We start from the raw sequence: 57,671 nt of genomic DNA, 5'->3' as shown, positions 1-57,671 counted from the left end.
CACCACTCCTTTCGAATACCAGCAATATATTTACAACAACAATAAAATCAGTGACATTTTTACCCGCATCAACGTCGATGAAGTCTCAAAAGACAAGGCGCTCTATATCCTTATGGAAAAAGCACTTATGTTTGAGCAGCGATACAAAATCACGATCCCGTATGAAACCATCGTCACCATTGTCGATAAAAGCAACTTTTTCATCACGAACATCCCGTTTCCAGAAAAAGCCCTGCAGCTTCTTGACAGTGTCTGTATCTATACAACCCAAACGCTCAAACAGAAGCGTGCCATGCCGGCCACGGTTGATATTGTCCTCACGAACCGCACACACGTACCGACAACACTCACTGACCAGATAAAGGATAAATTACTGAACCTCGAGAAACTTCTCCAGACGCGGATTCTCGGACAGGAAGATGCGATCAAAGAAATCTCATCCGCTATGAGACGGTCATTCCTCATGCTCGGAAAACGGAAAAAACCGCTGGCATCATTTCTTTTTTTGGGACCGACCGGAGTAGGGAAGACCGAAACGGCCAAAGCCATATCAGAGGTTTTTTTCGGTTCACATGAATACCTTGTCCGATTTGATATGTCACTATATCAGACCAAAAATGATATTGAAAAACTGATCGGATCAGTGCAACTTCTGAACCCCGGACAGCTGACCAATGCAGTCCGCGAACATCCCTATGGAGTTCTGCTTTTGGATGAAATCGAAAAAGCCCATCCTGATCTTTTGAATATCTTTCTGACCATTGTTGATGAGGGATACTTCGCCGACGGATACGGTCAACGGGTTGACTGCAAAAACCTGGTTATAGTCGCAACCTCAAATGCCGGGGCTGACCACATCCATCAGATGCTGATCAAACAATCCGTCGCAAAACTTAAAAATGATGAACTGTCTGGAAATGCACTCGTCGATTATCTCGTTGAAGAGCATTTGTTTTCCCCTGAATTCCTGAACCGCTTCGACGGTGTGATCGCCTACAAGCCGATCGAAGAAGACACGGCTCAAACTCTCGCTCAGGCCATGGTGCAGAGAATCTCGCAGTCGATCTATGACATGTACAAAATTCATGTCGAAATCTCTGATGAGACTATCAAAAGTCTCACTGCTGACGGATATGATGTCCAGTACGGCGCCCGCAATCTTGAGAGAGTCATGCGTCAGAAACTGGAAGACAAAATCGCCAAAATCATCCTCGAAGGCAAAGTCCACGAAGGCGATACGATCAATCTGTAAAAGATTGTTTTCTATCCACAAATTATTTCCACTACTTGTTTGTCATTCCGAGCGTAAGTCGAGGAATCCCTTTACTCCTGAGAGATTTCTCCACTCCACTTCACTTCGTTTCGTTCGAAATGACATTTGATGCCAATAAATGAACATGGAGCAAGGATTCAAAGACTTTATTTCGTCTTACTCAGATGTGACAGCACCAGCACCATCCACAATAAAAAGGCCGAAGTAAACACAAGCGGCATATAAACATTCATGCCGGTAAGAATCATGGTAAGAAGCATTGGAATAGTAAGGCCATGGATTCCCAACTGATACAGCTTCCAGTATCCCAATTTCAATCCAAATGCCATCGAAACCATCCAGACAACCACATTTAGAAGGAGAAGAATGAGCAAATTTGATCCGGCACTATACAACATTCCGAAAATCGGAATGATGAGGACACCTGCCAGAAGTACAAACGGCGCAATTTTCGGAATCATAGCAAAAACGGGATCCAGTCTTCCGATCCATGAACGATAGGTTTTCTGATCAATGACAACATCATCAGGTATATCGTTCAAACTCATCACCTGATAACTTGAGAGCTGCTGTCCGGTCGGATCATCGGGAAGGACAATAGCCCTGTCAGTCACAAGCATAAAGCTGCCTGCTTTCTCAAAATCACTGATTGAAGCTTCAGTGTTGATTGTAATAAAATGCCTGAAATTGCCCAGTTCTTTCATTTCAGGGACATCAATATGATACGGATTGCTCTGATTGGTAGAAAGCCTACCGTCTTCAATTTTAACAACAAGCTCCTGCGGGTACATCTCAATCAATCGTTTTTCCAGATAATCCATTCCCGAAGGAAGCCGCGGCAGTAAAAATGCGGTCTGGACAGCGAAAATGACAGTTTGCAAAAATATTGAAAGGAACGTCAGTAAGAAAATATACTTTATAGAGAACCAGAAATCATACTTCAGAAGCTCACGATAATAACTGAAATCGGTGACACTCCGCTGAAAAGATTGTATGAAAGTCTTAAATTTTTGCATAAGTTGAAGCAGTATATCACAGCAATGTTAACAGTTCATCAGGGCTCTTTATAAGATATGTCGGTTTCGCCTCATACAGGATTTCCTCCGTATTCAAACCCCATGTCACCGCAGCCACATCAATACCCGCCTTCTGACAGCCGTGAATATCGCGGACCTCATCACCGAGATACAGGACTTCCTTGTTCCGTTTGCCGAGCTGTTTCAGCATTTTTTTCAGAGCAGCATCTTTTCCGAAAATATTCCGTTCGCTCATCACCGTATCAAAACAGCTTAATTGATGTTCAAGTAAAAACGAAAGGACAATATCCTGTTCATTTGAGGTCAAAACATGCATCTGATACTTTTTTGACAGCTCAATCAGAACATAAGGAATACCCGGGATCGGCTCAACATCCGATAGAAAATCCTTGTATTTTGCTCTGCCGTTCAGGAGTAGCCGGGGCAACTTGAACAATGATATATTCAGAAAAGAAAGTACCTGCTGCGGCGTCATTCCGCGCATTTTCTCAATATCAGGTCCGGTGAGCGGGCGCAGGTCAAAACGTTCCTGAAGACTTGAATAGACTCTGAACAAAACACCCATACTGTCTGCTACAGTCCCGTCAAAGTCGAAAATGAGAGTTGAGTATTTTTGTGCCATCTTTATAAGTTTTATTGTATCATTGAACTATGAATGATAGATCACAAGGTAAATTAATCGTCTTTGAAGGGGGAGACGGTTCAGGAAAAGGTACTCAGTCTAAGCTTCTCATCGAGTATCTGAACAGCCGTAACATTCCTTATGCGTATCTTGATTTTCCTCAATATGACAGTTTTTACGGAAAAATCGTGGCACAGTTTTTGCGCGGAGAATTCGGAAATCTTGAGGAAGTCTCACCATATCTTGCCGCACTGACATTTGCCCTTGACCGATATGCGGTAAAAGAAGATATCCTGAATAAACTGAATGAAGGTAATATCATCGTTGCAAACCGCTACGTCACATCTAATATCGCTCATCAAGGCAGTAAATTTACAAATGATACGGAACGCAATACATTTATCAAATGGGTAGAAGATCTTGAATACGGTTATCACGGATTGCCGCATGAAGATCTGGTTATTTACCTTAGGATGCCGTCAGATATTTCTGCAGATCTTACCAAACAGAAAGGGGAGCGAAGCTACCTCGGCGACAAAACGGATATTCAGGAAGAAGACGAAAATTACCGCACCGTGACGCACGATATGTATACCGCACTGGCAGAGCGGTCTGATCATTGGATTATCATTGACTGCATGAAACATGGTACAATACGAAGTAAGGAAGATATTCACACTGAAGTAATTGAAGTATTGCAGAACAGAAATATCATCCCGGGTAAGGCCTAACAGTTTTCGCCAATAGATATGGATAAAAAACTTATCGGTCTGTCAACACTGTTTGTAATCGCGTTTCTCGTCTTTACGGGCTACGTATTTTTCAGTGGTTCCTTCAATGTCCTCACCCGCGCGTCAGTAGAAAATACCAACCCCTCAGAGCAAAATTCCCTTATTTTTGCATGGCCTCTCTCAGTCGCTGCTGACGGACAAAGTACGAGTGAAGTGACTGTTTTTGTAAGAAATATCGACGGTAAGGGGCTTGAGGGTAAACAAGTAACTTTAACTTCATCCGTGGGCTCATTTCAGACAGGATCAGCCGTCACTGATACTGACGGAAAAGCCCTCTTCCAACTTTCCTCTTCATCACCTGGGGTTGCAGAAATCGACGCCATGGTTGATAATAAGAAACTTTTACGCAAAATAACAGTTGAATTCAAATAATATGAAAATCACAAAAGCAGTTATTCCTGCAGCAGGTTTCGGTACACGTTTTCTACCGCAGACAAAAGCGATGCCGAAAGAAATGCTGCCGATTGTTGACAAACCTGTCATACAATACGTGGTAGAAGAACTTGTCGAAGCAGGCATTACTGATATTATTATCGTCACCGGATACCACAAACGCACGATCGAAGATCATTTCGATATCCCGAGCCGTGAACTTATTGAAAATCTGAAACTCGGTGGAGAAAAGAAAAAACACTATCTTGATGAAGTACAGGCTATCAGTGATCTGGCCAATTTTATTTATGTCCGACAAAAAGGACCCTACGGAAACGGTACTCCGCTTCTGAATGTCCGGCATATTGTCGGCAACGAACCGTTTATCTACACGTGGAGTGACGACTTTATTTCTGCATCACCCTCACGATTCAAGCAGCTGATCGAAGCTTTCAACAAATATCAGTCCACCTGTCTTGCCAGTGTCCGTGTCACTCAGGATGAGGATTATGACCGATACGGATTCACCGGAGGCACCGAAGTCGAAGAAGGCGTCATGGACGTTTCTGAGATCATTGAAAAACCGGGTAAAGACAATGCTCCTTCCAATCTGGCAAACGTATCAGGCTTTATTTTTACACCTGATATTTTCAACTATCTGGAAAGCGCTTTGGAGTCACTGAAGGAAGGAGAAGAGCTGTACTACAATGATGCACTGAAGAAAATGCTTTCAGACAGTAAAAAGATTTATGCGATCGAGATCAAAAACGGAAAGTACTATGATACGGGCAACAAAATGCAGTATCTCAAAACCGTTGTTGATTTTGCCCTCCGTCATCCGGAATTAAACGGGGAGTTCAGAGATTACCTTAAGTCAATTATTACTTAAGACAACCCTCCAAAACCCGTCCCTTTCTTCCTGGAGAAAGGTATAGTTTTTATGTCAATAAAAATGTTGCAATCCAGGTAATATATGCTACAATAAAGGCTTATGATGAACCAAACACAACTCAAGGAAGTCGAAAAGTTATTTGAACTCGGAGCACATCTGGGTCATAAAAAAAGCAGACTTCATCCGAAAGCTAAAAAAAATGTCTACCAGATCATCAACGGTACAACCGTCATTGATCTCACAACTACAGTAGAGCAGCTTGAAAAAGCAAAAAAATATCTTTCAAACGCAGCTAAAGAAAATAAAACCATTCTCGTTGTCGGTACCAAAAAGACCGCAGCATCATTTTTAAGAGAATACTGTGCAGCCAACAATGTTCCGTTCGTCGCAACAAAATGGCTTCCGGGACTTCTCACCAACTTCAAGACCATCATGCAGAACGTCAAAAAGCTGAGTGACTTCAAAGCACAGGTCGCAGGTGAAGACGGAACAACTAAACTCGTCAAGCATGAAAAAACACAGATGCAAAAACAAATTTCCAAACTGGAAAAACTCTACGGAGGTTTCGCAAATCTGAATGTCCGACCTGATATTATTCTTATCGTCGACACAAAGAAAGAAAAAAATGCAGTAAAAGAAGCACAGATGTACAACATTCCCGTTGTCGCTATCGTTGATACCAACTCCAATCCGGAAGACATCAACTATCCGGTGCTTGCAAATGACGATGCAGCTGAAGTCGTCGAATATTTACTCAAAAGCATGCTTGATGCCTATGTCTCATCGGTCGAGAAAGCGGAAAGCAAAGAAAGTAAAGAAATCAAGAGTAAATAACCCGTTTTATATTACATTTTCCTTTTTCCCATGATTGATTATCAAAAACTCAAACAACTTCGTGCCGATACAAAAGTTTCTTTTTCACTGTGCAAAAAAGCACTGGAAGAAATGGATAACGATATGGAAAAGGCAAAAGCAAAGTTGAAAGAGTGGGGAATCAAAAAAGCGGAAGGTAAATCAGACCGCGAAATCAAAGCAGGAGGAATTTATTCATACGTCCATCACAATCATCTTGTTGCTGCAATGCTTGAGCTCGGTTGTGAAACAGATTTCGTATCGGGGAATGATGACTTCAAAAAACTCGGGAGCGAACTTGCCATGCAGGTTGCTTCAGTTCCCGCAAAAGACGTTGAAGAACTTCTGAAGCAGGACTACATCCGTGAAGCGGGAAAAACCGTCGATGACATGATAAAGGAAGCAATCCTCAAATTCGGTGAAAACATCCGTATCGCACGATTTCAGCGATGGGAACTGGGCGAGTAATTCTCTTCAATCTGAATTCAAATATCTCATAACTCCGTCTCTTTTTCAGGGGCTTATTGTGTATAATTAGTTCCATGAACGATTTTACGCAAGAATTCAAAACCAACATTCAGAAACACATTCAAAAACTTCGTGATGAACTTCGCGGTATCCGTACCGGACGTGCTCACACAGGAATGGTCGAGGGACTGCCTGTAGAAGCATACGGAGGATCCATGAAAATGAAACTCCAGGAACTGGCATCACTGACCACTGAAGGCACCGATGCAATCATCATCATGCCCTTTGATCCGTCGACAGTACAGGATATTGAAAAAGCAATCCTGGCATCTCCCCTGGGAATCACCCCTAAAACGGAAGGCAACCGGATCACAGTCCGCGTACCGGCACTTTCTGAAGAACAGAGAATGAAATATATGAAACTCGTGTCTCAGATGATTGAAGATACGAAAAATGCAATCAGACGGGAACGTGAAAGCATCCGTAAAGATATTAAAGCCATGTTTGATATAAAGGAGCTCACTGAAGATGACAAATACCGATTGGAAAAAGATATTGACGCTGAAACTGCAAAATCGAACGAAGAACTTCAAACCGTCAAAGAAAAGAAAGAACAGGAGATCATGGCAGTCTAACGTGCTCTCATTGTCCGTGTCGTAATTTACCTAATATACTATGCTTACCGCTTTAACCTTTATTGTTATCCTCGTTGTTCTTGTCCTGATTCATGAGTTCGGACATTATTATGCAGCAAAAAAAACCGGTGTTTATGTTGAAGAATTCGGTTTCGGATTTCCGCCCCGCGTGATTGGTAAAAAAATCGGAGAGACTCTTTACAGTATCAATTTGCTCCCGATCGGCGGATTCGTAAAATTATTCGGAGAGGAGTATCACGAATCGACGGAGAAAGTGGAGGACAAAAAAATCCCGAAAAACCGGGCATTTGTAAACAAAAAACCCTGGCAGAAAACGATCATCATTACGGCCGGTGTAATCATGAATTTCCTTTTGGGATGGGCACTCATTTCCTATCTTCTGACAAGCGGTATTCCTTCACCGACAGGTGTCGCGATTGAGGAAGTCCAACCCAATAGTCCGGCCATGGAAGCCGGACTGCAGAAAGGTGACCGTTTTGTGAGCATAAAACATAATGATACAAAAAAAGACATTGTTTTGACCGGCGACCTAATCAATAATGCCAATAAATATGCCGGCGATACGGTCGAAGTTACGGTGGAACGAAAAGGAGAACAGGAAACCGTCTTTATTGTTCCCCGCAAAAATCCCCCGAAAGGTCAGGGAACCATGGGAGTTGTTATCACTCAGCTTGTAGAAACCAAGAAATACCCTTGGTACACGGCACCTTATTACGGACTTATTGAAGCTGCCAGCATGACGAAAATGATTACGGTGGAACTGTTGAAAATTCCGGCTTCACTGATCTCGAAGACAGCTCCTGATGTCGAATTCTCCGGTCCGATTGGCATTGCAAAAGTCGTTGGTGAAGCACGTCAGTATGGCATAAATGCACTGCTCCAGATTACTGCACTTTTATCATTAAATTTAGCCGTGATCAATATTCTGCCGTTCCCTGCACTCGACGGCGGAAGACTGGTATTCGTTCTGTACGAATGGGTAACGGGAAGAAAATCAAATCAGAATCTGGAAAAATATTTGAATCTGATCGGTATCATCATACTTCTCGGTCTCAGTCTTCTGATTACGATTTTTGATATCCAAAAATTCTGGGGATAATTTCCGACAAAGGAGTATAATCTTTTTTATGAACCTTAAATATCGAAATATAACCATTTCAGGAGGCGTTGCAGTAGGAAAAAATACCTTGCACAATGCTCTGAAACCGTATCTTGAACCGTTGGGATGGACCTTCACATCTGGAGGTCAACTTCTTCGGGATTTTGCAAAGGAATACGTACAGCCTTTGGCAAGTCTTGCTCCTGACGAATTTCATCACCAGCTCGATGACAGGACTAAAAATCTGCTTGAAAAAGGAAATATCGCTATTGAAGCCTGGCTCGCCGGTTTTATGGCACGGGATCGCAAAGATACACTCAGGATTCTTCTGACATGTAACAACGATGCTTTACGGATTGACCGTGTCGCAAACCGAGACAATGTCACGATTGAACAGGCTAAACAGTATATCAGAGAGCGAGAAGAAGGGAATTTTAAGGAATGGAAACGCATTTACGGGGATTATAATTTTTTTAGTCCTGAATACTATCACGTGATTATTGACACGTATTCGTCAGGACCGAATGAAACAGTCGGGAAAGTGCTCGACAAACTGGGATATATCAACAGAAAGGACAAATAATATGCCGAAGAAAAAAACAACAAAAAAACAGGTCACGGAAACGGTAAAAGTTACCGGAGAACTGGTTGTCGAAACAGTAAAGGATCTTATTCATCAGGGAAATATCCGAAAAATTACCATTAAAGACGAGAAAGGAAAAAAGATATTTGACTTTCCGTTGACGTTCGGTATCATCGGAGCACTTATATCAGCACCTCTTGCGATCCTTGCAACTCTACTGGTTTTAGCAAAAGAATACACCATCACCGTCGTCCGGGAGGAAGAAGTCTAGTTTGTACAATCTACCAGCTACAACCTATTGAGCCTTTGCTATAATAACTGCATGCTGTATTCAAAACTATTCCCTAAACCACAAAAACAAGGCAAGGAATACGATTCGGTCAACGCCACGTACCTCCAGAACGGGGGGTTTATTCATCAAACTATGGCCGGCGTATACAGCTACCTCCCGCTCGGGATGAAGGTTCTTTCCAAGATCGAACAGATTGTACGGTCTGAAATGGACAAAATCGGCCAGGAAGTACTGATGCCGTCTATTGTTCCGACCAAACTCTGGGAGGATACAAAGCGTCTTGAGGTTGTGGATGTGCTTTTTAAAGTAAACGGAGCTAACAAGATATCGCGTGAACGAAATGATGCTGAATATATCCTCAACCCAACTCACGAGGAAGTAGTCACGCCTCTTGCAAAGCTTTTTACATCAAGCTACAAGGAGCTGCCTTTCGCTGTCTATCAAATTCAGACGAAATTCCGAAATGAACCTCGGGCTAAATCAGGAATTTTACGTGGACGTGAATTCAGAATGAAGGATCTCTATAGTTTCCACACATCCGAAGAAGATTTACTGGATTACTATGACAATATAGCAAAACCTGCCTATATCAATACTTTTAAAAGACTGGGTCTTGGTGAGTCAACTGTTATAGCTCTTGCTTCAGGCGGAGATTTTACCGAAAAATACTCACACGAGTTTCAGACGCTTTGTGAAACAGGAGAAGATACATTGTATTACGATAAGGAAGAAGATGTATATTACAACAAGGAAGTGGTAAAGGATTTGGATAACCCGAAATATGAAATAGTAAAAGCTGCGGAGGTCGGAAATATTTTTCCGCTGAATACGAAATTCTCAGAAGCTTTGGACTTTACATACACTGATGAAAGCGGTGACCGGAAGCTGGTCTATATGGGATGCTACGGTATAGGTACTTCGCGAGTAATGGGAGTCCTCGTCGAGAAATTCCATGACGAAAAAGGAATTATTTGGCCGATACAAGTTGCACCCTATCATGTCCATCTGGTCACACTTGATCTCACTGATGCAAGAGTTAAAGAGAAAGCATTTGCTCTGTATCAAAAGCTTCAGAATGAGGGAATTGAAGTGCTGTTTGATGACCGCGAGGATGTCAGACCAGGTGCAAAATTTGCTGATGCAGATCTCATCGGTATCCCGGTGAGGCTTGTCATATCAAAACGTACAGAGGACAAGATCGAATGGAAAAAGAGGAATGAAAAAGATGCGAAAATCATTTCAGTTACGGATGCCATAAAACAGCTGAAGGACCTGGTGTCCTAATACCAAGCGAACAAATTGATTTGTGCCGATTCGCGACATGATGCTACCAGCAATAAAAAGTCGCGCCAAGGCCAACAAATTAGTTTGGAGCGAAGGTAACGAACAAGATAAAATTAAGAATTTGATATCCTATTATGTCTAAACTTATAGTCACCCATATGTCTCCTGATTTAGATGCCATAACGTCTTCATGGCTCATCAAAAGATATTTACCGGGATGGGATGAAGCAGAGCATGCATTTGTGCCGGCAGGGGAGACTTATGAGGGCATGAAACCTGATGAGAATCCTGATATTATTCATGTTGATACAGGACTGGGGAGGTTTGACCATCATCAATTCAGTGAAGAACTGTCGGCTACCAAACGGGTCTTTGATTATCTTGCTGAAGAAGGTTATATAAAAGAACGGGATCTTGAAGCACTGGAGCAAATGACAAACTTCGTGACGACGATTGATAATTTCGGTGAAGTCCGATTTCCGGATCCGACAGATGTGAAGTATACGTTCTGTCTCCATGAGTTCATTTATCCGCTCCGCGGCCAACTGACCAGTGATCATGAAATCATGAGCATGGTCATGCTCATCCTGGACAGTATTTTGTTTACCGTCAAAAACAATCTGAAAGCGGAAGGAGAGATAAAGGAAGGCGTAATACTGAAAACCCCTTGGGGGAAAACTCTTGTCATGGAAACGAAAAATGAAGCCGCCGTCAAATATGCCCTCAAAAAAGGATATGAAATGGTTGTCCGCCGTGACCCCGAAAATAATACACTGAGGATAAAAACTCAGCCCGATCCGAAATACAACCTTACATCGCTCTACGAAAAGATGCTTGAAGTCGACGGAAAAGCAACTTGGTTTCTGCATGCGTCGAAACATATGCTTCTCAACGGATCTTCGAAAAATCCAAACAGCATTCCTTCTTCTCTCACTGTACAGCAGATGATTGCAATACTCAAAAAGATGTAATACAATATGCATAACCCATAATAGGGTAGTTTTTTTATTGGCATTATTAATTGTTCATTTTTTTTGAAAGAGAGGTGTAGTATCTCCCCATGGTTGTAGTTAAGAAAAAGAAAGGCGAATCAAAAGACAGTATGTTCCGCAAATTCACCCGTATGTTTATCCAAGAAGATATCGTCGATGAAGTGCGCTCACGAATGTACTATAAGAGACCTTCTCAGGAACGTAAAGAACAGGAAAAAGAACGGTCAAAAAAAAGACATCGAAAGAGTTAAGATATGATCAATATTTATAGTTCTTCCCGATACAAAATCAACAAAAACAACATTGAAACATTTGCCCAGCAAGTACTGGACAGATATCATGTGGACTCAGCATCCGTACTGAATGTTGCTTTTGTCGGAAAAAGAAAAATGAAGCAGGTCGCACTCACGTATAAAAACGAGGATGTGGCATTGCCGGTCCTTTCGTTTGCCTACATCAACGATCCCGAAAATACGACGGAGAATATAATCGGAGAAGTGGTGATATGTTATCCGCAGGCGATTCTTCTTGCGGCAGAACGTGAAAAGAAGGTTGAGGCAATGATGCATCAGCTTATCGAACACGGAATACAGAATATTTTCAGTAAATAGGCTTGTGGTTCGTAGGTGGTAGGATGTAGTCAAAACTACAATTCTGACAGTTACTACAAGCTACAATCTACTACCTACAACCCAATTTGTCATGTTTTATCTCAAATACCGACCGCGAACTATCACAGAACTCGACAACTCACAGGTACGACCGAAAATAACAAATCTTCTATCCGCAAAAGATTTACCTCATGCCCTGCTATTTATCGGTCCGAAAGGAATGGGCAAAACCTCAACTGCCCGCATCGTTGCAAAAGCAGTCAACTGTTTGGAGAACAAGTTTGCGGGAAAAGGAACATCGTATGAACCCTGCAACAGCTGCAACAACTGTACTACGATTGAAAACGGAAGCTCACCTGATGTGGTCGAACAGGACGCGGCATCAAACCGAGGTATTGAAGAAGTCAGAAAGCTCATTCGGGAATCATCTTATGCTCCGATGACCGGAAGATACCGTGTCTATATCATCGATGAAGCCCACATGATCACTCCCGACGCTTTCAATGCACTCCTAAAAACCCTGGAAGAACCTCCTGAAACTGTTATCTTTATACTGGCCACAACAAATGAAGAAAAGCTTCCGAATACGATCATCTCACGGTGTGTACGAATTCCTTTCGGTCGGGCACATAAAAAGGACATTATTCACATGCTTGATCGGATTGCAGAAAAGGAAACCGTTACAATTCCCGCAGAACTGAAAAATCTTATTGCTACATATAGCGAAAACTCCTTCAGAGATGCCGCAAAAATGTTTGAAGAGCTTGTGATGCAGGATACTTTGACTCTTGAGGCTGCACAGGAATATCTTGGCGTCCGGGCAAAAGGAACACTTCTGGAAATTATGCAAAAGGGGACACTTGCCGAAAGTATGCAGTGGGTTGACGATTTTATCCAGTCAGGCGGAAATGTCAAACGTGCAATTGAAGATATGCTTAGCGTCCTGCATATCCTACTTCTTGCAAAAAGCACCGGGAAATCAACCGAGACGGAACTCATCTATACCATGAGGGAAATTTCGATGCTTATCAAACTGCTGCACGAGGCATATAACGGAATCAGAATATCTCCGATCGAAGCTCTCCCCCTTGAACTCGTTGTGGTAGAATTTTATAATAGTCGAAATAAATCATAAAGGCGGTAGGTGGTAGCTGGTAGCCGGTAATCATCATTACTGGAATTATCATTAACCTACAGCCTACTTCGCCCGTCGGCGGATCTACCAGCTACACGTAAATTTACTATGTTTAACCCACTTAAAGGACTCGGAAATCTGCAGCAATTACAACAACAGGCCAAGAAAATGCAGGAAGCCCTTCAGAAAGAAGAAGTAACGGTCGAAAAAAACGGTGTCACCATTACAATGCGGGGAGACCAGAAAATTCTTAATGTCGAAATAGACGGCGTTATGGAAAACCGTGTTGCCGAAGCAATCAATGATGCCGTCAAAAAAACACAGGAACTTGCAGCACGCAAGCTCATGGAAATGAATCAGTAAGATCTCAAGGCGTAGGTGGTAGCTGGTAGCCGGTATGAATGATTACTGGAATTACCAATAACCTACAGCCAACTCCGCCAAACGGCGGGCCTACCAGCTACAACCTAACGACCATGCTCAAACTCTTTTCCGGTACATCAAATCAACCCTTATCAGAACAAGTTGCAAATGGGCTCAACCAATCGCTAGCAAAAGTTGAAGTTGTACAGTTTGAGAATTCAGAGGTGCGGGTACGCGTGGAAGAAGACGTCAAAAATGATACCTGTGTTATTATCCAGTCGACATCGAACCCCACCAATTCAAATCTCATGGAACTATTTCTTATGGCTGATGCTCTGAGACGGGAAGAGGCAAGACGTGTTATTGCAATGATCCCATATTTCGGGTATGCCAGACAGGATATCCAGCATCGTCCCGGAGAATGTGTTTCGGCAAATGTTATTATCCGGTTCCTTGAATCTATCGGGATCCACAAAGTCTACACTGTCAATCTGCATGATGAGGCAACTGAAGGAGTATTTGATATTCCGTTTAAAAATATTTCCGCATTTCCCGTACTTGCCGAAGAAATTCATAAATACCTTCAGGTAAACAACATCCAGGCAGATCCCGAGCACGTAGCCGTCATCTCTCCGGATCAGGGGGGAATCGAACGGGCACGAAAATTCGGGGAAGTGTTGTTCGGACATTCTGATTTCAATCTTGCCGTCACGGAAAAGAAACGTGATCTTCAGCATATGCATGAAAGTAAAGCGCTGAATCTCTACGGAGACGTAAAAGACAAGACTGCGATTATCGTTGACGACGTCGCAACATCGGGACGTACTCTCATCCACGCCGCAGAATTTGCCCTGGAACAGGGAGCCACCAGCGTCATTGCCGCAATTGTCCATCGGGATTTTGCAGAAGGAACAGCGGAAAAACTGCAAAACTCACCGCTTCAGGCATTCTTTACGACAGATACGATCGCTCTCAAAGAAGAATATCGTTTTGAAAAAATGCAGGAAGTCAGTATCAGTAAAGCAATCGCCGACGAATTAAAGTCCTTACCAAACAATACCGTCTCCCAGAACTAATTCCTGAGGAGCCTCAGGATGTATTCTCAATGCGCGTCGGTTTTCATCGCGTTTCTTTGCCATTTCCCCTTCAATGTCGATAGATTCATAAGCAGATCTGTATACATCAGTGGGAAAGAGAAACCCGAATAAAGGATTCTGCGCACGTTTTCTTTCAAACTCAAGATGAGCTTCAGGAAGTCTCGGATCATTTTTATCTCCGATATAGTAGCTTCCGTTCATGAGCAGCCCGTAATCATCAACAACCAGCTCAATGGGCTGTCTCATTATTGTCCCTTTTGAAGGATCTATGAGCCATACTTTGCTGCGTCTCCAGTCAATATGTCCGTTTTTCGAGCGGCCGTCAATGTGGCAATCATCTTCAATGTCAGCAATATGCAGCTTCGAGGAAGATAACGGCTCTCTGGCCTGCTTGATCATTCGTTCATTCAACACATCCAGGACTCTCTGATAGACCATGTCCCGCTCCCTGGTCCCGCCGAGAACAGTCAATCTCAATCCTGCCAGATCCTGTACATGACGGTGCATATCAAGGACCGGATCACCGTTCATTAGTGTTTTGGCTAACAACTTACCCATTGCAGTATGCGGATCCTTTTCACGGAAATTAGTCATAATATGAATACTGTTATTGCCGTCTTTTAGCCTTCTTGCAGATACGTTGTGAAAAAGCGGTACTCCGCCGATAACAGGATCATATCCTAAAAACGCATTATCCTCAGGATTGTGCCATGTCGCAAAATGCAGATCATCATTACCTTTATGACTTTCTCCGTTGTACAAATCTTCATTCAGAAGTCCCTGCATGCGATAGAGCAGACCCTTCACGCGTCTCTGCGGATAGCTTGCATGGAGATCTATCAAAGGATGAGCCAACTGCAGTTGCTGGAATAACTGAAATTCTTCCCGATCATCACGTGCCTGATGCGCCATCTGCCAGATACGGTCACCGGGTTCATCCGCCACGAATGATAAAACCTCATTCCGTAATCCGAATGATGTTGCATGCTCCTCAGGTAAAGCATGTGCAAGAGTACTCGTGACTAAACGGTTTGCATCGCTGAATGCATTAAAGAGGATATCTTCAGCACGATCCGGCGTAACATCGTATACATCACAAATGTATTCAAACATTTCACGATTCATTCTCTCGATATACTTATGAGCAGGAATTTGAACAGACATTTCATCAAAAGGTGCATGTGTCGGATTATGCAATCGTTGATGACCCCTTCTTCCGCGTTCATAAACGCGTAAAGCTAAAGGAGAATAGCTTCCCAAAAGTTCTTGGGACAATTCGACTTTGTTAAAGTCGATCATGTCAATTGTTGAATATTGTTTCGAATGTTCTGACATACACTTTGTGAAAAAAAACCGCCTCTTTGGCGGTTGGCTTTTGTTGTTAGTAACTGTAAATCACCAACGCGCCAACCCCCCATACATAAGGGCAACGAATCGAAGGGTTGAAATTTGATGATTTGATATGTCCATAAAAGTTTATTTTATCATATTTTGTTAATATTAGGTAAGAAAGTCAAATAGAATTGAGCTCAGTATGCAGAATTTCTTACATATTAGAGGATTTTTGCAATCCCTTTTCCTTTTTCATTCGGATGATAGATTGTATTGAGTGGAGCACCGGCGAGCACCAGTTTGGACCAGCGGGTAGGATCGTACTTCAGATAGAACGGTTTCAGACGGGCAATTTCATCTGTGGAGAGGTTTTCATGACCTGCAATACGTTTCAACACATCAAGAACATGATTGAAGAGAATCAGATTTTCCGAGGCCTTGTTGTACACTCTTCCTGCATGAGTGGCAATCAACTCACCTGAAGGTGCTCTGGAGTAAAGATAGGTGGCATTGTTGTCCAATCTGTCGCAGCACTTGATGACATATGCCGCCACGGAATACAGCTGATTTTGTATGATTCTCTGATCATATCTTCCCTGGAGCTCACCGACAGTCCCTTCCAGATGATCCATCAATTGACCGGCTTCTACGTTATCACTTTTGAGAGCAAGTAAAGTTGAGACAAACATATCGTTTTCATATTCCCCGAAATCAAGCGTTATCTCCTGTATTTTGTCCTCCTGCTGAGATTGGAGATCCGGAGTGATGGCCCGATAAAAATGTGCACCCTGACCCCACTGTTCAAACTCGGTTTTCCGCACTTCTTCACAGCGTCCCCGTTGGTAACCGATACCGGGTATTTCGGAATAGTCCTCCAAAAAATCATGCATTGCAGAGGCACAGACATAAAATTCAGCAATTTCGGGAGTAAAAATCGGAGATTCATCGCGTGATGTATAAATCTCATTATAACCTTCAATAAACTCAATTATCCGCAGTACATTGCGATAGATATGCGCGACTGAAGGTTCACCTGTTCGTCTGCGAGGCATTGTCTTCATAAGTTCTTCCACGATACCAAATGCTTTCTGGATATTGGGAAAATGGTGCTGATAATTTTCAACGCCGATGCCTGCAAACATCTGCTGAATACGCTCCCAGGTATATTCATGCAATTCGTCAAATGTTTCATTTCCGGCGTAGAGCAAGGCACGTTCAAGTTCGGCAGACGGTGTCGAGGGAATGTAGTACTCGGCAAACTCTTGGGGAGAAACCGATGCAAGACCCGTCGATACCGGATCAAGAAACCATACATCCCGTTCATATGAAGTAAACTGAACAAGCTTTTCAGAAAGGGGAGTTAGGCCATTTGAACCCGCTCCGCTAAGTGGATGTTCGGGAATCGTATAAAATACTATCTTCTTTTCTGGATTTCCGGCTGCAATACACTGATCATCCAATGGAGAAGAACCTGAGTCCTTAAATGACATAAGAAACTTAATTATAATACACACTTGTCAGAAGATATCTTATTATCTTCTTTTTAGATGAAAGCAACGTAAGAAGGGATTACGTCTTCCTGTATGTATCTACAAAAAGATAGAGGATTGAGGCAGTTCGGAGATCGGCAGGCGTCGGAACACCATCTAAACCCTCTTCATTGAGCTTTCGGTACTGTTCAGCTGTGTAGATCTCCGGATCCAATGGGATCGGATCTGCGACCGACCATATTTCTTTATCCCCATAAACAGGGATAATTGATTTTCTTAACGGAACCAGCCCGTTTTGACCAATGTGACTTTCGACATTCCGATGAAAGGCTTCATTCATCGCACGAACCATGGAATACCTCAGAGAATGCCTTTGCTTCTTCGAGATACTTTCAGGGATTTGCACATCGGCAAATAATCTCCGGGCTGATTGTCCGAAAAGGTCCTGTGAAGTGAGCTCAACGTACTCTTCCGGATCAATAGTGCGTTCTTTGAAAAAAGACTCTGCCATAATATATTCTTTTTCGCTTAAAACCTTTCCGAAATCACTTCCTAACAGGATCAAATTACATATCCACTGAGAAATTCCGTTTTCCGCCAACGTAAATTCACCGCCCCTCTTCAGGACTCGGGATACTTCCCCTATGGTTTGTGCAGTAGAAAATGAACTGTGCAAAGCCATTACACAAGCAGCATGATCAAAAAGATCGTCCCCAAACGGTAGAGATGCTGCATCAGCCTGCACGACGTAGTCGGACGGATGAGCTTCGAGAGATAAATGGGAAATATCCATACCGGTATAGGCACACTCAACAGAATCGTACAATCCCATCGCGCCAGAACAGATATCAAGAAGGTGGTGAGTGGGGGACGGATTTACAATTGAAGCTATTTTCCGATTAATGGCAAACTGCCTTTCTGCCATCGCGGGAAAAACCAACCCAGAATGATCACTCCGTTCTTTCATACCGTTCAGCAGTAACCTTCTGAGCTCTTTCATAAGCCCTATAGTATAGCATACCCGCCTGTATTTTTACATACCTCGCCTGTTTTCAAGGGCTTTTCTCAGTGTCATGTAGTCAGCAAACTCGAGGTTGCCACCCATCGGCATTCCGTATCCTAGACGGGAGACGGTACAATCGAGATTCTTTGACGAGATAAGTTCCTGCAGTTTATTCCGGATGTACATGGCAGTTGCTTCGCCTTCCATATCAGGATTGGTAGCAAGAATGATTTCTTTGACAGGAGTATCTAAGTTTTTCGTTTCATCTCTGACACGTTCAAACAGCTGGTCAATGAAAATATTTTCGGGTCCGATATGATTCAGCGGATCTATTCGACCGTGCAGAACATGATACATCCCGCTGTAAATATTCCCGGTCTCCATCGACAATAAATCCAGTACATCTTCAACAACCGTGATTTGCGATCTGTCTCTTGAAGGATCTTCGCAGATACCGCACAGTTCCTGTTCAGTCAGGTTCATACAGACTTTACACCGTTTGGTTCTGACTTTGAGTTCGGAGACGTTTTCCGCAAAATCCTTCAGATCTCCTTCAGGCATTCGGAGTAAGTAAAAAGCCAGCCTGTTGGCTGATTTTTCTCCGATTCCTGGCAGTCTCTCAAGAAATAAAGATACCTTTTGTAATGATTTCGGGAGTTTGCTTGCCATAGTGAAGACTAGACTTGGATCATATCAACAAGAACCAAAGGCCGTCTTCCCCGTTCCTGGAAGAAAAAGTCTTCAAGCTCCCGTCCGATTTTCCGTTTGTAATTGTCCGTATCCATGACTGCACCTTTTGATTTATCGAGTGATTTTTCAACTAATCGGCCTGCCTTTCCGAAAAGATCTTCTTCATTTTTTTCAAAGACAAATCCTCGTGAAAAGAACTTCGGTGCGGCGATCAGCTGCCCGCTTTGATTGATGACAACCACACCGACAACCATACCTTCGGAAGACAGGGTTTGTCTGTCCCGAAGGACCACGTTGCCGATATCACCCACGCCGTAGGCATCAACATAGACGTTCTTTGTCTCAACCGTATCTCCTTTGTATGCTTCCGTTTTCGTAAACCATACCGTATCACCTTCATTTATGAGGAACAACTGTTCTTTCTTGAAATCAAGATCCTCAGTCATCAGCCGTTCATACGATCTCTGATGTCGGATTGTACCGCCTATCGGAAGCAGGTATTTCGGGTTGGTAAACCGTGCCAGGAATTTCAGATCTTCCTGATTTCCGTGACCTGAGGCATGCAGTTGGTCCTGAATATCCGAGTAGATCACATCGGCTCCCTGAAGAGATAATTCTTCAATGAGAGAATATACTTCGTTCTCATTTCCCGGAATCGGATCTGATGAGAATACAACCTTGTCACCCTCTGCAATTTTTATATATTTATTCTGCTGCCTTGCCATCTTGGAAAGAGCTGAGTCATACTGTCCCTGAGAGCCCGCTGCGATGATGCACAGCTTGTTCGGAGGTATTTTGGATGCTTCCTCTTCTTTTCCTTTCAGTATATGAGGTATATTCATATATCCCAAATCTTTGGCAGCGTCGGTATTTTGTTTCATTGAGCGGCCGAGGAATATTACTTTTCTGTTAAATTTGATTGCGGCATCTACACACTGTTTTATTCTTGATATATTTGATGAGAAGGTTGTCATAATAAATTTTCCCTTCGTACTTCGCATTTCGTTTTCGAATGTCTGTCCGACAATTGATTCGGACAAAGTCAATCCTTCGCGCTCGGCTCCCAATGCATCGGAGAACAAACAGGTGATCCCGTCATGACCAGCCTGGAGAATCTCATAAAAATCAGGCGCTTTGGAGTATGGAGGAGTAAGGTCAAGTTTGAAGTCGGGTCCGTGATACATCACGCCGACAGGGGATTTGATCAGGATGTGAGTCGCATCCGGTATGGAGTGCGTCATGTGAATAAATTTCGCTTCAAATCCGCCGAGTTTAATCCATTTTTTAAACTCAATATCATTGATATGGATCGGCTGATTGAACTCTTTGAATTTGTTCTGAATAAACACTTTTGCCAGTTTCGGCGCATAGATCTGAGGAGCTCCCAGTTTGTCATAATGAAACGGAATCGCACCGATGTGATCTTCATGTCCGTGCGTGATCAGTATAGCGCGGATCTTATCCAGCTTGTCCTCAAGATAAGAAATATCCGGAATGATCAAATCAACACCGAATTCTTTGGCATCGGGGAAACCCATACCGCAATCGACAATAAGAATATCCGTGAGCTGATCATTCTGATACAACTCGTATACATACATGTTTTTGGTAACTCCGACAACCCCGCCAAGAGGGATAAACCGTACTTTATATTCGTCCATATGAATTATGGTTGTAAATTGTAAAGACACAAGCGTCAATCTCGCTTGCTTATGCTAAAAAAACGGTACGATCTATCATGCCGCACTTTCAACATGAGCAAGCATCCTCATGGTATACTAAAAATGTCAAATTTTCGTAAATTTATTCAGAAACAAGATATTATGCCTACTTCCGAACAGATTCTTGATAAATTGAATGATGTCATGGATCCCGAACTGAATATGTCCATCACCGATTTAGGATTAGTATACAATGTCGACGTCAAAAATGAAAAGGTTCATATACTTATGACCCTCACTTCACTCGGATGTCCGCTGTTTGATACGATTCAGGATGAAATATACCACAATCTGGAAATGATCGGTTTGTCACAGGATACAGTCGAAATTGAACTTACTTTTGATCCGCCCTGGTCGATCGACAGGATGAGTGAACGGGCGAAAGCAATGCTCGGAATATGACCTATGTCAAAAAATAACCCTAAACCTATACATCAGGAAAAAACGCTTGAGCAATTATATGAGTTCGGAAAAGAAACGGCTCAAAAAGCTGCCCAGGAAACGGTTGATACCCTTTTCTTCGGATCACTTTTCAATGATGAAACACAAAAAGAACGGGAAAAAGGTAATGACTCATTTACGGATCTTGACGTACAAAAACTGAATCAAGCATACGAACAGAATGACCAGGAGGAAATTCAGCGATTGCAGAGACTAATAAATCCCGAAGCGGCAGACGCAGCTGATGAGAAAAAAACTCAAACCGAATATCACAAACGGGTACAGCGCGAAGAGGAGGAATATAACTTAAGGCAGGAACAGGAAGAAGAGGAAGAAAAACGTCAGGAAGCATTGATGGAAGCAGAGAAAAAGAGAATGGAAGAACAAGAGCAACAAGCACCACTCGAAGCACCGAAAGGAAAAAAAAGAAAAAGTATTCTCGGTGGAGAAAGACAGAAAGCTACAACAGAACTTCCGCCGGAGTTCAGACCTGACGCGGGCAAACAATAATCCTTCTTATTTGCCTTTCTCTGCAGTATAATATCAGATACGGGACGTAGTTCAGATGGTAGAACACACGGTTCGGGACCGTGAGGTCGCTGGTTCAAGTCCAGTCGTCCCGACACATCTTACCGAAAACCCCTTCTTAATAACCGTTCGCTTCTTGCCGTATTTTATAAACTGGTATCCGTTTTTTTTCGCAATCTCATTATTGCGATGACGACTGCAGGTGATTATTGAAGAATGAGAGTGATCTCTCAACGGCTGTACTCCAGTCAGGCATAAGATTGTGATCAGCCGAAGGATACGTAAAATATTCGATATCAATATCTTCCTCTTCTGCGGCATCCACAAACTCGGTAGACCACTCAATCGGCACGGCGTCATCGGCACCGCCCTGATGGAGCTGGATCGGTGCTTGTATCCATGACAGGTAATTTGAAAGAGTGAAGCGTTCAATATCGTAGTCATCTTCAAAATCGGCAATGACCCGCCTCAGGTATCGTCCGTTGTCATCAAACTCGTCGGTAAAGTACAACACGGAGTAGGGGAAGGGTTTGGTAACAGGCGCCCAGAGCACGGTAGGATACGATTTTCCCGTAATTTCCAGAACTGAGAGAGTAATCTGGCCACCGTTGCTGTGTCCCCAGATGCCGACACTGTTTTCATCGGCATAGTTTGTCATTCCCGACCCCGATCGGGAATCCAGCTTTAGTAATGATTCATTCAATTTTTCAATATTGGCCAAAAGCTGAAGGACTGTCGGATAGGTCTGAAATCGATCCTCAAGCGGTACTGCCGATGCCTGATCCGATTCCCCGTATCCGAGAAAGTCCGGTGCAAGAGTGACATATCCTGCCCGTGCAAATACTTCCGATGCCCGCCTTGTTCCCACTCCGGGGGCATAGATATCATGGTCAACAAATCCCCGCACCATCACTATCACGGGATGTTTCGTTCCCTCAATGGGAAGATGCGCCAGTCCGCTTACTTTTCGATCATCCACTTCATAGTAAAACATCCGCGTCTCAAATTCGTCATTTTCAGACAGCACCTCGCCGAAAGTCATCTGTTGCGGGGTGAATGTTTCCTTTTTCAAAACATCATAGGCGTAATCGTTCAAAGGGTAATTCTTTACTTCTTGTTCAGAAAGGGGGACAGGTGTCGCAAGTTCGATGTTATAAAAGTAAAAATAACCCACGAGGGCAGCAAGAATAATATTGAGAAGAGTACTAAAGAGCAGCACAAACGTATACCTGTTTTGCATAGCAAATGAAACTGGAAACCTCTTTTATTATAACATCCATAGGTTATGGCAATGTAAACGTCAAAGCTTTATAATATCCGTATGAAACTCTACGATACACTGAGCCGTGACAAACAACAGCTTCCTCCTCCTTCCGAAAAACCGGTCATCACGATGTACTCCTGCGGACCGACCGTATATGACGACACTCATATCGGACACATGCGGCGATATGTCATGGATGATGTCCTGAAACGGACATTACAATACTTCGGGCATGAGGTCCGTCACGTGATGAATATTACCGACGTCGGACATCTTACTGGAGACGATGACTCAGGAGAGGACAAGCTGGAAAAAGGTGCTATAAAAAGAGGTAAAACAGTTTGGGATGTCGCTCAGGAATATGAAGAACAGTTCTGGCATACGATGGCTGCTTTAAACGTCTTTAAAAAGGACATTGAAGTCCTGCATGCCACTCAGAACATTGAGGAGATGGTCTCTATCATAAAAAAACTGGAAGAGAAAGGATATACCTATGAAACCGACGAAGCGTTGTATTTTGACGTGACAAAATTTGCTGACTACGGCAAACTTTCGGGACAAAAGCTCGATGAGAAGAAACAGGCTGTTCGGGAAGAAGTCTATGTCGACAAAGGAAAAAGGAATCCGGCAGACTTTGCTCTCTGGTTCAAGAGGGTGGGACGGTTTGCCGATCATACCATGCATTGGGAAAGCCCGTGGGGTGACGGTTTTCCCGGATGGCATATCGAGTGTAGTGCCATGAGCATGAAAGGACTGGACACGGAAACTATTGATATTCATACCGGCGGAATCGACCACATCCCGGTCCACCACGAAAACGAAATCGCCCAATCAGAAGCCGCAACGGGAAAACCGTTTGTGAAATGGTGGGTGCATCACGCATTCTTGCAGGTAGATGGAGAGAAAATGAGTAAATCGAAAGGGAATTTTTACACACTGAAAGATATCGAAGCACATGAAATTGATCCGCTTTCTCTGAGACTCTTTTTCATGCAGGCTCATTACCGTAAACCGATGAACTTTACCTGGGAAGCGGCGCAAGCATCGTACAGCTCATTTACTGAACTGCATCAGATTTATAATGACCTTGAAGAATCAGTAGGGGAAAACCGCGTTGACAACCGTGACAATCTGTCAGGCGGAGCACTCTTTTTCCTTGAGCAGTTTGAGGGCAATATCGGAAATGATCTGAATGTCACAACAGCGTTAGGAAACCTCTGGTATATGCTTCGGTCAAATGCTGTGCCGAATCCAGATAAATTCTATTTACTTCAGATTGCAGATGAGATACTCGGGCTCAATTTAGATCAGCCTGTCACAACAGTCGTAGAAATTCCCGATGAAATACGGAAACTGGCTGATGAAAGACTAAAGGCACGGGAAGAGAAGGACTTTCAGAAATCAGATGATCTGCGCACACAAATTGAAGAAGCGGGATATCAAATTGAGGATTCTGCAGAAGGGTATCAGATTAAGAAAAAATAATATGTCATATCAGCCTCAGGGAATTAAAAAAATCTACCATACGCTCAAACGCAACCTTGCCGCAGTATGGCTCAATCAATTTCATCCTGTGCAGCTTGCGATCACTGGTAGTCAGGGCAAGACTAATACAACGGGCCTTGTCACACAGGTATTGGAACAGTTCGGTCCGACGGTACGTACTGATATCAGCCTCGATACGACATTCAATGTCCCGATCACGGCACTCAAAGTCCGCCCGTGGACCAAGTACGTCGTTTGGGAGCTGGGGATTGATCACCCGGGGGAAATGGATCACCATCATGAAATCGCACATCCTTCTATTGCGTGTATTACCGGGATCTCAGCCGTGCATACCGATGAAGAACATATGGGTTCACTGGAAACTCTTATCAGGGAAAAACGGAAAATCATAGAACACCTTCCCAAAAGCGGAACAGCAATTTTGAATCATGATAATGAATATACAAAAGGAATGGCCAATCATACTAAAGCAGCGGTCCAGTGGTTCGGGATGACGCCTGATTGCACCATGTGGACGGATCCCAAATCAATCAAGCTGACCCTCGCGGGGACATCGGCAACTTGTTATCTCAATGAAGGAAATACTTCCCGTGCAATAGAAATGAGAACAGGACTGATCGGAGCGTTTCATTTTTACAATATTATGAATGCTTATCTGATGGTCCGTGCTGCCGTACTTGATCGGGATATCACTGCAACGTTTGTGAAAGTCGTCAGGGATATGAAGCCGCTTCAGGGGAGAATGAGTGTCGAAGACGGTCCTTTGGGAACTGTTCTTCTCAACGATTCCCTCCGTGCCAGCCCGGGAAGCACTAAGGCCGGTCTCGAGAGTCTCGAACTGATGGAGTACTCAAAAGGGCGAAAAATCGCGGTGATAGGAGAGATGGGAGAGCTTGCAGACCCTGAAAAAGAACATCGGAAAACGGGTGAGCAGATAGCCGCAATGCATTTTGATTACGTCCTTTGCATCGGGCCGCTCCGGAAATTCACCATAAATGAAGCAATTAAAAGAGGTTTCCCTGAAAATAAAATCGGATATGCAAAAGATGTATTTGAAGCCGCTGACATTTTGAAAAGAACACTGAGAAAAAACGATCTTTGGTACCTGAAAGGCTCATTACTTCGAAATTACAACCGGATTCTCAAGATTCTTCGCGGAGAAAAGGTGTGTTGCGATGCGGTACTTTGTCCGTATGAACACTGCAGTTAATCAGAAAGTATTACTCTTCCGTCGACTGCGACCAATGTCTCACCTGATGCAATGAGAGGATTGATATCAATTTCACGGATTCTGTCGAATGTCTTCACAAGCAGTCCTACCCGAAATGCAACATCGTACAGTTTTTTCGGATCAATCGGGGGTATGTTCCGGAATTCACTTGTCAGTTTATGCAGTTTTGAATCTTTAAGCGCTATGGCAAACTGTTCATATGAAAACGGATACACCAGCTCTATTGCTTCATGCAACAGTTCGGCATAAATCCCCCCGAGTCCGACCAGTACAATAGTTCCGAACGTAATATCTCTTTTTGATCCGATGATGAGTTCATGTCCTGAATATTGCTTTTGCAGATAACACCCTGATCCTTTCCCACCGACTGTACGCATCGAATCAAATGCATTCTGGAGTTCCTCCATAACCGTTATTCCGGTAATGACTCCTTTCACTTCCGTCTTGTGGGTTATTTTCTCTGATGCAATTTTTGCAACCAGCGGAAATCCCTCTTCCTTAACTACCGTCTTCAGATCATCGGAAGATACGGCCAAATAGGTTTTTGCTACCGGAATCCCGCTCCACGACAAAAGCGAAAGAGCATCATGCTGACTTAAAAATTTCTTTCCCCGACCTTCGGCAAACAGTAGCTGGACATCCCTGATATGAGACTGCACGGGAAGTGAATAATCAGGCGGACTTACTTCCAATTGTTTTGATTTTGCGGATTCTTTTGCCTCAAGAATTTTCTTTATAGCTTTCGGCAGGGGAGAGAAATAACGGAAACTTGCGATCCCTTCTTTTTCCAGATAATGATGAGCTTCCGTGACTGAGTCTTTCCCCATAAAAATCGGATAAATCGGCTTGTATTTAAAAGCATGATAGACATCCCGCAATACATGTGCGGTCTCGAGGATTTCCGTATTGGCCTGGGGAGTGAGAAGAACAATAACTGCGCCGATATCTTTTTCCTCCATAGTGAGATTGATAGCCCGTTTGTAATCAAATGCACTTGCGTCTCCCAATAAATCGATCGGATTATGAACGGTAATCTTTTTCGTGTCCTCAAAAGCTTTTGATAATTTTTCCGTTGTTTCTTCCGATACGGTAATAAGGTGAAGCCCTTGCGAGATAATCTCGTCAGTCAGAAGTACGCCCATCCCGCCTGCATTTGATAAAACCAGAATGTTTTTGTTTGCCGGAACTGCATCAAGACTGTAAAGCTTCAAAATCATCTCAAACTCTGCATATGAATCAGCGCGAAGTGCTCCTGCCTGACGTACTGCGGCATCGAATACTTCGTCGTCTCCTGCCATACTTCCCGTGTGTGACATCGCCGCTTTTGACCCCTCCCGTGTTTTTCCTGACTTCAGGATTACGACCGGTTTCTTCTTAGTAGTCTCCTGAAGCTTTTGCAGAAATCTTTCTCCGTTTATGACATCTTCCAGATACATACCGATCACTTCAGTTTTTGGGTCATCAAGAAGATAATCCAAGCAATCCGATTCATTCAACACACTCTTATTTCCGAGACTGATGAAGTTTGAAAGGCCGACATGTGTCTTTGCCGCAACATAATCGAGAAATGCGGTGCCGAGTGCCCCTGATTGTGAAATAATGCCGGTATTTCCTTTGGGTGCGACATGACTGAAAAAAGTTGCGTTCACTCCGATATGAGTATTGATGTATCCTATACAGTTCGGGCCGAGCAAGGTGATGTCATGCTCTTTAATTTTTTGCTGTAATGCTTCTTCCATCCGGCTTCCTTCGGGTGAATGTGTCTCCCCGAAACCGGCGGCAAACATCACCACGTTGTGACAACCGTTTGCCGCAACTTCGTCCAGATAGGAGACAGCAACAGAGGAAGGCACTGCCAGAACAACTAAATCAAGAGTTTGTCTGATTTCCTTGAGCGATGTCAACGTTTTTTTACCTAAGATTTCCGCTCCTGACGGATGAATAAAGTACATTTCCCCGCTATATCCCTGCCGTATCATATTGTGTGCCACCAGATGCCCGACTTTCTTTTCATGTTCGGATACTCCGACAATTGCCACCGAACGGGGATTGAAAAAACGTTTTAAGTTCATAAAATCAGTATAACGAAGTTTCGGGTAATTAAAAAGATCAAGAAAATATACACATAAAATACTTAAAATAATTCTTTGTAACGGTGATTGTAAGGATAAAGTAAGATACAATTTCTACTAATGAGTCATGTTTTAGAGGCACAGTCTGCGCGCGGATATACTCTCACGGTTTGTAACCCACCGTTAAATTCTGATAAGCTGCCGTTACTTCGCCAAATTAACGATCGACCTGATGCTATGTGGCAGGTCATGACTGAAGAGCAGCAAACGGGAGAAGGATGGATTGAGCCTATTGAAAATCAAACCTTCGCCGTATTTCCCACCAACCAGTATGTACCTGAACAAGGTGACGGAGTACATTACATGCTCACCTTTGATCTGGGGGACGAATATGCCAAACCTGACAACACTCCGAGAGAAGCTACAGTTGCTGCCGCACGTCAAATGGACACATTCCTTGACACTCCCGATTCCGTTGCTTGCTACAACATGTACTACGGCCGCCGGGACCTGAAGGCACCTTCGATGTCCTGGAGAAACTGGCACATTCACTGTACCACGTTACCTCCCGGGATATTGGCCCCTACTGAACACGGAGACAGCCGGTTACGGGAGCCGGGAGACAGACTCAGAGAGAGGTATTTTATCCGGGAATTTGAAAATTTGCGCACACAGGATCCCGACAGATTTACTGCCCTACGGTATGCACAGGTTCTGACGCCGGAAGAAGAGCAGATGTACCGCTACAACTTCAATGGGGTAGTTGCACGAATGCCGTATATGCACCCGGAGGATTTAGCGCAATCAATGGTTGATATTGATACTCTCTGTAAAGACCTGCATAGAAAAATATTTAGTGCTTCAGTTTCGAATTATGATGAAGTTGCGGCAAGTCATTGGAGAGGACAATATATTCTTCGTCCTGAGGATGAAGTTCAACAGTTTCTTGAAGGTCTGACCGACCCGCTTGAACGGGAATTCTTGACGAAGTCACATCGCGGTATTTTGAGAGGACTTGCTCCTAAAAGGGAGAAAGATGCGATTTATCCGGGACCGTGCTATTCCGTTTCCGTTTTTAAAGATGACCAGTCAATGGTGTTTGTCGTTGATCCACACTCATTCAAAAGAAACGGAGGATTGGAATCACTGGGAATCACACTGGTCCGTCAGAATGATGATCTGATCACTACAGCAGATCGGGCTCAGAGGGCACATGCTTCCTTGGCAATATGAGGTTACCGATTATCTTTTTTCAAAATACAACGTGACGACGGATGTGATGGCCTGTGATCCAGGTTCGAAACTGGCACCACCGCCTCCACCTAACCCAACTGCTCTTTCAGCCATGTATGGATAAACATCAGTCCCGGATGATGTATGTTCAACGACATTTACTACCTTACCGAGTTTAATTCCGAGTTCATCTGCGAGTTTTTTTGCTTCCTCTTTTGCATTATCGATCGCCTTTTTTCTGGCTTCTGCTCTGTATGCAGCCGGATCTTCCACTTCAAAACGGGTATTTTGGATTTCATTTGCTCCTGCTTCCGTTGCGGCAGATATCACCTGTGAGATCTGATCGACATTTTTTGTTTTGATACTCAGGGTTACATTACCGTCATACCCCGTAAGAACATCACGTCCGCTTGAGTAGTCATAAGAAGGATAGACTGAGTAGTTTGAAGTCTTAATATTTTGTTTTTCAATGCCGAGCTTCTGCATCGCTGCAATGATGGCATTGTTTGTTTCATTTATCTGTGACTGCGCTGCATCAACCGTTGCGGCTCTGTTTACCCGGACACCGACATCTACCGTTGCGGTATTCGGAACAATGTCAACTTTTCCTTCACCGGTGACTGAGAGTTCTGTCGTTGTCATGTTCTGAGTAACCTGCACGGGAATACCGATCCGTAAAAGACTCATCAAAAAAACAAAAACGAAAACAAGAACAATAGGGGTTAGTATTAAAAGCAACTGTTTTTTCATAGTACTATCATTATGGCATATCGGGCAGTGAAGTCAATGTGATTTTACTCTGTCTCTATACGCTGATAGACTCTGATGACCGGATGGTCAAAAACGGTCCAGGTCTCTTCAGCCGCTTCATCCGGGAATTCAACCAAGGTTATGCCGAAGATCTCAATACGGGGATAAGATGTAAATTCGGCTACTTGTTCATACCCGAGTTCACCTTCAAACAAAGCTTCGTAGTAAATATTAAGAAGCGGATAATCCTGGCGTAAGCTTTCACAACGTTCAGTTTCGTACCCGCTCAACACACTGTCATACGGTTTGAGTGCGATGGTTCCTTTCTCATTGACATAACAGGTATGATTCCAGAAAATACGTCGTGACGGGACGAAAATATAAGGCGAAATACGTAAATCTGCTGCCAATTCGTCGGAAAGATCCTGATTATTATCAAGTTCATAAAAATCAAATGAAATAGGATGGAGAAGAGTACTGTACACTTTTTCCGGTTCTACTAAAGGATTCGGCAGCGGCACATCGACGACATTTGCCGTTTCGGCCAGAATGCTTGTCGTTGAGGGAATATTTTCATACATCCAGCGGGATGCGACAAAACGGACATCGGGAGTCTGATAAATCGTGAGATACGCCATACCGGGAACAATAATGACAAATGCTCCAATTATCAGCACAAGCCGCGAAAGCGGACCGCTTTTCTGAACAAGATTATAAAAAAATGCCGTACCGAACAGAACTGAAACCGGAAAAACCGGAGCAATAAACCGAGTCCATTTTGCATACATGACGGCATTGGGAATAAAAAGCACTAAAAAAATAAACCGCATCAGATTGTAGTGTCTGTTCCAGGGAAGCAGGAAAAATCCGGCAGCTGAAAGCACAAACATCGGCCAGCCCAGCGTATAGGGGAAAATCTTTATAAACTGAAAAATAAACGGAATTGTATATTCAAATTGTCTCGTATAAAAAGCACGGTATGTTCCCAGTCCCACCGCAGACTCATAGTTCATCGAATGGACAAATCCTTCCCAGTCAATAATATTAAAAGGAGAAGTAATCACAAAAAACAGCGTAGAAAAAGCGGCTATCTTCATTAGGGCAAACCAATATGATCCAAACTTCTCCCACGATCTCTCTTCAATGAAGCGGGATATCAGGACAAAAAACGGAATTGCGGCAAAAAGCCCGGCTGAAACTTTAGTCGAAAACGCAAGACCCAAAAGAATCCCCGTTGTCCTGACATATTTAGCCGTATGGATATTGTGATCCATATACCGTATAGAGTAATACAAAAGAATACTCACAAACATCATCAGGAGAGATTCAGTCGTACCATAATGAGAGAACTGAATAAACGACGGAACAAACGTCAGGAGTAACACAGTCACAAGAGCACGAAGTTTTGTCAGTTTAAAAAGGTGATCAAGTATCCTGTACAAGTACAATACCGTCATGAGGGATGCTAGTGCTGACACTGATCGGAGTACCAAAGTCACCGTTTCAAAACGAAGAACTTCAAATTCGCCTAAAAGCGACCGGACAATCATTGAAAGGATAAATGTAAGATATAAGGGGAACTGACCGTATGCAAAAAAGTGGGGATTGTAACATTCCTGAAAAACAGGGGTATTGCAGTCGAGCTGCAGGATAGAGACAACCATGTTGCGTTCATCAGGATGCATCGGATACGGTAATCCCCAATGCAATCCCACAAAACGGGTGTAAATCACGAGGGACAAAAGCAGAATCAAAAATAGTGAAACTTGAATCGTCTTAAATCGCATGAGTATATTGTAATTTAGATCCGGGATGGTATAATTATGCTTGATTTCTCGTCATAATATTACTATTATATGACTTATTATTAAATTACAGTTGAAAAAGCAAAAATAGCGCTTTATCGAAACCAGTATGAGTAACTACGAACTAACCTTCCTCGTTGAAGATCCAAAAACTCTCAAGAAACTTGAAGAAATGTTAACATCTTTTTCCGGAAAAAAAATGCAGGAACAAGCCTGGGGAAAGAGACTTCTGACATTTCCGATAGACAAAAAAACAGCAGCAGAGTACTACACATGGAACATTCAGATTGCACCAAATCAGCTGAATGAATTTAAAACCAAACTCAATTACGAAAATCTTCTTTTGAGATACCTGTTCCTTGCACAGGAAGAAGTCCCGGCACAACCGAAAATGAAAACGGTCAAAAAAGAAGTAAAGGAAGAATCACAAGAAGAAGCTGAAGAAGAAATAAAGTAATTTCGGGATCTAACCATTACCATTTAATCAAGAATTATGTCAAGCCGATCAATCAACAAAGTAACCTTACTCGGAAACCTCACACGTGATCCCGAACTGAAATATACCCCGAACAATACAGCAGTCTGTACGTTTGGCGTTGCCACAAACCGCTCATGGACCACGGCAGACGGACAAACGAAGGAAGAAGCGCAGTACCACCGGATTGTAGCCTGGCAAAAGCTTGCCGAGCTCTGCAGCAAATTACTGACAAAAGGAAGAAAAGTATATCTCGAAGGCAGAATTACCTATCGGGACTATCTTGACAAGAACGGCCAGCAAAGACATATTACGGAAATCGTTTTGGATGACTTTATCGTCTTTAGTGACGGACGACGAGACGGTCAGACAGATCAGGATGATCACGGGAGTGAATCCGAAGACGTTCCCGCTCCGGAGTCCGAGAACCAGGAGTCAAAGAGTAACGCAAACTCAAATGACGAAGATGTCAATCCTGAAGATATTCCGTTCTAAATTAGTATTTAATATATCAATATGAAGTGCTTTTACTGCAAATACAGTATTGAACCCGATTACAAAGATGTCGAAAATCTTGAAAAATTTTTGACACCGCGTAAGAAAATTGTAAGCCGGGAAAAAAGCGGCATTTGTGCAAAACATCAGAGAGCTCTTTCCAAACAGATAAAGTACGCTCGCTATCTTGCACTTATCCCATATACCTCTTATCAGGGATCGAAATAACTGCTATAATCTTTCACATGAAAGTTCCTGTGAAGATTCCTCAAAGTTCGGAGATGCTTATTGAAGCAGGTCAAAGAGTGGATTTTACCACTCCGCTCCTGAAGCGAAAAGGGAAAAAATCAATCCGTATTCCTGTCGCAGAAATTTTGCGTTTTTCTCCTGACAAAATATTTCTCAAACTTCGCAAAACAATCGGTGACCGGATCACTCAGGGTGACCTGTTAGCTGAAGATAAAAGCATGCTGGGTTCAAAGCGGTATCTCAGTCAGATCGACGGAATTTTGAAAGAAATCAACCATGCCGACGGTTCACTCATTATCGAACAGAACAGCGGAGAATCTGACATGCTGCACTGTTTTTTTACCGGTGAAGTTGAGGCAATTTATGACGGATACCTTGATCTGAAAGTCAAAAATGCTCATAAGGTAGAAATAGCAGAACCTATTGAGTACATCGGGGCCGAACTTTTTTATAATCCTGACGGCAACGGAATTCTGGTCGAGGAAGATATTGACGGCAAATGCATAGTAACGGCTGAGCTGAATCCGATGGATCACAGTAAAATTGAAGCACTCGGAGCGCGCGGAATAATTTCTGTAAGAAAATTTCCTTCAATTTCTCTTACGCAGATTATTCTCCACAAACCCGAAGATTTTGAGACTATACTATCTAAGCGGTATCCATTCGTTATCGTCGGTCCCGAAGAAAACACGTTATACTTTTACGAATAATCTTCATGATGATAAAAAACAAAAAATTAACTGATGTCCTGTTGTTTCTCTCAATTGGTATTTTCCTGTTCGGATCAGGGTATAAGTACGCTGAATGGCAAATAAAAAAGGATGCAAGAGCTCAATCTTCCTATACTATTTTCAATGCTACAAACACGACTGCCAAAAATGCCGATGGGGAAAATATTGACTTTAGTCTCTTTTGGGATACCTGGGGCAAGCTCGAAGAAAAATATATAGATGACACGAAACTTGATCCTGAAAAAATGTATTACGGGGCAATAAAAGGCATGGTCGCATCTGTGGAGGATCCTTATACATTCTTCCTTACACCGGAAGAAAATCAACAGTCGAAAGACGATCTCGGCGGAAAGTTCCAGGGAATCGGCGCACAGCTCGGGCTGAAAGACGGGAGAATCGTCGTCGTTTCACCTCTTAAAGATTCACCTGCAGAAGCGGCCGGACTAAGATCAGGAGATGTAATAGCAAAAGTAGACGGGGAATCCACGGACAAGTGGACCCTTACGCAAGCCGTTTCGAAAATACGGGGGGAAGAGAATACCGAAGTCACCCTTACGGTACTGCGCGGCGGCACCGAACTTGATGTTACTATCACCCGACAGGAAATCAAAGTTCCTTCAATAGAACTTTCATATGAAAAATCAGGCAATAAAACGATTGCCCACCTGAGACTCAATCAGTTCGGCGACACCACTAACTCCGAATGGGATAAAGCAGCCAGCGAAATAAGCGCCAAATACCAGGCAGGTGAGATTCACGGTATGGTGCTTGATGTGAGAGGTAATCCCGGGGGATATCTGGAAAGTGCGGTGTATATTGCATCAGAGTTCATTGAGAAAGGAAAAACAGTCGTGAAGCAGGAAACTACCGATAAAAACGATCGCATTTACACGGCAAGACGAACGGGAATTCTCCTTGATATCCCGCTGACTGTTCTTATCAATCAGGGTTCTGCTTCCGCATCGGAAATACTTGCCGGAGCACTCCGTGATCATGGCCGCGCTACTCTTGTCGGTTCGAAAAGTTTCGGGAAAGGATCCGTTCAGGAAGCTCTGGATTTGCAGGAAGGTGCCGGACTTCATGTCACCATTGCAAAATGGATTCTTCCCAACGGTGAATGGATCAACGGAAAAGGTATTGAACCAGAAGTAACTCTTGAAAATGAGGTTGCCGAAGGCAACACAGTAACTGATGAAACAGATGTTCAACTTAAGAAAGCACTTGAGATTACCGCCGCAAAAAAATAATAGTTTACCGTAGCTATAACTTTTATGGAAAAAGTGAAACGTAATATATCCGTCAAGGGACTTATCATTTTTCTGTCAGTAGTTATTCTGGGAGTTTCTGCACTACAACATTACGAACCGGTGCAGGAGACTTCTTTCTTCTCGTCACTTTTCAAAAATGCTCCGTCCCTCAACAACGATAAAAAATCAGAACAGGAAGTAAAAATTGTCAGTGAAGAATCGATAATCATTGATGTTGTAGACAAAGCACTTCCTTCCGTGGTCACAATCGGCATTAAGGTCACACGTCAAGGACAAAGCCGGATTCAGATCGATCCGTTTGATCCCTTTACTCCGTTCCGGGAAACTCCCGGTGAAGAAGAAACCATTGAACAGAATATCGGGAGCGGCTTTATCGTGACCGAGGACGGAATCATTATCACAAATAAGCATGTCGTCCTGGAAACTGATGCGACTTACAAGGTTGTAACAAATGATCAAAAAGAATATGAAGTAACCAATATCTATCGAGATCCGCTGAATGATCTGGCTATTCTCAAGATTGATGCCGACAACCTCACACCGCTTCAACTGGGTGACTCTTCAGAACTGAAGCTGGGACAGCTGGCAATCGCAATCGGGACACCTCTGGGAGAATTCCAGAATACTATCACGACGGGTGTCGTGTCGGGTCTCGGCCGAGGCATCACCGCCGGCTCACCGTATGAAGGCTTCGTCGAGAGACTGGATAGTGTCATACAGACTGATGCGGCAATCAGCCCGGGAAATTCAGGAGGACCGCTTCTCAATTCTTCAGCACAGGTAATCGGAGTGAATACAGCCGTGTCCAGTCAGGGACAGAATATCGGATTTGCGATTCCGGTCAATGTAGTAAAAGATCTTCTTGATACGTTTGAAGCTCAGGGAGGATCGTTCCAAAGACCGTATATCGGTGTACGATACTCAATGGTAGATGAGAAAACCGCTATCCAGAATGATATTGTTGAAGGCGCTTATGTTGACAGTGTCGTACAGGGATCGCCTGCCGATGTTGCCGGTATAGAAGCTGATGATATCATTACCCGGATAGACGGCACAAACATTGACGGAAGTCAGGAAGACAGCCTTGCTAGGGTTATTCTCCGAAAAAGGGTCGGTGATTCAATCACGCTTACCGTGTGGAGAGACGGGGAGACACGTGAAGTTTCTCTTACCGTGGAAGCCTACGAAGAATAGCCGTTCACGTATTTCAATACCGCATTCTTCAATTTGACGTTTCATTTCTGGAAACGCCTCCTCCAGTGTATAATTACTTCATGGCAAACCAACAAATCAAACTCCAAACACTCAAAGGATTCCGTGACTTTTTGCCCTTAGAAAAACGTAACCGTGATTACGTCATCGGCAGAATCAAACAGGTTTTTGAGCGCTTCGGATTTGATCCGATAGAAACACCAACATTGGAATACGCTGCCGTTCTCCAGGGAAAGTACGGGGAAGAAGCGGACAAACTTATGTACACCTTTGAAGATAAAGGCGGACGTATGGTGGGTCTTCGCTATGATCAGACTGTCCCTACGGCACGATTTCTTTCCCAGTATAGCGGCACTCTTCCGAAATACTTTCGCAGATACCAGATCCAGAATGTTTTTCGCGCTGAGAATACTCAGGCAGGAAGATTCCGTGAATTTACCCAATGTGACTGCGATATTTTCGGATCAACTTCCTCTGTAGCCGATGCTGAAATACTTGCCGTTTTTTATCAGGTTTATAAGGAACTTGGTTTTGACAGCTTCATTATCCGTGTAAATGACAGACAGACACTCTTTGAAACCATAAAGCCGTTTGAATCATCTGAGCTTTCAACACTTTCAATTATTCAAACAATCGATAAACTGGACAAAATTCAGGAAGAGGGAGTCGTCGAAGAACTGATGAAAAAAGGATTGCCGAAGGAAAATGCACAGCTTTTACTGAAAAAACTGAACGAGACAAAAGTGCCGATCAATCTGCAGGTGATCCTGGACCAGGCAGAAAAGCTCGGAGTTCCGAAAGCCGTTTTTGAATTTCAACCATATCTTGCAAGAGGATTGGACTATTACACCGGTCTTATTTTTGAGGGGATTATTCCCGAATACGGAAGCGGGTCTGTCGGTGGGGGAGGAAGATATGACAATCTTATTTCAGATCTCGGCGGGCCACAGGTGCCTGCAGTCGGATTTGCAGTCGGATTTGACCGGACGGTAGAGGTTCTTGAAAAGCTCCAATTGATCCCGGATATGGAAAACGGAACTCAGGTTTTAGTAACCGTTTTCGATGAAAAGCTTGCTCCTGTTGCGCTCGAAATTGCAAAAAAATTCAGAGAACAGAACATCAACACAGAAATCATTCCGACAACTGCAGATAAAATCGGAAAACAGCTTAAGTATGCAGACCTAAAGAAAATACCGTTTGTTATAATTGTCGGACCTGACGAAGCAAAAGAGAATAAACTCACCGTTAAAAACATGAAGTCTGGCGAAGAAAAAAGAACCGATATTCAAGAAGCCATAGAAATTTGCAAATAACCGATGAACATCAACTCAAACATTGTCATTATTGAAGCCGCACAGGGCGCTGGAGGAGATGAATCAAAAATATGGGGTCGGGAACTTCTGGTCTCCTATATGAAATTTGCCGAAAAACACGGCATGAAATCCCAGTTTATCGAAGAAAATATTATCCGGATCAAGGGACCGAATGCATTTAACAATTTTAAGAATGAAACGGGAGTTCATAGAGTACAGCGTATTCCGACAACGGAAAAGCGCGGCCGTATCCATACTTCAACAGCCGTTATCATTGTCACGCCGCAAATTTCGCAAAATGAGGTACAGATCAACCAGGGAGATCTGGATTGGCAGTTTTACCGTGCGGGAGGTCACGGAGGCCAGAACGTCAATAAAGTTGCATCGGCCGTGAGACTGACACATAAGCCGACCGGTGTGGTCGTCACCTCAAGTCAGGAACGGACACAGCAGGCAAACAGGCAGATTGCTCTCGAGTTGCTTGCAGGTAAACTCTATCAGCTAGAAGAGGAAAAGAAAAAAGGAATGATGTTTTCATACGTTAAAGATATCGGAAACGGAGAACGAGCAGAAAAAATCCGTACCTACAATTTTCCTCAAAGCCGTCTCACTGATCACCGAATCAACAAGAGCTTTCACAACCTTGAAGATATCATCGATCAGGGAAAGTGGGAAAAGGTTTTTGCAGCTTTCAACTAGACCTCATCTGAATAATTTATTATAGCTTGATAGCAAGCTGTAAAATTGATTTCTTTTTGATATCGGATATAATATCCAATGCCTCATTCAACAGCAGAAAATCCGTTTGCCCTCTGGGAATCCAGTCTATACCAAGCTTGTACGAAAATAAACGGGTCATACCATTTACGGGATGCTTTATATATGAACGAAAGGAACGACTTTGGTTCCTACGCTCCGGATATACTTTCGCATAGACTTTATGCAAAAGCCTCTCCATATACCGTTTTGAATGTCGGAATCGGGACAGGGGCTGAAGCAATTCCTCTTTTTAACCTCTATGCCCAGTATAGTCGGCTGCCTCAGTTGTATTTAGGAACGAATGTTGTCACTCCTCCTGATTTCAGACTGACTGAAGAGTTCATGCAAACGAGATTTCCGACGATACCGTTTGAATACAGAAATGGTTTCTTTATGGAAGACGGGATTGGAACAGAATCCGTATCGCTTTTTCTCGCAAGTAGGGTAGCGGAGTGGTCCGATGATCCGATCCGATGGTTTTCAGAAGCATATCGCTCGCTTCAGCCGGGTGGGATAGGAATTGTACACTCATCACGGCAATTTCCGCGCTTTGATAATGCGGTAATCAATGAAGTATTACAAGAGGCGGGAATTGCTACGATTCTGGTAGATCGTGCTCCCGACCTGGATCAATATACTGAAACGAACAGAATCTACCTTTATAAACCTCATAATGATGCCATGACCGAGTTTCCGGATTGGGTAGAAACAAACCCTCACCGGTTCGAAACGCATTTCAATGCACTTTCAGCAACAAGTCATCGTAGGGACGTCATATGATCTGAATAAGTTACGAAAGATATGGCACTCATAGGGGAACTAACATCTATGAGTAAATGGGGAGGAGATCAGCTTCGAGTAATTAGGAGTTATGACTGGCAGTACAATAGAGATCTTATGAAAAAGATACGATCTCTATCAGACTACAATCAGTCAGATGTAGCACAAATCAGAAACGATGTTCTGACATTTGCAGAGAAGTACGGGATACAAGCTGCAGTTGATGCATATGGGATATCACGAAGGACATTGTTTCGATGGAGGAAGAGACGGCGAGATTCAGAAGGGCAGTTGGATAGCCTGATACCAGAGACAACCAAGCCAAAGACACCCCGACGTATGGAGACTCACCCGAAGGTCATATCCTTTATCAAAGAGATTCGAGAACAATACTTTTGTTTGGGAAAGGAGAAGATCAAGCCCTTACTTGATGAGTATTGCCTACAGGAAGGAATTTCAACTATATCTGAGTCAACCATTGGAAAAGTGATCAAAAGACACAACCTGCAGCGCAAGACCTACCGGATCTATCACAATCCAGCAAGTGGCTTTGCAAAACGGAAAGTAAAGTACCGACAGAAGGTCAAGCGGTCTCCCCAAGGTGGAAGATACCGGATACATTGAGATTGATACCATCACGAAGTTTGTACACGGAATCAAGCTGTATGTCTTCAATGCAGTGGACATCAAACTCAAATTCCAGTTCTCCTACGGATACTCAAAACTCAACAGCCGAAACGGTGCTGATTTTATGAGAAGACTGGAACTAGTATACCCAATACAAGATGGTATAAAAACCATACAAACAGATAACGGCCTCGAGTATCTGGGAAACTTCCATGACTATCTGGAAGAAAACAATATCCCACACCTCTTTATCTACCCCAGATGTCCCAAGATCAATGCCTTTATTGAGCGAGCAAACAGAACACTCCAGGAAGAATTTATGAACCCCTACATCTATACCAAGTGGACCGGTATCGGATCATTCAATCGTCACCTTATTGAATACCTCGTCTGGTACAATACAAAGCGAGTTCACAAAAAGCCTGAACAATATTTCACCTATGGATTACCTATTATCTATTTTACCTAAAGAGTGCCATATGTATGGAACTCATACATGATCTTGAGAAATTCGGATTACATGGTATAATAAAATTTCTATGCAAACACAGATCCATCCAAAATATTTTGAAGAAGCTACAGTTTCATGTTCTTGTGGCAACACTTTTACTACCGGATCAACGAAAAGTTCGATCTCGGTCGAGGTGTGCTCCAAGTGTCATCCTTTCTATACCGGGGAACAGCGATTCCTTGATACAAAAGGTACTGTAGATAAATTCTTGAAGAAACAACAGGAAGCAAAGAAATATCAGGCAAAAATGGCTTCCAAGAAATCGAAAAAACAAGGAACTCAGGATCGTTCAACAAAAAGTTTGAAAGAACTTTTGAGCGAAGCTTAAGCATAGACTTGCAAATAGACAAGAAGTCTATTAGAATAGGAACTCTAATTATAAGTCACCAGGACCTGCGGTCGTCAAGTAATTGACCATAAATCCTCAGGTAGGGTCCCGATACATATCGGGAACAAGTGATACACATATGGTAAACACTCAGAAAAAAGGGATCGTTACTTCTGTGATCGAAGTCCTCAAGAATGCAAATAACTTTGCGCTTATCCAGTTTGAAAAAACTACTCATAAAGATCTTGAAACTCTTCGCAAGGATCTGAAAAAGAAAGACGCAAAACTGCAGGTAGTGAAGAACACTTTATTCGAAAAAGCAGTTAATAAGCTTTCCGAAGAAAGTAAAGAATATCGTGAAGTCCGTGATAAGCACTTTCCCCTGAAAGCTACAAGTGCCGTCATTATGTTTAAAGGTGATTGGGCTGACGCTCTTAAATCATATTTTACCGCTTCAAAAGAGAATGAATCATTTTCATTCAAGTTCGGACTTATTGAAAACAATGCATATGATGCAGAGGGTCTGAAGAAACTGGCACAGCTTCCCGGAAAGGATGAACTTGTTGCCAAGCTTCTCGGAGCTATGAAAAACCCGATGGTCCGCACAACCCGTGCCATCAAGAATCCGATGCAGAAATTTGTATATATTTTGAACGCAAAAGCAAAACAAGGCTAACAGCATTTTTTACTATTTACTCATATCATTGAGAGGAGGTGCAAGAAATACATGGCAGAAGAAACAAAAAACGAAGTAACATTGAATGACAAACTTCAGAAGATTGCAGACAGTATCGAAGGACTTACAGTCGTCGAAATGGCAGACCTTGCAAAATATCTTGAAGAAAAATTCGGTGTCTCAGCTATGCCTATGATGGCAGCAGCACCTGCAGCAGCCGGAGCAGCTGAAGCAGCACCTGCAGAAGAGAAAACAACATTCAACGTTGTCATAACAGCAGCAGGAGATCAGAAACTTGCAGTCATTAAAGCAGTTCGCGAAATCAAACAGGATCTCGGACTTATGGATGCAAAGAAAATGGTCGAATCAGCACCAGCAGAACTTTTGACAGATGTCAAAAAGGAAGAAGCCGAAGCAGCAAAAGCAAAACTTGAAGCCGCAGGCGCAACTGTTGAACTTAAATGACAAGAGGGATAGTAACTATTCCTCTTGTCATCCTGAACTTGTCACGAAGTGATCAATAAGGTATCAGGAACTGACAAATAAAGAATGTTGAAACTCACCTTCTTGGTGACAGATTCAGCATGACAAGACCAGCCGTCCGTTTCACAAAAACGGACGGTTTTTTTATGGGAAATTGTAGCCTTGACTGCTACAATTCCACGCGGTATTATGTTATAATCTTTTTTTAACTTCATAAATCAAATACATATACATATGCCCAAAAACGATACAAAACAAAACTACGGTGCGGAATCCATTACAGTTCTTGAAGGTCTTGATCCGGTACGGAAACGCCCTGGAATGTACATCGGTACGACAAGTCAGGCAGGTGTAAATCACTCACTGAATGAAATCGTTGATAACGGTATTGATGAGGCTCTTGCAGGATACGCTAACAATATTCATGTTGTTGTCGAAGAAAACGGATATCTTACCGTTTTTGATGACGGACGGGGAATTCCTGTAGAAAAAGTCGCAAAATACAACAAATCCGCTCTTGAATTGGTCATGACAATGCTTCATGCCGGCGGTAAATTCGGTCAGGGTGCATACAAGGTGTCAGGAGGACTTCACGGGGTAGGAGCATCGGTAGTAAATGCACTTTCAGAGCATCTCATTGCTGAAGTCAAACGCGAAGGGAAAGTATACAGACAGGAATATCATCGTGGAGTACCGGCTTATGATACGAAGGTCGTACCGTCTTCCATGCTCAATATGCCGTTTGAAACAGGAACTGCAGTATCTTTTAAGCCGGATCCGGAAATATTTAAGGAGACAACAGAAATTAACTATCCGAAATTTAAAAAGCAAATTAAGGAAAAGGCTTATCTTATCCCCCACGTGTTTTTTAGAATAGAAAACAAAAAGGAACATGACCGCTCAGCGTACTATTTCGAAGGCGGAATTCTTTCGCTTATCCGGGACATGAATAAAGGGAAGAAAGTTCTCCATGATCCTATCAAAATCAAAAGCGGTGAAGGAGATATTGAGGTAGAAGTAGCGGTGCAGTTTAATGACTCGCTGATTGAAAATGTTCACACGTTCGTCAACGTGATCAATACCGTCGAAGGCGGAACTCATCTTACGGGGTTCCGAACTGCTCTCACGAAATCAATCAATGATTACGCAAGAAAAGTGCTTGCTGAGAAAGATTTTAAAGAAAGTTTCTCAGGAAATGATATCAAAGAAGGACTTTCAGCAGTAGTATATGTCAAGATGCCGTCAAATGACTTACAGTTTGAAGGTCAGACAAAAGGGAAGCTCGGAAACTCCGAAGTACAGTCAGTAGTTCAGACCACTGTAAACAAAGCACTTGATATCTATTTTGAAGAAAATCCCCGTGATGCCAAGGAAATTATAGGTAAAATTCTTCTCGCCCAGCGGGCACGGTTTGCCGCAAAAGCCGCAAAAGATGCCGTTCTCCGAAAAGGAGCGCTTGAAGGATCCGCATTGCCGGGAAAACTGGCTGACTGTCAGGAAAAAGATCCGACAAAATCAGAAATTTTTATTGTTGAGGGAGATTCGGCAGGCGGAAGTGCAAAGTCAGGACGGGACCGACGGACTCAGGCTATTTTGCCGCTTTTCGGGAAGATTTTGAACACCGAACGATACCGTCTGGACCGGGTGATCGGTTCCGACAAGTTCAAAGACCTGATTGTCGCATTGGGAGCCGGCATCGGTGACCAATTTGATATCAGTCGCGCCCGGTATCACAAGATCATCATTATGACCGATGCCGATATCGACGGATCTCATATCAAAACGCTGTACCTGACATTCTTTTTCAGACATTTGCATCAGTTTGTAGCGCAGGGAATGGTGTATGTTGCAGTCCCGCCGCTTTATAAAGCATCCCGCGGAAAAGAGAAACTGTATCTTTATACTGATGAAGACAAAGACAAATTTATGAAAGATCACACCGGTGAAAACTGGAATATTCAGCGGTTTAAAGGTTTGGGAGAAATGAATGCGGAAGAACTCTGGGAGACAACCATGAACCCCGAAGCAAGATTACTCAAGCAGATTAACATTGACGACGCTGAAGAAGCTGATCTGACGTTTACCATGCTTATGGGAGAAGAAGTGCCGCCGCGCAAGAAATTCATCACCACTCATGCAAAGCTGGCAGAACTGGATATCTAATTTTAATAATTTTTAAAATACATATGGATCTTAAAAAACTGAAAATCGGAGATAATCCGCCGGAAGTAGTAAATGTCGTCGTGGAAATCCCCCAAGGATCACTGGTAAAGTACGAACTTGACAAAGAATCCGGTTTTATTGTTGCGGACAGATTCCATTACACTGCAATGCCGTATCCTTTCAACTATGGTTTTATCCCGAATACTCTTGCTGATGACGGTGATCCGGTCGATGTCATGGTCGTATCATCCCAACCGCTTGCAGTGGGAATTGTCATCTCAGTACGGGTTATCGGTATGCTTGAGATGGAAGACGAAGCCGGTGTCGATACCAAAGTTATTGCCGTACCGACCACCAAAGTAGATCCGTTTTATGCACATATCGATGACGTGGCAGATCTTGACGAGCCTACTCAAAAGAAAATTAAACACTTTTTCGATCATTATAAAGAACTTGAACCGGGAAAATGGGTGAAAACGAAAGCATTCCTCGGTAAAGGAGAAGCCTTTAAAGAGATTGAGAAGTGTATTAAAAAATAATTATTAATTTCATACTTTTATGGAAAACCAACAACTTGCTGGTTCGGGAGCCCGTTTCGTTTCTTTTCTTATTGATGCGATTATTCTCGGTATTGTCGGAGCCCTTCTCGGTCAGACAGCCGAATCAGGTGCTTTGGGTATGGTTGTTGGAGCTGCATACTATATCTTTTTCTGGGTCAAACAGGACGGCCAGACTCTGGGCAAGAAAGCAATGCATATCAAAGTAGTCCGGACTGACGGAAAACCGATGGACTGGATGACTGCAGGACTCCGATATATCGGATATATCGTCTCAGGTATTCCGCTCCTTCTCGGATATATCTGGATTCTGTTTGACGGCAAAAAGCAGGGATGGCATGACAAAATTGCCAATACATACGTCGTAAAAGTATAAATTGTTCTTGTAACTTATTCATGAATCTATGACAAACATCAACCTCGCACCGATTACGGAAGAAATGAAAAAAGCGTATCTTGATTACGCTATGTCAGTTATCGTCTCACGTGCCTTGCCGGATGTCCGTGACGGACTGAAGCCTGTCCATCGCCGCATTCTGTACGCTATGTACAAGATGGGATTATCTGCGGGAGGACGATATTCTAAATCAGCAAAAGTAGTCGGAGAGGTTCTGGGAAAATATCATCCGCACGGTGATGCTTCCGTATATGATGCACTTGTCCGTCTTGCACAGGATTTTTCGATGCGGTATCCGCTCGTAAACGGCCAGGGGAACTTCGGTTCAATCGACGGTGATCCGCCGGCTGCCATGCGTTACACGGAAGTAAAACTCACCAAAATCGCGGAAGAGATGATGTTTGACATCGATAAAGAAACGATTACGTGGACCGACAATTTTGACGGAACTCTAAAAGAACCGCATTATGTACCGGCAAAGCTTCCGAACCTTCTTCTGATGGGAGCGGAAGGAATTGCAGTCGGTATGGCGACCAAAATCCCGACCCACAATCTTACTGAGGTAATCGATGCAGTAGTACATCTTATTGATAATGCAAAATTTGCACCTGAAACTGCTGAGGTTGCAGAAGTTCCGGCTCCCGTGACTCAAGGAACTACAGAAACATCCGATCCGGTAAAAGCGGAACCGGCAATTTCAAAACCCACCGATCACAAACTGATGTTTGATGCTGATCTTGATCAGATTATGGAATACATTCAGGGACCTGATTTCCCGACGGGAGGCATCATATACGGCTCAAAGGATATTAAACAGGCATATCAGACTGGGAGAGGAAAGATTCTGGTACGGGGAATCGTTGAGGAGGAAGATCTCGGAAAAGGGAAAATGGCAATCGTCGTTTCCGAACTTCCGTATCAGGTAAACAAAGCAAATCTTGTTTCCAAAATTGCACGGCTCGTCATTGATAAAAAGATAAACGGAATTTCAGATCTGCGTGATGAATCTGATCGAGACGGAATCCGGGTTGTCATCGAGCTCAAAAGAGATGCCGTTTACAAAAAGGTTTTGAATAATCTGTATAAACATACGGAGCTTCAGACAACCTTTCCGGTAAATATGGTCGTATTGGTGGAAGGCGTCCCGCAAACTCTGTCGCTCAAAACGATTTTGGAACTATACATCCGACATCGTATTGATATCATTCGCAGAAGATCAGAGTATGAACTTGCTCAGGCAAAACATCGGGCACACATTCTTGAAGGTTATATCATCGCTCTCGACAATATTGATGAAGTAATTGAGATTATCAGAAAATCAAAAGATGAGCCGACCGCTCGACAGAGTTTGATGAAAAAATTCGGTCTTTCTGAAATCCAGTCTCAGGCTATTCTTGACATGCAACTTAAAAGACTGACAGGTCTTGAAAGAGACAAAATTGAAGAAGAACTTGCAAAACTCCGTGAACTCATCAATTATCTTGAAGAGCTTTTGAAAGATGTATTCAAGATTCTCGGTGTCATCAAGGATGAACTGAAGGAATTGAGAGAAAAGTTTGGCGATAAACGTCGAACGAAAGTTCAGAAAAATAAACCCGGCGAAATCACCGAAGACATGCTTATTGCAAATAAAGAAGTCATCGTCGTCCTCACAAAAGAAGGATATATCAAACAGGTACCGAGAGAAACATTCAAAGTACAGAAACGCGGCGGAAAGGGTGTATCGGGCATGACAACGAAAGAGAGCGATGATATCTTCTATATCACGACAGCCATGACTCATGATTTTATGCTGTTTTTCACCAATCAAGGTCGCGTATTCAAAAACCGTGTGTGGGAAATTCCGCAGGGATCACGTACTTCAAAAGGAAAAGCCATTGTGAACCTTCTTACGCTCCGACCGAATGAGAATGTGACATCTGTCCTTTCATTCAATGAAGAAGAGTTCCAAAAGAAAAAGGATTCAACAAATATTCTGATGCTTACTAAACTTGGATTAGTCAAAAAAACTGAGTTTGATAAATACTCAAATATTCGAAGCAACGGACTTATTGCAATCACCTTGAATGACGATGACGAGCTTTTGACTTCCAAACTGACTGACGGAAATATGAATGTGATGCTTGTCAGTCGCGGCGGAAAAGCTATACTTTTCAAAGAAAAGGAAGTCCGTGAAACCGGACGTGCTTCACGGGGTGTGAAGGGTATTGATCTTGGGAAAGGCGACACGGTAGTCGCAGCTGATGTGTTTACCAATGAGGATCTGAAGAAATCAATTCTCGTTATGGGCGAAAAAGGTATCGGCAAACGGGTACAGATGAAGCACTTCAAAGACCAGCACCGCGGCGGAAAAGGAGTAAAAATTGCTCCTGCTGACAAGAAAATGGGACAAATCGCATTTGCCCAGATCATTGAACCTGAAGATAATACAATTATCATCACCAGTCAACACGGACAGGTAGTAAAAACTGATGTAAAGTCAATCCCGTCATACTCCCGTTCGGCAAAAGGTGTCATTCTGATGAGGTTCTCAAAACCGAATGACAAGGTTGTAAGCGCAACATTTATTTAAGAAAATTATCCTATAATATTGATTTAGCCCCGAAAATAGGCTATAATATCTCCTGTGGATCAGAGCAGCCCATATGCTTGGGTTCTTTCTGTACACAAATCGTAAAAGCTGTAGTACTTTGCAAGAAAGAGGAGAGCATGAGTATCCACAAACTCAACAACGCAGACACAAGCTTTGTGCACTTCGCAAGTGCAGTGAAAGACGATGATGTACTCATTGTGAAATCCGAAAATGAATGTGCTGCAACTCGCCTTGCAGGGGACAACCAACTGTATATTGTTCTCTCCGAAGGTAATAGTGAGAATGAAGAAGAGAGATGGGTCTCATGGATGAGCATTCCGTCTGAAATTCTCGTGAAACTGCTCCGCGCGTCAGCACAACCATCAGTGTATGAAGCCCTGAATGAAATTTGGGCATACGTGGAGTACATGGGAGGCTGGTCGGATGAATTCGAGTCAGTCTTCAGCGAGAGGTCGCCCATAACGACTGAACGAGCCATAGAGCTCCTGGGCTACGATTGGCGCGAACATCTTTAGTCAAGTACACGGTGATAGGGCGGGCGCATTTCTGCGCCCGCCCGACACCCCAAAAGTTTCTGTATAATAAGCAAATGAATATACCCTGTGGCGAAATTGCACAACATCTTCAGGAAGAACTTATTCAAAGAGTGCAGTCGTTAAAAAATTCCGGCATATCTCCCAAACTGGTCACGATTCTTGTCGGTTCTGAGCCCGAACAACTTTCATTTGTTAATATTAAAAAACGCACCGGCGAAAAGATCGGAGTGGAGTTTGAACTTGTTCACCTTGCCGAAGAACCGTCAGCTGAAGATTTCAAACGCATCGTTTCAGAAAAAGCACGGGATCCGAAAACGACGGGAATCATCATTCAGCATCCGTTTCCTGAAAGCTATAACACGAAAGAGATCTATCAGCTTATCCCTCCCAAAAAAGAAATCGAAGGTCATCACCCCGAATCGACTTTTCACTTTCCTCTCAGCATAGCAGTTTTGAGCGGTCTGAAATATATTATCGCAAGAGAGGCAGGGGAGAATAATCCGCATGAGGTTATGGTCAATTTTTCCGAGGATAAAGACTCCTTTTATCAATTTTTGCAGAATAAGAATATTGTCATTGCCGGACGGGGAATCACGGGAGGAGCACCGATTGCAAAAGCACTGGAAGATATCGGCGTTTCATTTACCGTCGCACACTCTCAAACCCCCGATCCGCAGGAAGCATATAAATCCGCAGATATCATCATCACCGCTACGGGAAGAAAGATTATCACACCCTCTGATCTCCGTGAGGGAGTCATCCTTCTGAACGTCGGTCTCAGAAAAGAAAACGGTAAACTGAAAGGGGACTATGATGAAGAGGAAATACGGAATATCGCATCTTATTATACCCAGACCCCCGGCGGACTCGGTCCGCTTGATGTACTGTATCTTTTTAAGAACGTCATTGAAGCAGCCAAGGTATGATCCATATTATCACGGGACAAACTGCGACCGGTAAAACTGCCTACGCACTGGAGCTCGCGCGCAAGCTTGACGGTGAACTCATCAATGCCGACTCAAGGCAGATATACAAGAGACTTGACATTATCACTGGGAAAGATCTGGATCTGACCGACGGGACATTTATCATGCATAAACAGTACAACGGTTTGGATATCGGATACTATGGATTAAAAGCCGGTTCACGGATCTGGCTGTATGATATTCTTCCTCCGAACAAACCGTTTTCTGCTTTTGAATTTGTCGGACTTGCAACCCAGGTCATTGAAGATATCCAAAAGCGGGGTAAAACGCCAATTATTGTCGGCGGTACTTTTTTCTATATTCAGCAGCTTCTTTACGGGACTTCCGATTTCCAGGTAGAACCTGATCAGACGCTGCGTTCTGAACTTAACGAAAAAACGGTTCATGAACTGCAAAAAATTCTCAGGGAAAAAAACCCGGATCTGTTTTTGTCTCTCAATAACAGCGAAAAACATAATCCTCAACGACTCATCAGAAAAATTGAGATTGAGACACATATGAAAGGCGGATCGGCAGGAAATCCAAATGAACCTTGGAATGAAAATGACTTTTCCTTAGTCGGTTTTATATACGAAAATAAAGAAGATCTCAGAGTACGGATTACGGAAAGAGTAGAGAAGAGACTGCAGCAAGGAGCCATTGATGAAGTAAAAACACTGCTTGATAGTGGATTTCAGGCGCAGGATCCCGGAATGAGAACCATCGGGTACGCACAAGTTATCGAATATTTGGAAGGAAGTACAGACAAGGAGACAATGAAGGAACGATGGATCTCGAAGGAAATGCAATACGCCAAACGACAGCTGACATTGATGAAAAAAGATCAACACATCAGGTGGGAGAAGGTATAGAAAAGCAATCTCTATATTGCTTTTCTTAGCAAAAGATGAAATAATAAAAAAATATGGCATTCACGCTTCCCTTTGTAAAAAAAGTTGAGGATAATCCCGAAAAAGAGCACAGTACTCCGCTCGATGTTAAGAAACTGGAAAAGGAAACAGAAAAAAAGGCAAAGAAAGAAGAAAAAGCACCTGTAAAAGAAGACAAGAAACAGGAAAACAAGCAAAAAACTGATCCAAACAATCCCCATGTCGCAACAATCGTTTACAAACCGTCGCTATCCTTTCTCAAAGTTGATAAATACATTTTGATTACGATCGTTTCCGTTGTATTCTGTCTGAGTGGCTTAAGTTTCTGGCTCTATGTACAGTTCTTTATGTCACCCTAACTCACGCAACTTGCCATATGAAACTGCAAAAGAATACTATTTACATCATTATCTCCTCGATATTGTTCGGGATCGGTGTGATATTCTTTTCACTCGCAATTACTCAATATCAATTATTAACCAGCTCACGGGCCGAAGGAGGAACATTCAATCAATGTAATGCGGACGGTTCCAATAAACCCTGCGGCAGCTGTAGCGTCATAGATATTAACGTTGACGGGAGCGGAAACGCAAAAGCTACATTCGGCTGTCAGCTCCTTTGCGAACCGGGAAATTGTCCTTCAGGAGTATATCATATTAATGACACTTCCTGGTTCTGGTGTTCAGGAAGCAGCGGCGGATCATGTACCGAAAGCGATAATGATCTGAAAGATAATGTGCATAACACTTCAACAGTAGGGTCTCTTTCTCTCAGTGATACAAACCCGAATGCGACTAACAATTCATTTGAATGGAATTTTACCATCCCCAACTGGAATAGCTGCGGTAGGGTGCAGGTAGATGTTCAGATTAATGCACCGGGAGTAAGCCATGCCGGACGTACCGAAGGTTTCGGCGACAACTGTGACCAGCCTACGCCGACTACACCTCCAAATGAACCGACCCCGACGACTCCGCCGAACGAACCGACACCTACCACTCCTCCTAATGAGCCAACACCGACTACACCTCCAAATGAACCGACCCCGACACCTACTCCCACTCCTTCACATTCACCGACGCCGACACCGTCTGAGACTCCTACACCGACGCCGTCAAACACTCCGACTCCAACACCATCAGAAACGCCGACACCTACTCCGTCTGAAACTCCTGTTCCGACAGATACACCGGTACCCACTGATACTCCAGTCCCGAGCAACACACCTGTCCCGACAGTCATAGTACAGGATGCACCAACGCCGGTCGTAATTGCTGAAGCACCGACTGCCACACCTGTTCAGAATCTGACCGTGAACGAACAGGCTCCGGGATTCAATCCGATTCTCGCTATCCTGATTCCGTTTGCTCTCGTACTGCTTGGTCTTGCAATGTAATCATTCATTACATTTACTTTCTGTCTATGCTAGACTTATGGTATGCACCGCCGAGCGTATTTACTGTTTTCAATTGCATTTTTTATCCTTGGAGTTATCTTCTTTTCACTTGCAATACAGCAGTACCGTGTGCTGACAAGCTCAAGAGCGGCAGGCGATACTATCTCTCTCAAATTTTATGATAAGCGCGGACCGATAGATCAAAAATTCGGGGTTATGGTAAATGATATTACCAATGACACGACCGTTCAGGAGCTTAAAAATTACTTCCCCGGCGGCAATGTCTACATCAAAATAAAGAACCCGACCGCTGCCATGATACAAAGCACCCAATTTGACAGCTTACAGACTGCGGGTTTCAAATGGTATCTTTCATTCTCAAATTACGAAAATATGACTCCGGTTGTTCAGGCTTATTACGCTAAATATCAGGATCAAATAGTAGTCGAGCTTATGGATTACAATGCATTTGATGTGGCGAAGACAAACGAAGTAAAGGCATTAAAACCCGATAAAATCCTATTTCATGCAGGTGTCGCTACCTTCTGGCCAAGAGAACAGGTAAAAGATTTACTTGAAAGGGCACCGCCGCCGATTATCAATGCCATCAGCATCAAATTCGAGAATCGTGATGAAAATATTTGGGGTTATGTCAAAACAATGTTCGACACCATGTATGATGCTTCAAAATCGATAAGCGGGGATTCGAGTACTAAAATAGTATACCCTCCGAACTCAATGCTTTCACTATCCGAGATCACCATGCCGAGCAGTATCGTACAGAATCAGATCAAGCGGTTTTCATTACTCGTTTCTGCAATGGTGACCCATGTACAGACTGAGCCTGAAAAGGCACCGATAAAGTTCGTAAACGGCGGTGTTTTTGATACGATGAATGTTGCTGAAAAAACAACAATGTCACTGGTGGCAAAGCAGCTTGCTGTCAGTCCTCAAGTTGTGTGGCCGGATGCATTCCGCGGAAACGGGGACCCGTGGGATAATCCGTTTGTATCTGAGTACAACTTTAAGCCGATCATGGGTACCCTTACTGAAAAGAACGGTGAATATATGGGTATGCTTCTCAATGTGTCAGACGAAACTCCGACTGTCCGGCTGCCTGAACATAATTATGCAGGTTATAAAACCTATTCGAATATTCGCGGTGCAACTACCCTTATTGACGCCCAAAGACAAATTGCATTCCAGCCCTATGAATCAATCGTACTCGTACCTCCGACTATGACGATTCCTGACGGAGGAGGCGATGACGATGATGATGATAACCGTTCCGGCGTATTGGAGTGTGATTCGGGACCTGATCCCTACAACTCAAATAGAATTACGATTAAAAACGGTACGGAACAACCTATCGATAAAATCGAAGTTGATCTGTTCAGATGTACGTATGTACCAGGAAGGAAAGAACAGTATCGCGGCAGTTATCGCTGTGAGGGAGGAGATAACGCCTGCGCTGACGGTGCAGAAAGCTGTTTTGTGGGAGAATGGGACGGAAACTTCAGCCAGCCAAAGCGGAATATTGTCCTGCAGCCCGGACAATCCATGACATTTGAGTATGAACAAACCCCCTGTAAGACTGCCCAGATGGATGTCAGAACTGAAAACAACGGGGTAGAATCGATAGAATGTCATAACGTGCAATCATCCAACACAGTACCTCCGGGTGAAATGTGGCCGGGCGGTTATGCTTTTGCCATCTCTGAAAACAGTACGGGATACGATCCTGCAACACAAACCTGTCCGCAGTCTACTCCGACACCGACACAGCCGGCGGAAGATACACCAACACCTTCACCGTCACCTTCTCCTTCTGAAACTCCGAGCCCGTCACCGACCCATTCACCGACACCTACACCGTCATTTACACCGACACCGACTCCGGTGCCTCCTACCCCGACACCCATTCCGCCGACACCGACATTTACACCCGTACCTCCTCCTCCCACAGCTACGCCGGTGACCAAACTGGAAGTCGAGGATCAGCCTCCGGGTATGAATCCAGCGATTGCAGTACTTATACCGTTTGTACTCATCCTCCTCGGATTGGCTTTGTAACACGTATTTGTCTGAACCTGCAGAGCGTAGATCTCTGTCTTGAACGAATTTGGGAAGTGTGCAGGAATGAGCACGCCCACATGATTAAAAAAATACTGTATCGAGCGAGTGATATGCTGTGAAAGTCTCTAATTCTGAACGCAGTAACCGAAGTTTGTGAACGAAGTGGATGTTCGAGCTAACAATAAAAGGCGAGTTCACTTCTGAACAAATTTTCAGTTACAAGTGAAGAAATAGTATTCTACTTTTCGTTAAAGAGTTTCATGAATGCCTCCTTCGGCACTTCCACTTTTCCTATCATCTTCATTTTCTTCTTTCCTTCTTTCTGCTTTTCGAGAAGCTTCTTTTTCCGTCCGACATCACCGGCCCCGACCGTTTTACTGTTTTTTGTCAGTACGTCTTTGCGGTATGCAGAAAGTCTTTCTGATGCAATAATACGCCCTTTATACTGCGCCTGGATTTTCACTTCATATTGCTGGCGGGGGATAAGTTCTTTTAGACGTTTTGTCAGAAACTGCGCCTGTTCCATCGCACGATCCTTCACAACAATCTCAGAAAACTCCTCAATTTCATCACCGTTTAGAAGAAGTGATAACTTGTCCGCATCTACAAAATCATACCTGAGAAGCTCCCAATCAAAAGAAGCATAGCCTGAAGTCACAGATTTAAGACTGTCGAAAAATCCGGAAATCATTTCAGACAAAGGCATTTCGTATTCGAGAGTGACCTGATTTTTATTATCCATTGTAAGGAACTTCGCCCGATGATCTTCGCAAAGCTGCATGACATTTCCGACATAATCCTGAGGAGAAATGATCATAATATGGACAATCGGTTCTTTGTATTGTTCCTGCTCGATCTGGTAATCCACCTGCGGAGGTGTGAGCACCAGACTGAGATTGTATTCACGCTCCAGCCGTTCACGTACCACATCCGCATGCAAAAGACCTAAGAATCCTACTCTAAAACCCGCTCCTAAAGCCTGACTGTAAATGGCACTGTATTCAAGTGCCGAATCCGTAAGGTATATTTTATCAAGCGCTTTTTTGAGATTTTCATAATCAGCAGGATCAGTAGGGAAGAGAGATGCAAAAACCATGGGATGAACCGTCCGGTACCCTGGCAGTGGTTTGTTATTTGAAGGATGCACGATCGTGTCTCCGACCCTGACATTGTGAATGTCTTTCAGATTTGTGACAATATATCCGATTTCGCCGGCGACTAATTCTTTTGTCCTTTTCAATTCAGGAGTAAACATCCCGACTTCCGGAGATTCAAATCTGACATCACCGATTGCAAGCTTCATGGATGACAGTTCCTTTGCCGTCCCGTTAAATAGTCTTACGAATGCAATGACTCCCTTATGGGTGTCGAAATATGAATCAAAAATCAGAGCTTCAAGAGAGGCTTCCGCATCATATGAGTGCGGTTCGGGGATTTTTGTAATGATTGTTTCGAGGATCTTTTCAACATTTTCACCCGTTTTAGCTGATATCGAAATAATCTCATCCTCAGAAACTCCCAGAAACTCCATCAGCTGCATTTTCGTTTTCTCAACCTCAGCACTGGGCATATCGATTTTATTGATGACCGGGATGATAGTCAGGTTTTTATCAAGTGCTTTGTATGTATTTGCAATCGTCTGTGCCTGAATTCCCTGCGTGGCGTCAACAAGAAGAATAGCGCCCTCAACACAAGCTAACGTCCGGTCAACTTCATATGAAAAATCAACATGACCGGGAGTATCAATAAGGTTAAGAATGATTTCCTGACCGTCAACTGTGTGCTTCATGCGGACCGGTGCTAGTTTGATCGTGATCCCGCGTTCACGTGAAATCGGATTGCGGTCAAGCATTTGTTCTTCATGTCTGTTTTTTTCAACGGTACCCGTCATTTCCATCAGACGATCCGCAAGTGTAGACTTGCCGTGATCTATGTGCGCTATGATTGCGAAGTTTCTAATCGAAGGTTTCATAGATACTTATGATAACATAGCGGAGCCTATTATGAGACTGAATCGCGCTTTTCACGAATAACCATTGCACCGAGCCAAAGCTCTGCCAGTCCTTTCATAGAAAGCAGCCATCCAAGCAAAACATGAGTGTTGTTTTCTTTATCTTTGTGGAATGTTATTCCGAAGCTCGGCACGCCGGGAATATTGTATCCTTCGTTCCAGTCATTAAAGAGTTGGAGTGTCTGGAGAGCACTGATCATATTTGTTAAATCTTCAGTTGTACCTTGTCCTGCATCAATCTTTGCTTTACACGCTGCATACTGACTTTCCCGAATTGATTTCAGACGTGCATACTTTTGCTGAATAGATCGTATTGTTTGTTTCATCGATTCATCGGTTGTTGAATCAAAAACGTTTTGAATCTGTTTTTCTGTCGGAAGAAGTCTTTGTATTGCAACAATCACCTTATCAGGAAGACCGTATTCATTCTGTATTTCCCGCAGCTTTGCAATCTGCTCATCAGGAGACATTAGTAATTTTTCCTGTACATACAGTTTTATATCTTCCCACATCGGTGAGAAAAATTCACCGATAATGCGCGTAATCCTCGCCAGCGCCTTTTCCCGAACTTCAGGCTCATGAGAGACAAGCGTAAGTTCCACCCCTTCAGAAGCACGTATTGCCCGCTCATTTTTACCTGCATGATGGGCAAACAGTTCAATGGTATTTTCATAGTCTCCGAACTCCGTCTGGATTTTTTCCGCAAGCCATTCTGACATCAAATCATGCGCAATTGAGGCATACGGATCAATGAGCTTCAACAGCTCGATCGGCGGTATATTATTAGATTGGATAAGTTCTCTGAGAAGCTCAGGCTCTGATTTATAACCGGGTGCCCGTTTCATTTTGCTGTCTTTGGTTTCGTGTATATGGATATTTTCCGCAAAATGGATACTTCGGGTGAGAGTGCCGTTTACATCTTTATAACGGATAAAATCAATAACGTCCTGCATGGATATTCTGTGATGAAGTTGTCGTAATTCATCAATCGTGTCCATTGCGAGATGGACTGTAGTGCGGAAATGGGTGGAAGAGTTCGACATCGGTCCCTTACCCAATCCGTCGAATTTAAATTGCCCGAGCATTTTAGTTATATCGCCGCGATAAAAACCTATGGCCACTCCCTGAAGAAGATCCTGCTCAAATTTTTCAGGCAAAAACGGAATCTCTGCCCGAACGTTCGTATTGTAAAGTTCAAGAAGTGTTTTTGCTGCCAAATCCATACGTTTGATGACATGACCGTACACTTCCTCAAGTTTACCGTCACGTAGTTGTAATCTGAATTTGTCGATATGCTGGTCTCCTGTGAGAGGTGAAGCAAAATCATTGATATCAATCGGCTTTAGAGTTCCGTCGGTGTCTTTGATCATAGTCCATACAAGCATGTCCAAAGGTACCGCCTCAGGACTTTGGTTTTGGCCATCCTTTTCAATGATAACCGGTTCATTCTCAAGTGTATCTTCCAGTTCAGCGGATCTATATCCCGCTTCAACAGCATGACGCTTAAAAACGGATTTAAAACCTTCTAAACGTTTTTGGTTGGGAGACACTGTCCCGTCTTCATTTTTTTCTTCCACATCAAGATCGTAATCCTGATAGGGGACTCGAAAAAGCGTATGAGGTGAAGCTGCAACACTGCTGAATACATGAATCTGTCTTCCGTCTGGTAAATCCACCACATCAACACCGGCCAAGCGTGTTCCTTCTTCATAAATTGAATAAGGATCTACGTCTTTTCGGGGAAAAATGGAAGGTACTTCCTCCTGGAAGGCACCTGTCATTTCGTCAAAGATCTGACCGATTATTTTTGTATGAGAGGGGGTTTGTTCCATAACCTATAATATTATACCAGAAGGTTAAAAAATATGTATAGGATACGTATAGGTGACAGTGAATAATCCTTAAATTATTCTTATAGTAGTAGCTCCTGCTCCGCGTCCCCATTGATCACCGTGGACTACGATAAGCTTCCCGCGGCGTTCCTTGATGTGGCCGTTCTTTTTGAGAAGTGACACAGCCCGCGCGAGCTCTTTTTGAGTTACTTCAGCAGTATCTTTGAAGCTGAACACTGTAGGTTCAACGGCAAAATTCACACTGAGAGCCTCACATACTCCCGAAGTAGGAGTGAAAGTAAATATCGGTACTTTCGGACGATATCTGGAAAGTTGTGTTGCAGTGTGTCCAGTTTGGGTAAATACCATGAATCCCGTCACATCCTGATTTGCTTTCACATAATCTCTATAGAGATCATAGGCCGCATCGCAAATAAGGGCGGTAGTATCCCGCACTGAGAACATGATCTTGTTTCGGATATCATCATCCGTTTTAGGTTCATAAAAAGTTGCAGTTTTCTCCATCACCTGTACTGCTGCCAGAGGATGCTCACCGCTTGCGGTCTCTCCTGAAAGCATGATACAGTCTGTCAGATCATACACGGCATTTGCAATGTCTGAAATCTCAGCACGGGTGGGGAAGGGGTTATCAATCATAGTCTGCAGCATCTGGGTCGCGGTAATTACAAATTTTCCCTGAACCATACACTGCCTGATGATCATTTTCTGAAAATACGGGACCCTCTCAATCGGGATTTCGACTCCCAAATCACCTCGTGCGATCATAATACCATCACTGGCATCAACGATATTTTCAATATCATCCAATGCTTTTTGAGTCTCAATTTTGGCAACAAGCTTTC

60 protein-coding genes and 1 tRNA gene (2 of these 61 only partly in view) are annotated in these 57,671 nt (G+C 43.4%); 47 read left to right on the top strand and 14 right to left on the bottom strand.

The window, feature by feature from the left end; translation table 11 throughout:
• Window positions 1-1,252: the 3' portion of an ATP-dependent Clp protease ATP-binding subunit gene (locus IPM65_05405; protein ID QQS43560.1), read on the top strand. Its footprint begins 1,010 nt before the window's first position; the window shows 1,252 of its 2,262 coding nt (coding positions 1,011-2,262); the start codon falls outside the window, past its left edge; the stop codon is at window positions 1,250-1,252.
• Between the two features lie 167 nt (window positions 1,253-1,419).
• Here IPM65_05405 and IPM65_05400 read toward each other — a convergent pair whose 3' ends face one another.
• Window positions 1,420-2,289: a DUF1189 family protein gene (locus tag IPM65_05400; protein ID QQS43559.1), complete on the bottom strand. Its 870-nt coding sequence runs from the start codon at window positions 2,287-2,289 to the stop codon at window positions 1,420-1,422.
• A gap of 16 nt (window positions 2,290-2,305) precedes the next feature.
• Window positions 2,306-2,932: an HAD hydrolase-like protein gene (locus tag IPM65_05395; protein ID QQS43558.1), complete on the bottom strand. Its 627-nt coding sequence runs from the start codon at window positions 2,930-2,932 to the stop codon at window positions 2,306-2,308.
• A 29-nt stretch (window positions 2,933-2,961) separates the two neighbouring features.
• On the opposite strand from IPM65_05395, the gene IPM65_05390 reads away from it, so the two are divergent.
• The 16 genes from IPM65_05390 (at window position 2,962) to IPM65_05315 (ending at window position 14,398) form a co-directional block, all read left to right on the top strand.
• Entirely contained in the window at window positions 2,962-3,663 is a 702-nt protein-coding gene (locus IPM65_05390; protein ID QQS43557.1) for a thymidylate kinase, read from the top strand.
• 18 nt (window positions 3,664-3,681) lie between these two features.
• Window positions 3,682-4,095: an Ig-like domain-containing protein gene (locus IPM65_05385; GenBank protein ID QQS43556.1), complete on the top strand. Its 414-nt coding sequence runs from the start codon at window positions 3,682-3,684 to the stop codon at window positions 4,093-4,095.
• A gap of 1 nt (window position 4,096) precedes the next feature.
• Window positions 4,097-4,984 carry a UTP--glucose-1-phosphate uridylyltransferase gene (locus IPM65_05380; protein QQS43555.1) on the top strand — a complete coding sequence of 296 codons (888 nt, stop codon included), beginning with the start codon at window positions 4,097-4,099 and terminating at the stop codon, window positions 4,982-4,984.
• Window positions 4,985-5,086: 102 nt separating this feature from the next.
• On the top strand, window positions 5,087-5,821 hold the full coding sequence (rpsB, locus tag IPM65_05375) for a 30S ribosomal protein S2 (GenBank protein QQS43554.1): 735 nt from the start codon (window positions 5,087-5,089) through the stop codon (window positions 5,819-5,821).
• A 30-nt stretch (window positions 5,822-5,851) separates the two neighbouring features.
• Window positions 5,852-6,307: an elongation factor Ts gene (locus IPM65_05370; GenBank protein ID QQS43553.1), complete on the top strand. Its 456-nt coding sequence runs from the start codon at window positions 5,852-5,854 to the stop codon at window positions 6,305-6,307.
• A 74-nt stretch (window positions 6,308-6,381) separates the two neighbouring features.
• On the top strand, window positions 6,382-6,942 hold the full coding sequence (frr, locus tag IPM65_05365) for a ribosome recycling factor (protein ID QQS43552.1): 561 nt from the start codon (window positions 6,382-6,384) through the stop codon (window positions 6,940-6,942).
• 40 nt (window positions 6,943-6,982) lie between these two features.
• Complete coding sequence (locus IPM65_05360) at window positions 6,983-8,062, top strand: site-2 protease family protein (protein QQS43551.1); 1,080 nt, start codon at window positions 6,983-6,985, stop codon at window positions 8,060-8,062.
• A gap of 28 nt (window positions 8,063-8,090) precedes the next feature.
• Window positions 8,091-8,645: a cytidylate kinase family protein gene (locus IPM65_05355; protein QQS43550.1), complete on the top strand. Its 555-nt coding sequence runs from the start codon at window positions 8,091-8,093 to the stop codon at window positions 8,643-8,645.
• 1 nt (window position 8,646) lies between these two features.
• The gene (locus IPM65_05350) at window positions 8,647-8,916 is read left to right on the top strand and encodes a DUF4342 domain-containing protein (GenBank protein QQS43549.1); all 270 of its coding nucleotides are present in this window, start codon (window positions 8,647-8,649) and stop codon (window positions 8,914-8,916) included.
• A gap of 51 nt (window positions 8,917-8,967) precedes the next feature.
• Entirely contained in the window at window positions 8,968-10,221 is a 1,254-nt protein-coding gene (locus IPM65_05345; protein ID QQS43548.1) for a hypothetical protein, read from the top strand.
• A 134-nt stretch (window positions 10,222-10,355) separates the two neighbouring features.
• Window positions 10,356-11,192, top strand: coding sequence for a chromate resistance protein (locus IPM65_05340; protein QQS43547.1), 837 nt, complete (start codon window positions 10,356-10,358; stop codon window positions 11,190-11,192).
• Window positions 11,193-11,281: 89 nt separating this feature from the next.
• Window positions 11,282-11,464: a 30S ribosomal protein S21 gene (gene rpsU / locus IPM65_05335; protein ID QQS43546.1), complete on the top strand. Its 183-nt coding sequence runs from the start codon at window positions 11,282-11,284 to the stop codon at window positions 11,462-11,464.
• Window positions 11,465-11,467: 3 nt separating this feature from the next.
• Complete coding sequence (locus IPM65_05330; protein QQS43545.1) at window positions 11,468-11,824, top strand: rRNA maturation RNAse YbeY; 357 nt, start codon at window positions 11,468-11,470, stop codon at window positions 11,822-11,824.
• Between the two features lie 91 nt (window positions 11,825-11,915).
• The gene (gene dnaX, locus IPM65_05325; GenBank protein QQS43544.1) at window positions 11,916-12,959 is read left to right on the top strand and encodes a DNA polymerase III subunit gamma/tau; all 1,044 of its coding nucleotides are present in this window, start codon (window positions 11,916-11,918) and stop codon (window positions 12,957-12,959) included.
• Between the two features lie 108 nt (window positions 12,960-13,067).
• Window positions 13,068-13,322, top strand: a complete 255-nt coding sequence (locus tag IPM65_05320) for a YbaB/EbfC family nucleoid-associated protein (GenBank protein ID QQS43543.1) — start codon at window positions 13,068-13,070, stop codon at window positions 13,320-13,322.
• Between the two features lie 38 nt (window positions 13,323-13,360).
• Window positions 13,361-14,398 (top strand): ribose-phosphate pyrophosphokinase, encoded by a 1,038-nt coding sequence (locus tag IPM65_05315; GenBank protein ID QQS43542.1) that lies wholly within the window; start codon window positions 13,361-13,363, stop codon window positions 14,396-14,398.
• Here IPM65_05315 and IPM65_05310 read toward each other — a convergent pair.
• The 5 genes from IPM65_05310 to IPM65_05290 form a co-directional block, all read right to left on the bottom strand.
• Window positions 14,369-15,754: a hypothetical protein gene (locus IPM65_05310; GenBank protein QQS43541.1), complete on the bottom strand. Its 1,386-nt coding sequence runs from the start codon at window positions 15,752-15,754 to the stop codon at window positions 14,369-14,371. The genes IPM65_05315 and IPM65_05310 overlap by 30 nt on opposite strands.
• Window positions 15,755-15,972: 218 nt before the next feature.
• Window positions 15,973-17,241 (bottom strand): hypothetical protein, encoded by a 1,269-nt coding sequence (locus tag IPM65_05305; protein ID QQS43540.1) that lies wholly within the window; start codon window positions 17,239-17,241, stop codon window positions 15,973-15,975.
• Between the two features lie 79 nt (window positions 17,242-17,320).
• Entirely contained in the window at window positions 17,321-18,241 is a 921-nt protein-coding gene (locus tag IPM65_05300; protein QQS43539.1) for a class I SAM-dependent methyltransferase, read from the bottom strand.
• A 33-nt stretch (window positions 18,242-18,274) separates the two neighbouring features.
• A complete protein-coding gene (recR, locus tag IPM65_05295; protein ID QQS43538.1) occupies window positions 18,275-18,913 on the bottom strand; it encodes a recombination protein RecR in 639 nt (212 codons plus the stop codon).
• Window positions 18,914-18,921: 8 nt separating this feature from the next.
• Window positions 18,922-20,595, bottom strand: coding sequence for a ribonuclease J (locus IPM65_05290; GenBank protein ID QQS43537.1), 1,674 nt, complete (start codon window positions 20,593-20,595; stop codon window positions 18,922-18,924).
• Window positions 20,596-20,718: 123 nt separating this feature from the next.
• Here IPM65_05290 and IPM65_05285 point away from each other — a divergent pair, with 123 nt between their 5' ends.
• The 3 genes from IPM65_05285 (at window position 20,719) to IPM65_05275 (ending at window position 21,719) form a co-directional block, all read left to right on the top strand.
• Window positions 20,719-21,057: a metal-sulfur cluster assembly factor gene (locus tag IPM65_05285; protein ID QQS43536.1), complete on the top strand. Its 339-nt coding sequence runs from the start codon at window positions 20,719-20,721 to the stop codon at window positions 21,055-21,057.
• Between the two features lie 3 nt (window positions 21,058-21,060).
• Window positions 21,061-21,606 (top strand): hypothetical protein, encoded by a 546-nt coding sequence (locus tag IPM65_05280; protein QQS43535.1) that lies wholly within the window; start codon window positions 21,061-21,063, stop codon window positions 21,604-21,606.
• A 40-nt stretch (window positions 21,607-21,646) separates the two neighbouring features.
• A tRNA-Pro gene (locus tag IPM65_05275) sits at window positions 21,647-21,719 on the top strand.
• Window positions 21,720-21,805: 86 nt separating this feature from the next.
• Here IPM65_05275 and IPM65_05270 read toward each other — a convergent pair.
• Window positions 21,806-22,864 (bottom strand): prolyl oligopeptidase family serine peptidase, encoded by a 1,059-nt coding sequence (locus tag IPM65_05270; GenBank protein QQS43534.1) that lies wholly within the window; start codon window positions 22,862-22,864, stop codon window positions 21,806-21,808.
• An 81-nt stretch (window positions 22,865-22,945) separates the two neighbouring features.
• On the opposite strand from IPM65_05270, the gene IPM65_05265 reads away from it, so the two are divergent.
• Together IPM65_05265 and IPM65_05260 are read left to right on the top strand one after the other, a co-directional pair.
• A complete protein-coding gene (locus tag IPM65_05265; GenBank protein ID QQS43533.1) occupies window positions 22,946-24,373 on the top strand; it encodes a cysteine--tRNA ligase in 1,428 nt (475 codons plus the stop codon).
• Between the two features lies 1 nt (window position 24,374).
• Window positions 24,375-25,604, top strand: coding sequence for a UDP-N-acetylmuramoyl-tripeptide--D-alanyl-D-alanine ligase (locus tag IPM65_05260; GenBank protein ID QQS43532.1), 1,230 nt, complete (start codon window positions 24,375-24,377; stop codon window positions 25,602-25,604).
• On the opposite strand, the gene IPM65_05255 is transcribed toward IPM65_05260, so the two are convergent.
• Complete coding sequence (locus IPM65_05255; GenBank protein QQS43531.1) at window positions 25,601-27,697, bottom strand: acetate--CoA ligase family protein; 2,097 nt, start codon at window positions 27,695-27,697, stop codon at window positions 25,601-25,603. The genes IPM65_05260 and IPM65_05255 overlap by 4 nt on opposite strands.
• A 120-nt stretch (window positions 27,698-27,817) precedes the next feature.
• Between IPM65_05255 and IPM65_05250 the strand changes: the two genes are divergently transcribed.
• A complete protein-coding gene (locus tag IPM65_05250; GenBank protein ID QQS43530.1) occupies window positions 27,818-28,930 on the top strand; it encodes a hypothetical protein in 1,113 nt (370 codons plus the stop codon).
• A gap of 9 nt (window positions 28,931-28,939) precedes the next feature.
• Here the strand turns inward: IPM65_05250 and IPM65_05245 are convergent, their stop codons facing one another.
• Window positions 28,940-29,680 carry an SIMPL domain-containing protein gene (locus IPM65_05245; GenBank protein QQS43529.1) on the bottom strand — a complete coding sequence of 247 codons (741 nt, stop codon included), beginning with the start codon at window positions 29,678-29,680 and terminating at the stop codon, window positions 28,940-28,942.
• Between the two features lie 44 nt (window positions 29,681-29,724).
• Window positions 29,725-31,467, bottom strand: coding sequence for a glycosyltransferase family 39 protein (locus IPM65_05240; GenBank protein ID QQS43528.1), 1,743 nt, complete (start codon window positions 31,465-31,467; stop codon window positions 29,725-29,727).
• 127 nt (window positions 31,468-31,594) lie between these two features.
• Between IPM65_05240 and rpsF the strand changes: the two genes are divergently transcribed.
• From rpsF to IPM65_05120, 24 genes are all read left to right on the top strand, one after another.
• A complete protein-coding gene (rpsF, locus tag IPM65_05235; protein QQS43527.1) occupies window positions 31,595-31,942 on the top strand; it encodes a 30S ribosomal protein S6 in 348 nt (115 codons plus the stop codon).
• Window positions 31,943-31,978: 36 nt separating this feature from the next.
• Complete coding sequence (locus IPM65_05230) at window positions 31,979-32,455, top strand: single-stranded DNA-binding protein (GenBank protein QQS43526.1); 477 nt, start codon at window positions 31,979-31,981, stop codon at window positions 32,453-32,455.
• Between the two features lie 21 nt (window positions 32,456-32,476).
• Window positions 32,477-32,683: a 30S ribosomal protein S18 gene (locus IPM65_05225; GenBank protein QQS43525.1), complete on the top strand. Its 207-nt coding sequence runs from the start codon at window positions 32,477-32,479 to the stop codon at window positions 32,681-32,683.
• A gap of 17 nt (window positions 32,684-32,700) precedes the next feature.
• Window positions 32,701-33,414: a hypothetical protein gene (locus IPM65_05220; protein QQS43524.1), complete on the top strand. Its 714-nt coding sequence runs from the start codon at window positions 32,701-32,703 to the stop codon at window positions 33,412-33,414.
• 8 nt (window positions 33,415-33,422) lie between these two features.
• Window positions 33,423-34,682: a S41 family peptidase gene (locus IPM65_05215; GenBank protein ID QQS43523.1), complete on the top strand. Its 1,260-nt coding sequence runs from the start codon at window positions 33,423-33,425 to the stop codon at window positions 34,680-34,682.
• A 24-nt stretch (window positions 34,683-34,706) separates the two neighbouring features.
• On the top strand, window positions 34,707-35,897 hold the full coding sequence (locus IPM65_05210) for a trypsin-like peptidase domain-containing protein (protein ID QQS43522.1): 1,191 nt from the start codon (window positions 34,707-34,709) through the stop codon (window positions 35,895-35,897).
• Window positions 35,898-35,977: 80 nt separating this feature from the next.
• The gene (gene hisS, locus IPM65_05205; GenBank protein ID QQS43521.1) at window positions 35,978-37,228 is read left to right on the top strand and encodes a histidine--tRNA ligase; all 1,251 of its coding nucleotides are present in this window, start codon (window positions 35,978-35,980) and stop codon (window positions 37,226-37,228) included.
• Between the two features lie 3 nt (window positions 37,229-37,231).
• Window positions 37,232-37,927: a PCRF domain-containing protein gene (locus IPM65_05200; GenBank protein QQS43520.1), complete on the top strand. Its 696-nt coding sequence runs from the start codon at window positions 37,232-37,234 to the stop codon at window positions 37,925-37,927.
• Between the two features lie 183 nt (window positions 37,928-38,110).
• A complete protein-coding gene (locus IPM65_05195) occupies window positions 38,111-38,767 on the top strand; it encodes a methyltransferase domain-containing protein (protein ID QQS43519.1) in 657 nt (218 codons plus the stop codon).
• Window positions 38,768-38,815: 48 nt separating this feature from the next.
• Window positions 38,816-39,391, top strand: coding sequence for a helix-turn-helix domain-containing protein (locus IPM65_05190; GenBank protein ID QQS43518.1), 576 nt, complete (start codon window positions 38,816-38,818; stop codon window positions 39,389-39,391).
• A complete protein-coding gene (locus IPM65_05185) occupies window positions 39,369-39,863 on the top strand; it encodes a transposase (protein QQS43517.1) in 495 nt (164 codons plus the stop codon). Before IPM65_05190 ends, IPM65_05185 begins: the two co-directional genes overlap by 23 nt.
• A 70-nt stretch (window positions 39,864-39,933) precedes the next feature.
• Entirely contained in the window at window positions 39,934-40,233 is a 300-nt protein-coding gene (rpmE, locus tag IPM65_05180; GenBank protein ID QQS43516.1) for a 50S ribosomal protein L31, read from the top strand.
• 139 nt (window positions 40,234-40,372) lie between these two features.
• Window positions 40,373-40,909 (top strand): 50S ribosomal protein L10, encoded by a 537-nt coding sequence (locus IPM65_05175; protein ID QQS43515.1) that lies wholly within the window; start codon window positions 40,373-40,375, stop codon window positions 40,907-40,909.
• A 51-nt stretch (window positions 40,910-40,960) separates the two neighbouring features.
• Window positions 40,961-41,374: a 50S ribosomal protein L7/L12 gene (rplL, locus tag IPM65_05170; protein ID QQS43514.1), complete on the top strand. Its 414-nt coding sequence runs from the start codon at window positions 40,961-40,963 to the stop codon at window positions 41,372-41,374.
• Window positions 41,375-41,626: 252 nt separating this feature from the next.
• The gene (locus tag IPM65_05165) at window positions 41,627-43,555 is read left to right on the top strand and encodes a DNA gyrase subunit B (GenBank protein ID QQS43513.1); all 1,929 of its coding nucleotides are present in this window, start codon (window positions 41,627-41,629) and stop codon (window positions 43,553-43,555) included.
• A 23-nt stretch (window positions 43,556-43,578) separates the two neighbouring features.
• Window positions 43,579-44,094, top strand: a complete 516-nt coding sequence (ppa, locus tag IPM65_05160) for an inorganic diphosphatase (GenBank protein QQS43512.1) — start codon at window positions 43,579-43,581, stop codon at window positions 44,092-44,094.
• Window positions 44,095-44,113: 19 nt separating this feature from the next.
• Complete coding sequence (locus tag IPM65_05155; protein QQS43511.1) at window positions 44,114-44,488, top strand: RDD family protein; 375 nt, start codon at window positions 44,114-44,116, stop codon at window positions 44,486-44,488.
• A gap of 28 nt (window positions 44,489-44,516) precedes the next feature.
• Entirely contained in the window at window positions 44,517-47,081 is a 2,565-nt protein-coding gene (locus tag IPM65_05150; protein QQS43510.1) for a DNA gyrase subunit A, read from the top strand.
• A gap of 137 nt (window positions 47,082-47,218) precedes the next feature.
• Window positions 47,219-47,617 carry a hypothetical protein gene (locus IPM65_05145; GenBank protein ID QQS43509.1) on the top strand — a complete coding sequence of 133 codons (399 nt, stop codon included), beginning with the start codon at window positions 47,219-47,221 and terminating at the stop codon, window positions 47,615-47,617.
• A 74-nt stretch (window positions 47,618-47,691) separates the two neighbouring features.
• The gene (locus tag IPM65_05140; protein ID QQS43508.1) at window positions 47,692-48,564 is read left to right on the top strand and encodes a bifunctional 5,10-methylenetetrahydrofolate dehydrogenase/5,10-methenyltetrahydrofolate cyclohydrolase; all 873 of its coding nucleotides are present in this window, start codon (window positions 47,692-47,694) and stop codon (window positions 48,562-48,564) included.
• On the top strand, window positions 48,561-49,475 hold the full coding sequence (locus IPM65_05135) for a tRNA dimethylallyltransferase (GenBank protein QQS43507.1): 915 nt from the start codon (window positions 48,561-48,563) through the stop codon (window positions 49,473-49,475). Before IPM65_05140 ends, IPM65_05135 begins: the two co-directional genes overlap by 4 nt.
• A 53-nt stretch (window positions 49,476-49,528) precedes the next feature.
• Entirely contained in the window at window positions 49,529-49,852 is a 324-nt protein-coding gene (locus IPM65_05130) for a hypothetical protein (protein ID QQS43506.1), read from the top strand.
• A 17-nt stretch (window positions 49,853-49,869) separates the two neighbouring features.
• Entirely contained in the window at window positions 49,870-50,889 is a 1,020-nt protein-coding gene (locus IPM65_05125) for a hypothetical protein (GenBank protein QQS43505.1), read from the top strand.
• 42 nt (window positions 50,890-50,931) lie between these two features.
• Window positions 50,932-52,962, top strand: a complete 2,031-nt coding sequence (locus IPM65_05120; GenBank protein ID QQS43504.1) for a hypothetical protein — start codon at window positions 50,932-50,934, stop codon at window positions 52,960-52,962.
• A 241-nt stretch (window positions 52,963-53,203) separates the two neighbouring features.
• Here the strand turns inward: IPM65_05120 and lepA are convergent, their stop codons facing one another.
• From lepA to pyk, 3 genes are all read right to left on the bottom strand, one after another.
• Window positions 53,204-54,937 carry an elongation factor 4 gene (lepA, locus tag IPM65_05115; protein ID QQS43503.1) on the bottom strand — a complete coding sequence of 578 codons (1,734 nt, stop codon included), beginning with the start codon at window positions 54,935-54,937 and terminating at the stop codon, window positions 53,204-53,206.
• A gap of 29 nt (window positions 54,938-54,966) precedes the next feature.
• Window positions 54,967-56,808, bottom strand: coding sequence for a hypothetical protein (locus IPM65_05110; GenBank protein ID QQS43502.1), 1,842 nt, complete (start codon window positions 56,806-56,808; stop codon window positions 54,967-54,969).
• 69 nt (window positions 56,809-56,877) lie between these two features.
• On the bottom strand, window positions 56,878-57,671 hold the 3' portion of the coding sequence (pyk, locus tag IPM65_05105; GenBank protein QQS43501.1) for a pyruvate kinase. 631 nt of this gene lie beyond the right edge of the window; only the last 794 of its 1,425 coding nucleotides appear in the window; the start codon falls outside the window, past its right edge; the stop codon is at window positions 56,878-56,880.

It is taken from the genome of Candidatus Roizmanbacteria bacterium (assembly GCA_016700135.1).
Taxonomy (GTDB): Bacteria; Patescibacteriota; Microgenomatia; order UBA1406; family GWC2-37-13; genus UBA1450.
The sequence above is the reverse complement of the archived record's forward strand: the minus strand, read 5'-3'. Positions and strand labels throughout refer to the sequence as shown.

Excerpts from the sequence above, each read along its gene's own strand:
- IPM65_05400 (QQS43559.1), bottom strand. The coding sequence starts at position 2,289 with ATGCAAAAATTTAAGACTTTCATACAATCTTTTCAGCGGAGTGTCACC.
- IPM65_05395 (QQS43558.1), bottom strand. The coding sequence starts at position 2,932 with ATGGCACAAAAATACTCAACTCTCATTTTCGACTTTGACGGGACTGTA.
- IPM65_05390 (QQS43557.1), top strand. The coding sequence starts at position 2,962 with ATGAATGATAGATCACAAGGTAAATTAATCGTCTTTGAAGGGGGAGAC.
- IPM65_05385 (QQS43556.1), top strand. The coding sequence starts at position 3,682 with ATGGATAAAAAACTTATCGGTCTGTCAACACTGTTTGTAATCGCGTTT.
- IPM65_05380 (QQS43555.1), top strand. The coding sequence starts at position 4,097 with ATGAAAATCACAAAAGCAGTTATTCCTGCAGCAGGTTTCGGTACACGT.
- rpsB (QQS43554.1), top strand. The coding sequence starts at position 5,087 with ATGATGAACCAAACACAACTCAAGGAAGTCGAAAAGTTATTTGAACTC.
- IPM65_05370 (QQS43553.1), top strand. The coding sequence starts at position 5,852 with ATGATTGATTATCAAAAACTCAAACAACTTCGTGCCGATACAAAAGTT.
- frr (QQS43552.1), top strand. The coding sequence starts at position 6,382 with ATGAACGATTTTACGCAAGAATTCAAAACCAACATTCAGAAACACATT.
- IPM65_05360 (QQS43551.1), top strand. The coding sequence starts at position 6,983 with ATGCTTACCGCTTTAACCTTTATTGTTATCCTCGTTGTTCTTGTCCTG.
- IPM65_05355 (QQS43550.1), top strand. The coding sequence starts at position 8,091 with ATGAACCTTAAATATCGAAATATAACCATTTCAGGAGGCGTTGCAGTA.
- IPM65_05350 (QQS43549.1), top strand. The coding sequence starts at position 8,647 with ATGCCGAAGAAAAAAACAACAAAAAAACAGGTCACGGAAACGGTAAAA.
- IPM65_05345 (QQS43548.1), top strand. The coding sequence starts at position 8,968 with ATGCTGTATTCAAAACTATTCCCTAAACCACAAAAACAAGGCAAGGAA.
- IPM65_05340 (QQS43547.1), top strand. The coding sequence starts at position 10,356 with ATGTCTAAACTTATAGTCACCCATATGTCTCCTGATTTAGATGCCATA.
- rpsU (QQS43546.1), top strand. The coding sequence starts at position 11,282 with ATGGTTGTAGTTAAGAAAAAGAAAGGCGAATCAAAAGACAGTATGTTC.
- IPM65_05330 (QQS43545.1), top strand. The coding sequence starts at position 11,468 with ATGATCAATATTTATAGTTCTTCCCGATACAAAATCAACAAAAACAAC.
- dnaX (QQS43544.1), top strand. The coding sequence starts at position 11,916 with ATGTTTTATCTCAAATACCGACCGCGAACTATCACAGAACTCGACAAC.
- IPM65_05320 (QQS43543.1), top strand. The coding sequence starts at position 13,068 with ATGTTTAACCCACTTAAAGGACTCGGAAATCTGCAGCAATTACAACAA.
- IPM65_05315 (QQS43542.1), top strand. The coding sequence starts at position 13,361 with ATGATTACTGGAATTACCAATAACCTACAGCCAACTCCGCCAAACGGC.
- IPM65_05310 (QQS43541.1), bottom strand. The coding sequence starts at position 15,754 with ATGTCAGAACATTCGAAACAATATTCAACAATTGACATGATCGACTTT.
- IPM65_05305 (QQS43540.1), bottom strand. The coding sequence starts at position 17,241 with ATGTCATTTAAGGACTCAGGTTCTTCTCCATTGGATGATCAGTGTATT.
- IPM65_05300 (QQS43539.1), bottom strand. The coding sequence starts at position 18,241 with ATGAAAGAGCTCAGAAGGTTACTGCTGAACGGTATGAAAGAACGGAGT.
- recR (QQS43538.1), bottom strand. The coding sequence starts at position 18,913 with ATGGCAAGCAAACTCCCGAAATCATTACAAAAGGTATCTTTATTTCTT.
- IPM65_05290 (QQS43537.1), bottom strand. The coding sequence starts at position 20,595 with ATGGACGAATATAAAGTACGGTTTATCCCTCTTGGCGGGGTTGTCGGA.
- IPM65_05285 (QQS43536.1), top strand. The coding sequence starts at position 20,719 with ATGTCAAATTTTCGTAAATTTATTCAGAAACAAGATATTATGCCTACT.
- IPM65_05280 (QQS43535.1), top strand. The coding sequence starts at position 21,061 with ATGTCAAAAAATAACCCTAAACCTATACATCAGGAAAAAACGCTTGAG.
- IPM65_05270 (QQS43534.1), bottom strand. The coding sequence starts at position 22,864 with ATGCAAAACAGGTATACGTTTGTGCTGCTCTTTAGTACTCTTCTCAAT.
- IPM65_05265 (QQS43533.1), top strand. The coding sequence starts at position 22,946 with ATGAAACTCTACGATACACTGAGCCGTGACAAACAACAGCTTCCTCCT.
- IPM65_05260 (QQS43532.1), top strand. The coding sequence starts at position 24,375 with ATGTCATATCAGCCTCAGGGAATTAAAAAAATCTACCATACGCTCAAA.
- IPM65_05255 (QQS43531.1), bottom strand. The coding sequence starts at position 27,697 with ATGAACTTAAAACGTTTTTTCAATCCCCGTTCGGTGGCAATTGTCGGA.
- IPM65_05250 (QQS43530.1), top strand. The coding sequence starts at position 27,818 with ATGAGTCATGTTTTAGAGGCACAGTCTGCGCGCGGATATACTCTCACG.
- IPM65_05245 (QQS43529.1), bottom strand. The coding sequence starts at position 29,680 with ATGAAAAAACAGTTGCTTTTAATACTAACCCCTATTGTTCTTGTTTTC.
- IPM65_05240 (QQS43528.1), bottom strand. The coding sequence starts at position 31,467 with ATGCGATTTAAGACGATTCAAGTTTCACTATTTTTGATTCTGCTTTTG.
- rpsF (QQS43527.1), top strand. The coding sequence starts at position 31,595 with ATGAGTAACTACGAACTAACCTTCCTCGTTGAAGATCCAAAAACTCTC.
- IPM65_05230 (QQS43526.1), top strand. The coding sequence starts at position 31,979 with ATGTCAAGCCGATCAATCAACAAAGTAACCTTACTCGGAAACCTCACA.
- IPM65_05225 (QQS43525.1), top strand. The coding sequence starts at position 32,477 with ATGAAGTGCTTTTACTGCAAATACAGTATTGAACCCGATTACAAAGAT.
- IPM65_05220 (QQS43524.1), top strand. The coding sequence starts at position 32,701 with ATGAAAGTTCCTGTGAAGATTCCTCAAAGTTCGGAGATGCTTATTGAA.
- IPM65_05215 (QQS43523.1), top strand. The coding sequence starts at position 33,423 with ATGATAAAAAACAAAAAATTAACTGATGTCCTGTTGTTTCTCTCAATT.
- IPM65_05210 (QQS43522.1), top strand. The coding sequence starts at position 34,707 with ATGGAAAAAGTGAAACGTAATATATCCGTCAAGGGACTTATCATTTTT.
- hisS (QQS43521.1), top strand. The coding sequence starts at position 35,978 with ATGGCAAACCAACAAATCAAACTCCAAACACTCAAAGGATTCCGTGAC.
- IPM65_05200 (QQS43520.1), top strand. The coding sequence starts at position 37,232 with ATGAACATCAACTCAAACATTGTCATTATTGAAGCCGCACAGGGCGCT.
- IPM65_05195 (QQS43519.1), top strand. The coding sequence starts at position 38,111 with ATGAACGAAAGGAACGACTTTGGTTCCTACGCTCCGGATATACTTTCG.
- IPM65_05190 (QQS43518.1), top strand. The coding sequence starts at position 38,816 with ATGAGTAAATGGGGAGGAGATCAGCTTCGAGTAATTAGGAGTTATGAC.
- rpmE (QQS43516.1), top strand. The coding sequence starts at position 39,934 with ATGCAAACACAGATCCATCCAAAATATTTTGAAGAAGCTACAGTTTCA.
- IPM65_05175 (QQS43515.1), top strand. The coding sequence starts at position 40,373 with ATGGTAAACACTCAGAAAAAAGGGATCGTTACTTCTGTGATCGAAGTC.
- rplL (QQS43514.1), top strand. The coding sequence starts at position 40,961 with ATGGCAGAAGAAACAAAAAACGAAGTAACATTGAATGACAAACTTCAG.
- IPM65_05165 (QQS43513.1), top strand. The coding sequence starts at position 41,627 with ATGCCCAAAAACGATACAAAACAAAACTACGGTGCGGAATCCATTACA.
- ppa (QQS43512.1), top strand. The coding sequence starts at position 43,579 with ATGGATCTTAAAAAACTGAAAATCGGAGATAATCCGCCGGAAGTAGTA.
- IPM65_05155 (QQS43511.1), top strand. The coding sequence starts at position 44,114 with ATGGAAAACCAACAACTTGCTGGTTCGGGAGCCCGTTTCGTTTCTTTT.
- IPM65_05150 (QQS43510.1), top strand. The coding sequence starts at position 44,517 with ATGACAAACATCAACCTCGCACCGATTACGGAAGAAATGAAAAAAGCG.
- IPM65_05145 (QQS43509.1), top strand. The coding sequence starts at position 47,219 with ATGAGTATCCACAAACTCAACAACGCAGACACAAGCTTTGTGCACTTC.
- IPM65_05140 (QQS43508.1), top strand. The coding sequence starts at position 47,692 with ATGAATATACCCTGTGGCGAAATTGCACAACATCTTCAGGAAGAACTT.
- IPM65_05135 (QQS43507.1), top strand. The coding sequence starts at position 48,561 with ATGATCCATATTATCACGGGACAAACTGCGACCGGTAAAACTGCCTAC.
- IPM65_05130 (QQS43506.1), top strand. The coding sequence starts at position 49,529 with ATGGCATTCACGCTTCCCTTTGTAAAAAAAGTTGAGGATAATCCCGAA.
- IPM65_05125 (QQS43505.1), top strand. The coding sequence starts at position 49,870 with ATGAAACTGCAAAAGAATACTATTTACATCATTATCTCCTCGATATTG.
- IPM65_05120 (QQS43504.1), top strand. The coding sequence starts at position 50,932 with ATGCACCGCCGAGCGTATTTACTGTTTTCAATTGCATTTTTTATCCTT.
- lepA (QQS43503.1), bottom strand. The coding sequence starts at position 54,937 with ATGAAACCTTCGATTAGAAACTTCGCAATCATAGCGCACATAGATCAC.
- IPM65_05110 (QQS43502.1), bottom strand. The coding sequence starts at position 56,808 with ATGGAACAAACCCCCTCTCATACAAAAATAATCGGTCAGATCTTTGAC.